This window comes from Brevibacillus sp. NRRL NRS-603 (assembly GCF_003013445.1).
Lineage (GTDB): Bacteria > Bacillota > Bacilli > Brevibacillales > Brevibacillaceae > Brevibacillus > Brevibacillus formosus.
The window spans coordinates 170,143-227,813 of sequence record NZ_PXZN01000008.1; the positions used below are offsets into that span (position 1 = coordinate 170,143).

General features: G+C 46.1%; 54 protein-coding genes, 1 pseudogene and 1 other annotated feature (2 of these 56 only partly in view). Of the genes and pseudogenes, 44 read left to right on the forward strand and 11 right to left on the reverse strand.

The features are described from left to right. From C7R94_RS04255 to C7R94_RS04300, 10 genes are all read left to right on the forward strand, one after another. Nucleotides 1–779 carry the 3' portion of an IS110 family RNA-guided transposase gene (locus C7R94_RS04255; protein ID WP_106778606.1) on the forward strand. 457 nt of this gene lie to the left of the window's left edge, so the window shows 779 of its 1,236 coding nt (coding positions 458–1,236); the start codon falls outside the window, past its left edge; its stop codon occupies nt 777–779. 124 nt (nt 780–903) lie between these two features. Further along, nucleotides 904–1,365, forward strand: a complete 462-nt coding sequence (locus tag C7R94_RS04260) for a deaminase domain-containing protein (RefSeq protein WP_233220481.1) — start codon at nt 904–906, stop codon at nt 1,363–1,365. After that, complete coding sequence (locus C7R94_RS04265; protein ID WP_106778608.1) at nt 1,366–1,734, forward strand: hypothetical protein; 369 nt, start codon at nt 1,366–1,368, stop codon at nt 1,732–1,734. Nucleotides 1,735–2,115: 381 nt separating this feature from the next. Further along, nucleotides 2,116–2,436: a hypothetical protein gene (locus C7R94_RS04270; RefSeq protein ID WP_106778609.1), complete on the forward strand. Its 321-nt coding sequence runs from the start codon at nt 2,116–2,118 to the stop codon at nt 2,434–2,436. A 105-nt stretch (nt 2,437–2,541) separates the two neighbouring features. Beyond that, nucleotides 2,542–3,348: an SMI1/KNR4 family protein gene (locus C7R94_RS04275; protein ID WP_106778610.1), complete on the forward strand. Its 807-nt coding sequence runs from the start codon at nt 2,542–2,544 to the stop codon at nt 3,346–3,348. 174 nt (nt 3,349–3,522) lie between these two features. Beyond that, on the forward strand, nt 3,523–3,834 hold the full coding sequence (locus C7R94_RS04280; protein WP_106778611.1) for a hypothetical protein: 312 nt from the start codon (nt 3,523–3,525) through the stop codon (nt 3,832–3,834). A 3-nt stretch (nt 3,835–3,837) separates the two neighbouring features. After that, complete coding sequence (locus C7R94_RS04285) at nt 3,838–4,449, forward strand: hypothetical protein (RefSeq protein WP_106778612.1); 612 nt, start codon at nt 3,838–3,840, stop codon at nt 4,447–4,449. Nucleotides 4,450–4,748: 299 nt separating this feature from the next. After that, nucleotides 4,749–7,127 (forward strand): ATP-binding protein, encoded by a 2,379-nt coding sequence (locus tag C7R94_RS04290; protein WP_106778613.1) that lies wholly within the window; start codon nt 4,749–4,751, stop codon nt 7,125–7,127. Next, nucleotides 7,124–7,774, forward strand: a complete 651-nt coding sequence (locus C7R94_RS04295) for a response regulator (protein WP_106778614.1) — start codon at nt 7,124–7,126, stop codon at nt 7,772–7,774. The genes C7R94_RS04290 and C7R94_RS04295 overlap by 4 nt, the downstream gene beginning before the upstream one ends. Nucleotides 7,775–8,030: 256 nt before the next feature. After that, a complete protein-coding gene (locus C7R94_RS04300) occupies nt 8,031–8,450 on the forward strand; it encodes a hypothetical protein (protein ID WP_106778615.1) in 420 nt (139 codons plus the stop codon). A gap of 470 nt (nt 8,451–8,920) precedes the next feature. Here C7R94_RS04300 and C7R94_RS30190 read toward each other — a convergent pair whose 3' ends face one another. Next, entirely contained in the window at nt 8,921–9,073 is a 153-nt protein-coding gene (locus C7R94_RS30190; protein WP_172141946.1) for a hypothetical protein, read from the reverse strand. A gap of 74 nt (nt 9,074–9,147) precedes the next feature. Further along, nucleotides 9,148–11,136, reverse strand: a complete 1,989-nt coding sequence (locus tag C7R94_RS04305) for a serine hydrolase domain-containing protein (RefSeq protein ID WP_106778616.1) — start codon at nt 11,134–11,136, stop codon at nt 9,148–9,150. A gap of 278 nt (nt 11,137–11,414) precedes the next feature. Between C7R94_RS04305 and C7R94_RS04310 the strand changes: the two genes are divergently transcribed. The 7 genes from C7R94_RS04310 to C7R94_RS04340 all read left to right on the forward strand — a co-directional run bounded on the left by C7R94_RS04310 (nt 11,415) and on the right by C7R94_RS04340 (nt 17,564). After that, nucleotides 11,415–12,002 (forward strand): sensor domain-containing protein, encoded by a 588-nt coding sequence (locus tag C7R94_RS04310; RefSeq protein WP_106778617.1) that lies wholly within the window; start codon nt 11,415–11,417, stop codon nt 12,000–12,002. Between the two features lie 4 nt (nt 12,003–12,006). After that, a complete protein-coding gene (locus C7R94_RS04315; RefSeq protein ID WP_106778618.1) occupies nt 12,007–13,815 on the forward strand; it encodes a helix-turn-helix transcriptional regulator in 1,809 nt (602 codons plus the stop codon). 311 nt (nt 13,816–14,126) lie between these two features. After that, nucleotides 14,127–14,387 (forward strand): hypothetical protein, encoded by a 261-nt coding sequence (locus C7R94_RS04320; protein WP_233220474.1) that lies wholly within the window; start codon nt 14,127–14,129, stop codon nt 14,385–14,387. A 118-nt stretch (nt 14,388–14,505) separates the two neighbouring features. Then, nucleotides 14,506–14,871 carry an Imm3 family immunity protein gene (locus C7R94_RS04325; RefSeq protein WP_158264650.1) on the forward strand — a complete coding sequence of 122 codons (366 nt, stop codon included), beginning with the start codon at nt 14,506–14,508 and terminating at the stop codon, nt 14,869–14,871. Between the two features lie 135 nt (nt 14,872–15,006). Next, nucleotides 15,007–15,630, forward strand: coding sequence for a hypothetical protein (locus C7R94_RS04330; RefSeq protein WP_106778620.1), 624 nt, complete (start codon nt 15,007–15,009; stop codon nt 15,628–15,630). 434 nt (nt 15,631–16,064) lie between these two features. Then, the gene (locus tag C7R94_RS04335) at nt 16,065–16,649 is read left to right on the forward strand and encodes a hypothetical protein (protein WP_106778621.1); all 585 of its coding nucleotides are present in this window, start codon (nt 16,065–16,067) and stop codon (nt 16,647–16,649) included. Between the two features lie 18 nt (nt 16,650–16,667). After that, the gene (locus tag C7R94_RS04340; protein ID WP_233220475.1) at nt 16,668–17,564 is read left to right on the forward strand and encodes a nucleotidyl transferase AbiEii/AbiGii toxin family protein; all 897 of its coding nucleotides are present in this window, start codon (nt 16,668–16,670) and stop codon (nt 17,562–17,564) included. 201 nt (nt 17,565–17,765) lie between these two features. Here C7R94_RS04340 and C7R94_RS30515 read toward each other — a convergent pair. Continuing rightward, a pseudogene (locus C7R94_RS30515) lies at nt 17,766–17,940 on the reverse strand (DUF1259 domain-containing protein); the annotation flags it as partial. A gap of 146 nt (nt 17,941–18,086) precedes the next feature. Between C7R94_RS30515 and C7R94_RS04345 the strand changes: the two are divergent. The 4 genes from C7R94_RS04345 to C7R94_RS04360 all read left to right on the forward strand — a co-directional run bounded on the left by C7R94_RS04345 (nt 18,087) and on the right by C7R94_RS04360 (nt 20,935). Then, entirely contained in the window at nt 18,087–18,503 is a 417-nt protein-coding gene (locus tag C7R94_RS04345; protein ID WP_106778623.1) for a hypothetical protein, read from the forward strand. A gap of 373 nt (nt 18,504–18,876) precedes the next feature. Further along, the gene (locus C7R94_RS04350) at nt 18,877–19,329 is read left to right on the forward strand and encodes a Dps family protein (RefSeq protein ID WP_047070550.1); all 453 of its coding nucleotides are present in this window, start codon (nt 18,877–18,879) and stop codon (nt 19,327–19,329) included. 192 nt (nt 19,330–19,521) lie between these two features. Further along, nucleotides 19,522–20,460: a type I pantothenate kinase gene (coaA, locus tag C7R94_RS04355; protein ID WP_233220476.1), complete on the forward strand. Its 939-nt coding sequence runs from the start codon at nt 19,522–19,524 to the stop codon at nt 20,458–20,460. A gap of 22 nt (nt 20,461–20,482) precedes the next feature. Further along, entirely contained in the window at nt 20,483–20,935 is a 453-nt protein-coding gene (locus tag C7R94_RS04360) for a 2-thiouracil desulfurase family protein (RefSeq protein ID WP_106778625.1), read from the forward strand. 31 nt (nt 20,936–20,966) lie between these two features. On the opposite strand, the gene C7R94_RS04365 is transcribed toward C7R94_RS04360, so the two are convergent. The 3 genes from C7R94_RS04365 to C7R94_RS04375 all read right to left on the reverse strand — a co-directional run bounded on the left by C7R94_RS04365 (nt 20,967) and on the right by C7R94_RS04375 (nt 24,080). Then, on the reverse strand, nt 20,967–21,497 hold the full coding sequence (locus tag C7R94_RS04365; RefSeq protein ID WP_158264651.1) for a hypothetical protein: 531 nt from the start codon (nt 21,495–21,497) through the stop codon (nt 20,967–20,969). Nucleotides 21,498–21,588: 91 nt separating this feature from the next. Next, nucleotides 21,589–23,112 carry a glycine betaine uptake BCCT transporter gene (locus C7R94_RS04370; protein WP_106778627.1) on the reverse strand — a complete coding sequence of 508 codons (1,524 nt, stop codon included), beginning with the start codon at nt 23,110–23,112 and terminating at the stop codon, nt 21,589–21,591. A 95-nt stretch (nt 23,113–23,207) separates the two neighbouring features. Further along, on the reverse strand, nt 23,208–24,080 hold the full coding sequence (locus C7R94_RS04375) for a LysR family transcriptional regulator (RefSeq protein ID WP_106778628.1): 873 nt from the start codon (nt 24,078–24,080) through the stop codon (nt 23,208–23,210). A gap of 155 nt (nt 24,081–24,235) precedes the next feature. Between C7R94_RS04375 and C7R94_RS04380 the strand changes: the two genes are divergently transcribed. Then, a complete protein-coding gene (locus C7R94_RS04380; RefSeq protein WP_106778629.1) occupies nt 24,236–25,528 on the forward strand; it encodes an NCS2 family permease in 1,293 nt (430 codons plus the stop codon). A 145-nt stretch (nt 25,529–25,673) separates the two neighbouring features. Here the strand turns inward: C7R94_RS04380 and C7R94_RS04385 are convergent, their stop codons facing one another. Then, nucleotides 25,674–26,735, reverse strand: coding sequence for a hypothetical protein (locus C7R94_RS04385; protein WP_206767913.1), 1,062 nt, complete (start codon nt 26,733–26,735; stop codon nt 25,674–25,676). A 159-nt stretch (nt 26,736–26,894) separates the two neighbouring features. Further along, on the reverse strand, nt 26,895–27,851 hold the full coding sequence (locus tag C7R94_RS04390; RefSeq protein ID WP_106778631.1) for a GntR family transcriptional regulator: 957 nt from the start codon (nt 27,849–27,851) through the stop codon (nt 26,895–26,897). A gap of 139 nt (nt 27,852–27,990) precedes the next feature. On the opposite strand from C7R94_RS04390, the gene C7R94_RS04395 reads away from it, so the two are divergent. The 4 genes from C7R94_RS04395 (at nt 27,991) to C7R94_RS04410 (ending at nt 35,680) form a co-directional block, all read left to right on the forward strand. Beyond that, nucleotides 27,991–28,518, forward strand: a complete 528-nt coding sequence (locus C7R94_RS04395; RefSeq protein WP_106778691.1) for an HPP family protein — start codon at nt 27,991–27,993, stop codon at nt 28,516–28,518. Between the two features lie 138 nt (nt 28,519–28,656). Next, on the forward strand, nt 28,657–29,268 hold the full coding sequence (locus C7R94_RS04400) for a Crp/Fnr family transcriptional regulator (RefSeq protein ID WP_233220477.1): 612 nt from the start codon (nt 28,657–28,659) through the stop codon (nt 29,266–29,268). 69 nt (nt 29,269–29,337) lie between these two features. After that, a complete protein-coding gene (locus C7R94_RS04405) occupies nt 29,338–30,018 on the forward strand; it encodes a queuosine precursor transporter (protein WP_047070562.1) in 681 nt (226 codons plus the stop codon). Between the two features lie 172 nt (nt 30,019–30,190). Continuing rightward, nucleotides 30,191–35,680: a chitobiase/beta-hexosaminidase C-terminal domain-containing protein gene (locus tag C7R94_RS04410; RefSeq protein WP_106778633.1), complete on the forward strand. Its 5,490-nt coding sequence runs from the start codon at nt 30,191–30,193 to the stop codon at nt 35,678–35,680. Nucleotides 35,681–35,743: 63 nt separating this feature from the next. On the opposite strand, the gene trpS is transcribed toward C7R94_RS04410, so the two are convergent. Further along, complete coding sequence (gene trpS / locus C7R94_RS04415; RefSeq protein ID WP_047070564.1) at nt 35,744–36,730, reverse strand: tryptophan--tRNA ligase; 987 nt, start codon at nt 36,728–36,730, stop codon at nt 35,744–35,746. 104 nt (nt 36,731–36,834) lie between these two features. Next, nucleotides 36,835–37,112 (reverse strand) — a binding site (T-box leader). Nucleotides 37,113–37,243: 131 nt separating this feature from the next. Here trpS and C7R94_RS04420 point away from each other — a divergent pair. The 9 genes from C7R94_RS04420 (at nt 37,244) to C7R94_RS04460 (ending at nt 47,842) form a co-directional block, all read left to right on the forward strand. After that, nucleotides 37,244–37,834: a TetR/AcrR family transcriptional regulator gene (locus C7R94_RS04420; protein WP_106778634.1), complete on the forward strand. Its 591-nt coding sequence runs from the start codon at nt 37,244–37,246 to the stop codon at nt 37,832–37,834. Between the two features lie 15 nt (nt 37,835–37,849). Next, nucleotides 37,850–38,386, forward strand: coding sequence for an HXXEE domain-containing protein (locus tag C7R94_RS04425; protein ID WP_106778635.1), 537 nt, complete (start codon nt 37,850–37,852; stop codon nt 38,384–38,386). A gap of 42 nt (nt 38,387–38,428) precedes the next feature. After that, nucleotides 38,429–39,757, forward strand: coding sequence for a helix-turn-helix domain-containing protein (locus C7R94_RS04430; RefSeq protein WP_233220478.1), 1,329 nt, complete (start codon nt 38,429–38,431; stop codon nt 39,755–39,757). Nucleotides 39,758–39,908: 151 nt separating this feature from the next. Next, nucleotides 39,909–41,495 carry a M4 family metallopeptidase gene (locus C7R94_RS04435; RefSeq protein WP_106778636.1) on the forward strand — a complete coding sequence of 529 codons (1,587 nt, stop codon included), beginning with the start codon at nt 39,909–39,911 and terminating at the stop codon, nt 41,493–41,495. Between the two features lie 137 nt (nt 41,496–41,632). Beyond that, nucleotides 41,633–42,586: an aminoglycoside phosphotransferase family protein gene (locus C7R94_RS04440; protein WP_106778637.1), complete on the forward strand. Its 954-nt coding sequence runs from the start codon at nt 41,633–41,635 to the stop codon at nt 42,584–42,586. A gap of 1 nt (nt 42,587) precedes the next feature. Further along, nucleotides 42,588–42,887, forward strand: a complete 300-nt coding sequence (locus C7R94_RS04445; RefSeq protein WP_233220479.1) for a hypothetical protein — start codon at nt 42,588–42,590, stop codon at nt 42,885–42,887. A 49-nt stretch (nt 42,888–42,936) separates the two neighbouring features. Beyond that, nucleotides 42,937–44,160, forward strand: coding sequence for a Zn-dependent hydrolase (locus tag C7R94_RS04450; protein ID WP_106778638.1), 1,224 nt, complete (start codon nt 42,937–42,939; stop codon nt 44,158–44,160). A gap of 49 nt (nt 44,161–44,209) precedes the next feature. After that, complete coding sequence (locus tag C7R94_RS04455) at nt 44,210–45,397, forward strand: M20 family metallopeptidase (RefSeq protein WP_106778639.1); 1,188 nt, start codon at nt 44,210–44,212, stop codon at nt 45,395–45,397. Between the two features lie 378 nt (nt 45,398–45,775). After that, entirely contained in the window at nt 45,776–47,842 is a 2,067-nt protein-coding gene (locus C7R94_RS04460; protein ID WP_106778640.1) for an alkaline phosphatase family protein, read from the forward strand. A 144-nt stretch (nt 47,843–47,986) separates the two neighbouring features. Here C7R94_RS04460 and C7R94_RS04465 read toward each other — a convergent pair whose 3' ends face one another. Next, nucleotides 47,987–48,586 carry a MerR family transcriptional regulator gene (locus C7R94_RS04465; RefSeq protein ID WP_106778641.1) on the reverse strand — a complete coding sequence of 200 codons (600 nt, stop codon included), beginning with the start codon at nt 48,584–48,586 and terminating at the stop codon, nt 47,987–47,989. Between the two features lie 273 nt (nt 48,587–48,859). Between C7R94_RS04465 and C7R94_RS04470 the strand changes: the two genes are divergently transcribed. The 3 genes from C7R94_RS04470 to C7R94_RS04485 all read left to right on the forward strand — a co-directional run bounded on the left by C7R94_RS04470 (nt 48,860) and on the right by C7R94_RS04485 (nt 51,023). Further along, nucleotides 48,860–49,051, forward strand: a complete 192-nt coding sequence (locus tag C7R94_RS04470) for a DUF2642 domain-containing protein (protein ID WP_106778642.1) — start codon at nt 48,860–48,862, stop codon at nt 49,049–49,051. Nucleotides 49,052–49,185: 134 nt separating this feature from the next. After that, nucleotides 49,186–49,881 carry a metal-dependent hydrolase gene (locus C7R94_RS04475; RefSeq protein ID WP_087344618.1) on the forward strand — a complete coding sequence of 232 codons (696 nt, stop codon included), beginning with the start codon at nt 49,186–49,188 and terminating at the stop codon, nt 49,879–49,881. Nucleotides 49,882–50,564: 683 nt separating this feature from the next. After that, nucleotides 50,565–51,023 (forward strand): TspO/MBR family protein, encoded by a 459-nt coding sequence (locus C7R94_RS04485; RefSeq protein WP_106778643.1) that lies wholly within the window; start codon nt 50,565–50,567, stop codon nt 51,021–51,023. Nucleotides 51,024–51,035: 12 nt separating this feature from the next. Here C7R94_RS04485 and C7R94_RS04490 read toward each other — a convergent pair whose 3' ends face one another. Continuing rightward, on the reverse strand, nt 51,036–52,328 hold the full coding sequence (locus C7R94_RS04490) for an amidohydrolase (protein ID WP_106778644.1): 1,293 nt from the start codon (nt 52,326–52,328) through the stop codon (nt 51,036–51,038). 218 nt (nt 52,329–52,546) lie between these two features. Here C7R94_RS04490 and C7R94_RS04495 point away from each other — a divergent pair, with 218 nt between their 5' ends. The 6 genes from C7R94_RS04495 to C7R94_RS04520 form a co-directional block, all read left to right on the forward strand. Continuing rightward, the gene (locus C7R94_RS04495; RefSeq protein WP_456263970.1) at nt 52,547–53,404 is read left to right on the forward strand and encodes a MurR/RpiR family transcriptional regulator; all 858 of its coding nucleotides are present in this window, start codon (nt 52,547–52,549) and stop codon (nt 53,402–53,404) included. 17 nt (nt 53,405–53,421) lie between these two features. Continuing rightward, nucleotides 53,422–54,459: a serine hydrolase domain-containing protein gene (locus C7R94_RS04500; RefSeq protein ID WP_106778645.1), complete on the forward strand. Its 1,038-nt coding sequence runs from the start codon at nt 53,422–53,424 to the stop codon at nt 54,457–54,459. A gap of 25 nt (nt 54,460–54,484) precedes the next feature. Next, on the forward strand, nt 54,485–55,768 hold the full coding sequence (locus C7R94_RS04505; protein WP_106778646.1) for an ABC transporter substrate-binding protein: 1,284 nt from the start codon (nt 54,485–54,487) through the stop codon (nt 55,766–55,768). Nucleotides 55,769–55,854: 86 nt separating this feature from the next. Then, nucleotides 55,855–56,799: a carbohydrate ABC transporter permease gene (locus C7R94_RS04510; protein WP_233220480.1), complete on the forward strand. Its 945-nt coding sequence runs from the start codon at nt 55,855–55,857 to the stop codon at nt 56,797–56,799. Between the two features lie 33 nt (nt 56,800–56,832). Then, nucleotides 56,833–57,657 (forward strand): carbohydrate ABC transporter permease, encoded by an 825-nt coding sequence (locus C7R94_RS04515; RefSeq protein WP_106778647.1) that lies wholly within the window; start codon nt 56,833–56,835, stop codon nt 57,655–57,657. Beyond that, nucleotides 57,644–57,671 carry the beginning of an N-acetylglucosamine kinase gene (locus C7R94_RS04520; protein ID WP_106778648.1) on the forward strand. Its footprint extends 953 nt past the window's final position, so only the first 28 of its 981 coding nucleotides appear in the window; the start codon lies at nt 57,644–57,646; the stop codon falls past the right edge of the window. Before C7R94_RS04515 ends, C7R94_RS04520 begins: the two co-directional genes overlap by 14 nt.

Below are 57,671 nucleotides of genomic sequence, written 5' to 3' on the forward strand. Positions count from 1 at the left end.
CCCTTAAAAACCAATTGCACACCCAACTCAGTTACCATTACCCCAGTTACAAAAAGTTCTTTAGCGACATCGACGGAAAATGTGCGCTGGCTTTTTGGGAGAAGTACCCTGCCCCACACGTACTAAACGGTGTCTTGGTCGAAGAATTTGCGGAGTTTTTACGGAAATCAAGTAACAATGCGTGTTCGACAAGGAAGGCAGAAGAAATACTGGCACTTGTGCATGCAGATGGAGACACAACCAGAAGCTATCAGGAACAACGAGACTTTCTAATCAAGAGCCATGTGCGGGACATACAGTTCAACAAGAAGGAAATCGAATATGTAGAAGGCGAACTGCAAGGTATGATGAAACGGCTAGACTACCAACTAGAAACGATGCCAGGCATAGATTTGGTAACGGCATCTTCTCTAGTGGCAGAAATAGGCGACATTAACCGTTTTGCCAGCGCAGATAAACTGGCACGTTTTGCAGGGATAGCCCCTGTCAATTTCAGTTCCGGCGGCAAAGGTACGAACCAAAAAAGCAGACAGGGTAATCGGATACTGCATGGTTTGTTTTACAACCTAGCTGTCCAGCAAGTGCAAGTTTCAAAAGGCAGCAAAAAGCCACGCAATCCGCTCTTTTACGAATACTTCAACCGCAAGAAAGAAGAAGGGAAAACGCCAACGCAAGCCTTAGTATGTGTCATGCGGCGGTTAGTCAACATTATTTACGGCATGATGAAACATAAAACAGCGTTCCGTCTCCCCGAGCAAACTGAAAAACAAGCAAGCTAAACTGGTGGTATTGCTAGTACATCTAGCAACCACCGCTCCTTTTCAATAGTTTAGCTTTACAACATAGGGGACGGGTAATGCTCGAAAGCTAGATGATGAACTAGATGCTGAGCTTATAAAAGAAATAAAAGTAGCGAAAAAGAAACTTCCAAAGTGGGCAAGAAAAGCTTACAATTTTGGATATGCCAAGGTTGAGATAAAAGGTTTGGAAGATAAAACAGAGTATTTTGCTCATAGTGCAATAGAAAATCCTAAGCAGATTAAAGATGAAGCAGATAGAGAGAAAATTAAAGATATTTCTGTTGAGCCACCAGAGGGAGAAAGGTTATTTAAAACCCAAAAGGTCAACAAACAGAATGTTGTAAATGGTGAAGAGGCTTGGGATAGGGCTACAGATACGGAATTTAAAATACTAAATGAAATCGCGACTAAGTTAGGGGAAAATAAAGAGGCTGTCGGTAAAATTAAAATGTATACTGATTTAGATTGCTGTCCTAGTTGTAGTAATGTTATCGGCCAATTTAAAGAAAAATATCCCAAAATTGAAATAGAAGTGATTTATAAAACTAAAGGGGGCGGAACATAAATGAGTGATGAACTTTTATTTGAAGAAGTTGAGTTTTTTGAACTTCAGTATTTAATAACGGATAGGTTTTACTATGAAGTTTCACTAAATGATCGTACTTATGGACAGGCCGCAGGGATTTGTTATCAATCGTTTTATGAACACATCGTATCAAATAATATTAACACTATTATTACCATCTCTCTAATCATCAGATTAATGATTAGGCATGATGTTGAAATTAGTAAAAGTGATATTGATGATATGAAAAGAGTCATACTTTTGTCACAAGAAATCAATTATGAAGAAGTATTAAATGAAAATCAGATAGAATATCTTGAAGAGTTTATAGGAGAAATAAAAAGAAAATATGAGAAGCTGACTAGATAAAAGCCGATTTAGAGAGCGTCAATAGGAGTCTGTAAAATAGTTTTGTAAAGTAATTTACACTCCCAACAACTAGATCGTCAATACAACCAACAAACCAAACACTTAGAAACTTGACTAACACGATTAGACCAACTTCTCAAGGCTTATTCCAACTCGAACGACGAGGAGGAATGAGCCTTTTATGCATGCTCAGATTTAAGAGAGGATAAGGAAAATGGCAAAACAGTCAGGAAGGAGAGTAAACACTGGTTTTATAACTCGGGCAAGCAAAGTATGAGTTGATAGTGGAGAAAGGCGGCAGGGGGATATTAGTGTGTACCACAGACGTTCTCGAAATGGACAGATGCAAAACACGATGTTGCTGAGCAGGTCGCAATTGGTTTGCAAACGTTCAGGCATATACTTGGAGATGGTAAAAGAGCCCCAAATCCAGCCGTTTCTGTAATAACGCACGAAGATGGAACGGTTTCAGTTGGGTTTTCAGGTGAAGCAAGTCCTAAAAATATTGAAACAGCAAGACAATTACAAAATGCATTAAATAAAAAATATGGAGATAAGTACACTGTAAAGGCTGAACCTATGCCAACAGAGAATCTAAAAATAGTTAAGGGTGGTAATGCTGTAGGTACTTGTGCAGAATCAAAAGTAGTAAATGCTGCACATGATAGCCCAAGTAAAATAACAGGCATGGATACTGTTTAGCGCTCATCTAAAAAAGAAAATCCGTATCCATATGCAGAAGATTCAACCAAATGAATCCATATTTAACGTGTAGTGATATAAAAAATAAAGAGGAGTACATGAAATATGCAAATGCCAATAAAAAGTAATCACATCCCACCCATAGGAGATTATACAAATCTTTTTGAACGATTATCAAAATATATATCAAGATTTGATGAGAAATGGGTAAATGAAATAGAACCAGCAAAAAAAGAGAGCATAGATACGCTAAAAAATCTAACGCAAATTAGTAAATATAACTATCATTTTCCTAAAGAATATGAGATTTATTTACATTATATGGGACAGGATGATAAGGGTTTACTTAAAACTCAACTTCCAGGATATGCTTCAATTTCTGAGATAATTGATTCTTATGAAGCGATACATGAGGAAGCACCAGACACTTTAAGTGATAAATATATACATTTTTTTCAAAAAGAATTATTTGATGGTCAACTATCATTTGATTTTACCCAAACTGATAATACTCAGATTGTTATAACTAATGAGGACAGCCAGTTTGTAAGCTATTTTGCAGATAACTTTGAAAAATTGTTATTTCAATGTGCATTTAGTAAATATGAAAGATTAAATTATGATAAGTGTATAATCTTTGCTGGATCACCTAACATGCTTAAAGAAGCAATACAGAGGCACAATGAATCGGATGTTCTTAGCATAATTGATAAATTTTCGAAAACATATGATTTTCAAAGAGCATGGTTTAGTGACTTGACTCATTACATAGGTTTTAAAGACGGCATTAGCTTTTACATCGAAAGAAGGAATAATGCTTTGTGTGGGTTTATAGCAGGTGATTTAGATAAACAAATCGACAATATTGGTGAAACCTTACTAGCTGAATTATGTGTTAATAAAAAAAATTAAAGCATTCACCATGATTATATGCAAAGTTTCGAATGGCAAAACGTGAACAGGTAGTGGCAGAAGAGTTGAAGAACCAGCAACTAGCACAGGAAGTAGAAAAGTAAATGAGGTCTATAGCTTAGGCACGAGCTGTATACGAGCAGCTTATGGATAAAGGGAACGGGTAATGCAGGAATGTATCCTTACGTTAATCAGTACGGGGAGACTGTAACAAAAAAAGAACAGACTATTACTGATGCAGAATTTAGAGATTCGAACTCATTAACACGGCAACAAATTACCGATATTATGAATAATAAGAATAAAGGTTTGGTAGAAAGAGGATTTGCAAAAGCAGTATACGAATTGGCCCAGAAAAAAGGTATTAACCCAAAAGTCATTTTAGCTACTCTCTGCTCCAGAGCAAGGGTGGGGAAGAAATGGAAATTATCAATACGTTCGGAGAATAGCAAGACATTTTCAGATCTTTTGATTGAGGGAGATTAAGCAATGAAAAAATTGTTAGTTACTTTAATCCTACTATCTGTGGCAATAGTCTTTTCTGCTTGTAATTCCCAAAAGCCTATTTCTAATACATCCGAAATGAGTCAACAGGTTACGCCTGCGAACAAAACAGAGGGATTAATTAATACTGTAAATCAAGCCTCGAATACGAAAACAACAGACTTATCTACCAATGAACTAAAACAGTATTTAGACTCAGTAAAATCAAACATCTCAACAATAACTGAGAAAGATAATGAAACAGGGACTATTTCAGTTATGGAATCCCATATGGTATTTCCTTTTGTATTTGTGAAAAGCTTAGGGATATCATTCATTTTTCCAAATGATACAGATGATATAAATCCAACCTACATGAATGTAAACAAGGCTACAAATATTAGAAATATTAATGTAAAGGGCGCAATGCCAGGAATGAATTTTAAAGATATAATGAGTAAACTTGAAAATGCACAGGTAAAGAAAACTTGGGTCTCAACAGAAGATAATGTGGTTTATAAAATTGATTATAAGCTCGACGATGTCGTATATACTTTTATTTCATCTGATGAACTGGGAAATGAATCACAACTATTTATTTCCTTAGATGATAACTAATAGGCGGTTGTCAACATGATGACGGTCTTTTTCTTATTTAGCCTTTTACGGTTTCCTTTTTGGGTGGAGGTGGGTGATGAATGAACCCATCGTTCAACCAATAGCACGTATAACCCATGTAATACCTGTATTAAACAGGTCGATTATGGTCAGATACCACCATGATTGACCTGTTTTTATGTCCAGCCGAAGGAAAGTAGATCTTCTGGTGTAAAAATGGCAAAATAAGGTAATTCATGGTATATTTTATCCAAACTACATCAACTCCAAAAGACCGTGGTAAAGGAGATCCAGACGATATGCAATTATATAAGAAGCAATGGCTTTTTATCGTCCTTTTTGTACTGGCAGGCTTGTTTGCAAGCTATGCGAGTTATTTAGCCTTTACCAAAACGCTCGTGAACATATATGTAGAGAAAATGCCGGACGGGGATTGGATCGTTTCAGGCAACGTCGTATCGGAATACAATGCTAGTCAGTGGGCAGAGGAGAATGGCATAGCTCCAGGCGATAGGATTATAAAAATAGATGGTCATTCTCCAGATGAGGACATCTCCGTTTCACGGTTTGGGAAGATTGGAACGGCAGATACGCTGGAAGTCATAAAAGACGGGAAACGGATTGTGCATTACATACAAAATGACCACAGCATTTCGTACCTGGTGTACTGTGTGATTCTGCCAGGCATTATTTTTGTCATGCTGCTTCTCTTTTCTATATTTTTGCTACAGAAGACAGAGGCAAAAAATGTTCCTTCGATCACGTTGATTCTGTTTTTTCTGGCTACCGGGTGTGGCTATGTATCAGGTGCTACCGCTGGCTTGGGGGACATGATCATTCGGCTTGGCAATACGCTGGGTGTTTTGTTCTGCCTCGTATTATTACTGCATTTTCTTCTCAGTTATTTTGACCTCCTCCACATGAGAGGGCGAATCCTGCTGACTCTCGTATACTTCACAGGCACGCTCCTCTATGTTGCCGAAAGCTTCGTTTCATTTGCAAAGATGAAGGAATACTTCTTGACGGTGTATGTAGTCAAGCTGACCTTTTACTCCATTGTATTCTTGATTAATCTCATTGTTATTTTATTTCAATATTTCCATTACCGCCGAACACGAAAAGAAGCGATCATGAAGGTTATGCTCACCGGGATATGTGTATCCTATTTCCCTTATGTAATGATGGTGACCTTGCCGAAAACGCTCTTTGGTTTTGAATTGATCCAGACTGAGATAGCGGTCTCGTTTCTGTTTTTCTTGCCTGTCTCTTTTTATTATTTGGTGACAGCGAAACAGCTTCTTGATATTGATTTTTTGTTGAACCGATTAAAGTATTATATCCTGCTGTCACTCCTGCCATCGGTGTTGATCTTGCTGATCTGCATGTATGTGATCGGCTATTCTCCAAATGGTATGGTTAGCTGGCTACAGCTGTCACTGGCGACTTATCTGATTATTACGCTGCTCTTTTTTGCAAAAGAGGCGCTGGACTATGAACTAAGGTACATTTTGTTTCGAGAAAAACTCAATTTCCAGTCAAGCTTGGATCGTTTTTCACGAGAGATCATGAAAGTCATGAAGGTGGTAGAACTGGATGAGCGCTTGATTGCCGAAATACGTGACATTTTGCAAATAAAAGCCGTTTCAATTGCAGAGATTGAACCGAACCAGAAGAAGGTACATTGGCTGGAAGGCTATCCAGCTCCGTCGACGGAGAGGATTATTCAGATTCTTCAACAAAAAAGTAGCGTCGTGAAGATTGGAGACATCGTTACCGATGAGAGCGGTGTGTTTATCCATATGGGGGAGCGGAATCAGAAGTTGGCATTTGTCTGGATGCAAAACAAGCCCAACCAGACACAATTCAATTTTGACGAAATCATGTGGATAAAAACGATAGTCAGATATGTAGGCCTTGTCTATGAAAATCTTTTTTTGATTGAGAAGCTGTCAGACGAGCTGGAGGAATCGCTGCAAAAGCAAAAGGGGGTGTCACCGTGGCTCCTTCGCTTGTTTTTTCGCATGTCCGAGAAGGAAAGGCGCCGGCTGGCAAGCGATCTGCACGATTCTGCGTTACAGGAGCAAATCGTTTGGTACCGAAGACTGGATAAGCTGATTACAGACACGAATACACCAGAAGCGGTAGCCAGTGAGCTAACGCACATTCGGGAAGGACTCTTGGATGTCATCTATCAAATCCGTCAAATTTGCAACGAGTTACGGCCGCCATTTTTGCAGGAGATGGGTATTGTAGAAGCGCTGGAGGGCTTGCTTTCTTACACTCAGCAACAAGAGAATTTTACGATCACGTTTGCGAAAGGTCAGATTCCTTCTGATCTTGATCCGGAAATCTCGATCAGTCTATATCGGATTGTACAGGAATTGTTGCGAAATGCTGCTAAACACGCCAGTGCATCCAGTGTCCACATCACGTTGGATTGCAACAACGAACACCTGATCCTGCACTATTCCGATAACGGGCAAGGCATGGCTGAAACTGAGCTACGATCAACCTTTTCGCACATGGGTATCGTGGGGATTCAGGAGCGGGTGCGCTGTTTGCGGGGGACGATTCTTTTTCAAACCGATGTGGGAAAAGGTTTTGATGTTCATGTCACACTGCCTGTACATAGGATCGCCGATACACTTTTGTTGGATGGAAAGGAGATTTATCCATGATTAAGCTGTTGTTGGTTGATGATCATCCCTCCGTTCGGGAAGGAACAAAAGTCATGTTTGAGGAGGAGCAAGATTTTGCAGTAAGCGCGGTTTCTTCCGGGATGGAGGCATTGGAGCTGGTCAAAGTTAATGACTTTGATGTAATGCTGTTTGATTTGCACATGCCCGTAATTAACGGCTTGGAGCTGACCAAGCGCATCATGCACATCAAACCCAATTCGCTTATCATCATCTACACAGGCTTTGAAATTGAGCCGTACTTTAACAAACTGGTAGAGGCGGGTGTCTCCGGTTTTGTCAGCAAAACAGCCACAAGAGAGCAGATGATCGAAGCCATCCGATGCACAGTGCGCAATGAAACCGTCATTCCGATTCCTTTGTTCAAACAATTAAGACGAAACAGTGTACGGCTATGTACAGGAGAGGATCAACTAGAAGAGGTGTCAATAAACGAGCGGGAGCAGCAAATCCTGCTCGAAATTGCGAAAGGGCGCAGCAACAAAGAACTGTCGGAGATCTTGCTGATGAGCCAGCGCAACGTGGAGTACCAGTTGACGCGTATCTTTGGAAAGTTGCAGGTACGGTCGCGGGCAGAGGCGATCAGCGAAGCGATTAAAAGGGGGATCATCCCTGAACAGAGTTGGTAGTCGTTTGGAGAGAAGAGCGTTTGTACTTGAAAAAGTCGAGCGCTCTTTTTCTATTTCGGAAGAATGATTGCGGGGAGCGCAAAAGAAATACGGAATTCCGAAATGGCGTTTTCGGTGAAAAATGTAAAAATCTGGATTAAAGTAATGATCAGAAGAGGTTGAAGGTACTGAAGGAGGTGAAAAGCATAGCTGGATGGCTTACAGGTTTAGCTGATAATACGGAGTGAGTATTACAAAATTTAAGGAGGTTCTTCTTATGTTGAAACGTTTTGCTTTTTCTATTCTTTCGGCAGCTATGGTGCTATCATTGGGAACTGGTGCTGCATTTGCTTCTCAGGGAGATCGTGTATCAACGGCTAAAGCACCTCTTGCAGGAAGTATTCAACCACAATCAGCCAATCTTTATGTTGGATGGAACCAAAAATCGGGAGCTCACCATTACCAATTGACCATAAGAAATACGAGCACTAATAACATTCTCTATGTTAGAGGCGAGCGTATTGAACACAAGTGGGTCTACGGGGATAGCATAAGTCTCCCTGAAGTGCCATCAGGCCCATATAGAGTTTGGCTGGGGGCATATGATAATTATGGTAACTTGATAGGGCAGGATACACAATATGTAACCGTTAACTACAATGGTGGTAATGTATGGCTCAATCCCCAAAATCCATAAAACAACTTTTCATGGAAGGGGCACCCAGTAGGACCTTAATGAGAGCACTGCAAAAGTAGTGTTTTGGTTGAAGCTAGAGTCTTCACTATTGATTCCAAAAAAATGCAGACCAACTCCTTTAGGAGGCGGGCTGCATTTTTTCTATGAGCTTTACCATCCGTTTTGCGTTTATGACAAAAGTCGTACGAATGGCTTGTATTCGCATACGAAAGTGATCACATACTCGGAATGAACACTCCATCTCAGCTTCGAGCATTTCTTGGATTATTTCAGCAAACAAATTCTTAAAATAGACTCTATCTACTCGAATTAGGGAAGCACTTAGCGAGAGAGGCTACTGTCAGAAAGCACGAGAGTTACCCAGAGATGAAGGTTCTGGCGAGAATCCATGCTCGATAAGCAGATTTTTTTTCTGAAAGAAGAAAGACTGCCGAGTTTCTCGACAGCCTTAAAGCGGGAGACAGTAGTTATTAATCTTTCAGCTCAGTAATCACTTTTGAAGCCCGTTTTTCATCAGGGGTAGGGAACATTTGAAATTGATGCTGAAGCTCGATTTCCTTCTCATTCAAGTCACTTGAAACTTTTTGCTCAGCTTGTCCCCTGTGTTTATCGCTATTTTCCACGACCAGTCACCTCCCTCAAAGGAGTAGGGTATACAACAGGTCCCTATTTTATCCCAGAAAGAGGAAAAGAATGCTTATCGTTTAATCGGCAATGAATAGTAACCAAATGCTAAGTCAAGCAAGGCACTGGCTTCTTGACGCTTCAGTAAATCTTTAGCACGGAATGTGAAAGAGCCATCTGGGTTCACCTTCGTGTCAGGATCGACGATGCCTTGTGAAACAAGAGCAGTGATCGCATCTTTTGCCCATGCGTCGGCTGTGTCTTGCAGCGTCACTTTGCTGGTTGCCACTGGTTCAAGCTGCTTTAAATTTTGGATCATGGCAGCAGCGACTTGTCTTGTGATTGGTGCCGAAGGGTTCAAATTAGGGATGCCCGCGGCCAATTGCTGTCTAAGCCCGTCTTCCATCCCGGCCATTACGTAATGGCCTTCTGCTTTGATCAGGGCGTCAGCAAATTCACCTTGTGTCATGGTCCCTGTAGGATCAAATTTATTTCCTGATTTCGCTCCCATAATGGAAAGGGCGCTGAGATTGTTGATATGGGTCTTATAGCTGCTGGTGTTAGGGACGTCTGAGTAGGTTTTTTTCATTTCCATTTTTTGTGTTTCACCAGCAAGGTTAACGCCTTTTGGCGTTGTATAATAGAAGTATTTGATGTTACCGTTTTTGTCTTCCTTGAACGCGACTTTTTCGCCTGCCTCATCTACAAATAGCAATGGGCGAATCATTCGCAGCTTTTGTTTTCCGGTTGCCTCACTCTCAAGCACGAGTGATCCATCCTCATAGGTAATAGAAGTGCGTGTCCAATAGGCACGCGTATGTTGATACAGCCCGAAATATTTTTGCGCATCCGCTTCACTCAAGGGCAAGTAATCAGGCTCAGCTTTCTTTTCTGTTTCTGGGAAATAATGATCCATGAATTCTTTGTAAATATCAGCGCTAACCATTGAATCATTGTTGTAGGACATGAAAAAGCCGGTTTTATGTTCCGGGATCAATACCATCAGGGAAGAATGGCCTGGCATGTTTCCGCCCTTCAAAACAACGTGCTGACCATTTGTATACTCTGGAAAATAGTTTTCAAAGCCTACGGTTGTGATCGGGATGTCATCCGCGAAAATCTGGTGCGTATGCATCAATTCCATGCTTTTCTGGCTGACGATTTCCTTGCCGTCAAATTTTCCGTTTTGCAGGTGCATGATCATGTACTTTGCCATGTCTTCTGCTGTTGATATAATGCTTCCCTGCGGACCATCAGTTGGATTGGTTCCTTCTAGCGGACGTGGCTCGCCATTATCATAGTAATTGGCAGCCATTCTCTTCATGAGCTCAGGCTTCAAACGTTCACTGGTCGAGGTCATTCCGAGAGGCTTGAACACTTTTTCATCCATATACTGGGCAAAGGGGATTCCACTTGCTTTTTCCACGGCGTAGCCAGCTAGCAAGAATCCGGTATTATCATACGTATAGGTTTCGCCAGGTGGTCGGATGATGACCGGCATGTGCTTTGGAAAGAATTCATCCATAGAGATGTCCTGCCCGATGTATTGTGGACCGGTAAAGGTAGTTTCGTCAGGAAATGCGAAGCCGGGTGTGTAGGTGAGCAAGTTGTACATGGTGACGGGTTTTCCTGTATTATTAGGAATTTTTAGCCCACCAAGATATTCCTCTATATTGGCATGCAAGTCAATTTTACCCGCATCGACTTGCTGCATGGCAGCCAAGGCGGTAAAGGTTTTCGATACTGATCCAATTTGGAACACCGTGTCTTTATCAACAGGGATTTTCTTTTCCTTGTTAGCAAAGCCGTAGCCTTTGTTCACGAGGACTTTTCCATCACGGACGACAACAAAGCTGGAACCAGCCACATTATATTCTTTCATTTTTTCTGCAAACAGTGGATCGGCAAACGCTTCTATTTCTTTGGCATCCACTGGTCCTTGGGCAGCAACGGAAGCAGTCTGAGTGGATTCCACAGCACCGAGCGACTGCGTGCATGCAGAAATCAAGGTTGTGGAGAGAAGAAAAACGACGAGACTCATTTTTTGTATTACTTTTTTCATGTGTGATTCTCCTTTTTGTGTTGGCAACACGGTTTGACGCACCGACTCTGAGAGAGAGCGCTTGAGCACAGTATGGCAAAGCTCGTGTCATACTCGGTAGTTACTTCTTGTCATCACTTTTCCGACTGACAAAATGATTTTGATTTTGATGAAATGACATGACTTAGCCTGTCATATGACATTTTGATACTGGCTCATGTGACGCGCAGTGGTTTACGGTAATGGCAGACCGTCATCATCATGTCGGAAAAGGTATAGATAGGAGCGAGTTAGCTTATATGAAAAGAGCGATCATGCGTAATGTTCAAAATGTTATCTTTTTGCTGTATACATTTGTCTCGGGAGTATTTTATTTATGTTTTTACTTGGTCAGTATTGTGCTTGGCTTGGCCTTGTCATTTACCGTAGTGGGAATTCCGTTGCTCACCAATGTGTTGCGTACAACTCAAACCTTTGTCCAGCATGAACGTATTCAGACGAAGATTTATACAGATATTTCCATAGAACCGTTGGCAATGAGACAAAGAGCAAAGGGAAATCAATGGATGCAGGCAAAGGCGGAATTAATGGATGTGAGAAACTGGATATCCGTTTATTGGCTGATGAAAAAATTTGTCCTAGGCTGTATCTGCCTGGTGGTCGGAGTGCTCATCTACATTGCACCCGTATGTTTTGCGATCGTACCGTTGTTCTATCCTTTCGTGGAGCTACATTTTTTAGGGAGCGTAGTGGATTCAGAGCTGAAGGCATTGCAAATTATGGGTTTAGGATTCATACTCATGATCGGATGCTCCAAGCTAGGGAACGGTCTGGTACAATTAGTTGGTGGGTACACGCGCTTGATGTTCAAAGCAATTAGGGGATGATGGTTTGTTAGATATCGTAAAACAATGGGCTTGGTATGACTGGGTGATGTTTTTTTTACGTCTGATCGTTTGCTTTTCACTCACCGTTACAACTGTAAAATTTGGAGAGTATCTCACGCTGCCCTTATGGATGGTTATACTTTGGGAAGTGATGGTTTTTTCCGTCCCGTGGATTTGTTTAATGCTGAGCTATCGTTACTATCTGATAGCAGAAATGCTCTTGTTTGGCGGATTATCGATTTATCTCACGTCTATGTTTCCAGAGGCGTACCTTACTTTATTGATGCCAGCTTTTTTAATTGCCGCCAATAGTGCGGAGAAATCGTTTCGCTGGTCGGCTCCCATTACGATTGTTTTTATCCCACTGGTGATTATGTTTTTTTCTCGTGCATTTGATGTCTTCGTGATTTTTTCGCAAGTCGGGCTTGCTTATGCGATAGGGTTTGCTTTTCATTTGCTCATCGTCAACCATCGTCAAAATGAAATTATTCGCAAGCAAAACAGTGTCCTGGAGCAATACCTCACCCAAATCGAGAGAGTGACTCTGCTGGAGGAGCGGGATCGGCTTTCCAAGGACCTGCATGATACGATGGGGCATTCCTATGTCTCGATCATCATGGGGATGGAAACCTTACGTCAGGATATAGCGTCGAAGGAAGGGGTGCAAAAGCTCGAATCCCTCTTGCAGCTTGCGCGAAAAGGCATGAAGGAAGTGAGAGGGTACTTGCATCAGATGGGGTCACCGCAAGAGACGCTTCCCTTGGTTCATTCGCTGAGGCAGCTTGCGGAGGAGTTTCAGACACATGCAAAAGTGAATGTGCGGTTTCGTGCGATTGGAGAAGAGTATCCGGTCGGCAAACAGGTGAAAATGACCTTGTTTCGCTGCTTGCAGGAGTCATTGACGAATGCCGTACGCCACGGACACGCTACGGAGATCGTCGTTTCCTTGCATTTTGAGCAGCAACAGACGAGGCTGGAGGTACAGGATAACGGTCACGGGGTGGAAAATTGGGAGGATGGCTTCGGCATCACGACGATGAAAGAGCGGGCCGCTCTTTTGCAAGGAAGAGTAGCCGTATACTCAGAGCGGGGAGAAGGAACGCTCGTTACTTGTTTGGTGCCGAGGATGGTAGAGAGCGCCGATGAAATCATTCGTTTGTTTATCGTCGATGATCACTCGTTTATTCGGGAAAGCTTGCGCTCCATATTAGAGGGACAGCGGGATCTACGGGTAGTCGGGTTAGCCGGGGATGGGGCGCAGGCTGTGGAGCTGTGCGAGGAGCTGGAACCAGACCTTGTGCTGATGGACTTGGAGATGCCAAATATGGACGGGATTACTGCGACAAAACGAATAAAGGAAAAATGGCCTGGTATTCGTGTCCTTGTCCTGTCTACGTTTCAGGATACTGAAAAAGCCAAGGAAATCATGCGCAGTGGTGCAGACGGCTATCTCTTGAAATCGATCGATTCACGAGAGCTTGCGGAAACAATCCGCCTCGTCCATCGCGGTGGTACGATGATTGCACAGGACCTGTTTCATAAAATGCTGGATGCACAGCCAGTAAACGAACAGGAAGATTTGCTCGTTGAGCCGAAACTAAGCGAAAAAGACGAGAATGCTTATGGTTTAACGAAGCGGGAGCAGGAGATTTTGCAGATGCTTTCCCAAGGCATGCGCTATAAAACAATCGCTTCCAAGCTATATTTGTCAGACGGGACCGTGCGTAACTATGCATCTGCTCTGTATGACAAGCTCGGAGTGCGGAATCGGGATGACGCGGTACAAAAAGGGAAAATGGAAGGACTTCTGTAACGTGTGATAGCCAGGGAGGTAGGCCCTGGCTTTTTTGCTTTTTCCTGTCTTATTCACGGCTTTACACCAGATAGAGTAGGGCATAGAAGAGCAGTTCGATTTAAATGATGTGGATGAACAATTATCAGGAGAGGAAAGGCAGATCTGTCTATTCGAATAAAGGAAGTATTGAGTAAACGATAGAATACAGCCTGATTAAAAACTTATTCCAACTGAATGATGAGAGGGAATGAGCCTTTTCGTGACATGAAAATGTAAAGAAAATCAATTTACCGGCTCCTAATGAGTTTTCACAAGATTGGGAGTATGAAGTGTCCGATTCCCCAAGAGTAGCCGATTTCTTATTTGCATATGAAAACTTTAATAACTTTAATCTAGAGATAGAGGAAAAGTTTGCTTTAATGATTGTTATTATTTCCTCATACGATGATGCGATGGTAAAAGAAAAGGATGAGGAGAGTTGGGCTACCTCCATAAGGAATAATCTCCTTAAAGATATTCGCATTCATAAGAATACGATTGATTATTGGGCGATGTCGGATGAGGCCGATTTGGATAATTGCTTTTTGTAACACCTTTTATAAGAGAGATCGTAAATGTAGCTAAGCTAGGTGGTTGAAATTAAACTTCCATAAGGCTTATCCCACCTTTAACGATGAGGGAAACATGAGAGTAAATGGAGGGTTAAACATGCATTGGGAGTACGAGGAATTATTTGAGGCAATCATTGAAATGTACCAAGAGTATAGAGCAAAGGACATGAGGGATACTCAAGCGCTGTCTAGGACCCTTGGTGAATTTGAAACAACGATGAACCTTGGTATCTTGGAAAAATCGATAGTCATGATAGCCTACGGAGAGATATTATTAACCCACTCGGCAGTATTTCACAAATCCAAAGAGTATCTTTTAAAAGAATTGGATCGTTTGAATATGCAGCAACTAAAGGAAAAACTGTCACTGGAACAATTCGATAATCTTATTACACGAAAAACCCTGTTATTAGAAAAAATTGAACAGAAGCCAATTGCATATCATTTAGATAAGATAGTTTAACTGGAATTTTTCAACCCAAATCCCCTAAGAAATTTGACAACTATTTACATAAAGTTGTATATTAAACTACTAAATGTAACCCCCTATATACATAAACAATTCTTCTATCCAAACTCCACGAGGAGGAATGACACGATGGAAATGTCTATCACAAGAGGACTGTCAGAATTAAAGTTACTCGATAAAAGAATCCAAAAAGGAATCAATGAAACGACTTTCATGTCCTCGGCCATTGGACCTAAGCCAGTAACTGGCTATACTTCAACTGAACTGTATGTGGAAACGACAGAGCGCAACTACCAATCCACCATTGATCTAATAAAAAGAAGACAAAAAATTAAGTCGCTGATCGTCGAGTCCAACGCGAAGACGATGGTAACGATTAGCGGCAAGAGAATGACAGTTGCCGAAGCAATCGAGCGAAAAACCTCCATTCAATATGAGAAATTACTGCTGGAGAAAATGAGAAGAGATTACAATCACGCTGTCACGCAGGTTGAAGAGAAAAATGAAGAAGTACAGCTGCGATTAGAAAAGCTGCTCGAAGCGAACTTTGGCAAAGACTCCAAGGTGAAGGATACAGAAATGGAAGCGATCTCCAAACCGTTTAAAGAGCAAAATGAAGCGAAGCTCGTAGACCCATTGAAGTTGAAAGAGAAAATGGATACGCTCAGTAAAGAAATCGATGAGTTTGAGTGTGAAGTCGATTTTATTTTAAGTGAATCCAATACGATTACCAAAATCAATCTTGTGGATTAACAGTGTGTTTTGCTGCTAATCATTTGAATAGCTGATAAACGAGAGTCCCTTACCTAGTGGGTTAACTAGGCCATCCTAAAACTATTTGGTAAATATGAGGATGAAAGCTCAAAGGTTAGCGCTCAGATTTCAAAACTTACGTATCAAAGCTCTTTAGGCTCAAAGATCAGGACTTAGGCTTTAAGACTCGATGAAATCTTGGAGTACTGGTCCATAAAAGTGCACTCTCTGGACTTTTCAGCAACCACCAAGCTAAATGATTAGCAACTAGCACTCATTCGAAGTAGAGATATGTTGAGAATTGATTTTCAACGTATCTCTACTTTTTTATTTTAAACGAAACGGTTAAGAGATAGCGAAGATATGTCGATACAAATAGGAAGAAAAGGAAATAAATTGATTGTGCCATACAAGGAAAGTCAGGGAGTGAAGTAATGGAATTTGAGTTTCATGTTACCTTCAACGATCTACAACTTGATGAAAAGGAAGCTTTTATCGATCTCTGCCAATCGCAACAAGTGAAGCCGGTCATGATCGTTTTGGATCAGGGAAATTACATCAATCAACCGATGATAACAGGAGTAATTAAACGACCAGGTTTTCATGAAGCCAATATAGAGATGGAAAAGATTGCAGCTACGTTTCAAAACAACGGTTTTACCATCGTCCGAAAAAAAGTAGAGATTTCACCAAAGGAAGAAACGTACTTTTACCAGCCCATCCTAAAAAACTCGAAGCCTTACTTCGAATGGCATGGCAAAGTACAGGTCGATGATGTCGCGGCGTTACGAAATTTATGCGAGGGTCATGGCGGACATATTTCGAGAAACTCTTTGAATGCAAATGGAAAAGTGAGATTTATCACCGTCCGAGAATATGAAAGCCCGAAACAGTTTTATGATCGAGTAGAAATGATACATACCATTTTGCAAGCAAATCAGATCGGGCTAATTAAAGAACAATATGAACTATGTATTTATGACAGCCGCGAAGAGCTGGACAGCGGTTGGATTTCCTAATTTTTAAGATGGAGGATCATGATGATTACATACGACGATGTAGCAGGGTTGGAATATGAAGCGAGAGAGCTCATTGTTTTGGAAGCACTGTTGAGAAGAATTGCTCTTGTGAATATGCCCTTTGTATTAAAAGGCAGCCTTCTAACCAGACAATATTTGGACAACCGAGAGATTCGGGACGCGGATGATATCGACTTATTGTATGCCGGGAAGATCAGGGACGTCGAACATGCCCATGAAGTATTTACGCAATGGATGATTCAAGTAACCGAAATGGATCTAAACGACGGCGTCGTGTTTAGAAGTTTTCGCGAGAATGCATTTTGGAGATATATCGATTACGCTATGGCAGATGATTTTCCGACGATCAATACGGATATTGCCTATTATTTCAAGGGTCAAACAAGGGAAGCAAATGACTATAACGAGCTGAATCTGGATATTTCGTTTAACTTGGAAATGGATGCAGACCCGGTTCCGCTGGAGTACCAACCTGTCTTTGGGGATCGTTTTCTTGTTCCGTACACCGTACCCCTGTCCATCCAGGTTGCTTGGAAGCTGCATCAAACGATTGTCAGGCCGAGGTTTAAAGACTTGTACGATTTGAAATTCTTACTCTCTCATCCGTCCTATGACAACGAAGCGCTCAAGGAAACATTACAGGCGCTCGTGAACGAATGCAGTATCGATCCAGCTATTAAAAAAACGGATATGAAAAAGGTGCTTGTTGATGATTTACATCACATATACGATTCATTATCCTACGATTACCACTTGAGAAAATATGCTGGCAGCATGGATCGTGGACTCTATTTTACGCAGTTTGTCACTGAGTTGCGCAAAAAGATGGACATTGCCGGGATTAATGGGTATGCGTTTGAAAGTTTACCGAGTCCAGCACTAAAAAAATTGTAACAGGATAGTAAGTGAAGTAGGCTTATTCCGTCTTTCAAGTTAGAAGGAATGAGCTTTTTTAAATGTCCTGGAGGTGTGCGGATGAATTTTTTCTTGAAACCAAGCACGATCATATTCTGCCTAGTTTTGTTAATAGGAAATCTGAACGTAATTCCTTCGCAGAACACTAGTCTATGGTTACAAATATTGATCCTAATAGTGTGACGTCACTTTAATCCCACGTTTGCGGAGATTCGACATCAAACGGTTCACCTGATTTTGGTGAACGGCAGTCTCAACCAAACAAAGCACGACCCGAACTATCTAGGGATTCAAACGAAAACATTTGAGCTCGAACTAAAGGGGATAGCGTTCGTCCCGACTCGCCCCCTAATATTCTTCCGAATCAGATTGCTTCTAGGTGCTAGTTATTCTCCCATAGCACACTGTATATAAGAAAAAAAGACCGCACGACAGGAAAGAGCTAGAACTGTATTGGGAAGATATGAGAAAAAACCTGAATATTGAATTGAGGTGACCAGCATGTACAAAGAATTAGATGTTTTCATAACAGGCTGCCAAAATACCGTTGATTATTGGTATGATGTTGGTTGCATAATAGCGTCTGACATGCTAGCGAAGTTCAGCAAAAAGGATTGGGAAGACCTGTCCATTCATGTGCTGATGAAACCGTTAGAATGGCAGCGAAAACTCGCATACTGTATGGATAGTTCTTGTAATGAGCATGAGTTGAACATTCTACTATCGTTGCTGGATACGGATGATGAGGAACTTTTCGTGATCTGTGTAGATACGTTGAGAAGCTATACCACTCTAGAAGGGAAACAAATGATACGTGAAAATCCTGCCATACTCGTTCGCGTAAATGAATTGCTTCCCAGAGCTGGCGTTGCGACTAGGGGAGTATTAGAGGATTTTCTTGTGAAAATACATGGCTAATACTTGTGCTGCTAAATTACGGAGAGCTATATAAAAGCAGCGAAGACAGTTCTAAGCTACAATTGCTGAAATATGAAAATGTATTTCAAGATTGCCTCGTCTTTGACACACTTGGCTTGTTGTGAATGCAGTCTTTGCAGTTGGAAATAGGGCGAGGAACTGCAATTCGTTTCAGGAGTATCATTCGGAAAAAGATATAGTTGCCATAGTGGGGAAAACTCGGAAATCACGGGATATTTCCTAGTCGATAATCAAGATGGCGAATTGAAAGTGTGCTGGCAAGTGTTTAACGAAATTCATACTGGTATAGAACCGCCCAATTCACCACATACTACAAACGCTATATCTATACCATGAGAGGTGGAGCGTCCGGATGAGTATGACAATGAGTCGGCCCGTAACCGACGTACTTAATAAACAGGTTGCCAACTGGTCTGTGCTGTATATGAAGCTGCATCATTATCACTGGTTTGTCAAAGGCCCGAATTTTTTTACCCTGCATGAAAAATTCGAGGAGCTATACAACGAAGCAGCCAAAAATGTGGATGAGCTGGCAGAGCGGCTGTTAACGGTTGGGGGCAAGCCTGTTTCGACGTTGAAGGCCTGTATGGAGCAGGCTTCCATTAAGGAAGCGACAGGTGGAGAGTCTGCGGATCAGATGGTAGAGGCAGTCGTGAATGATTTTACACTCCTGATCAAAGAGCTCAAAGAAGGTATTACAGCCGCGGAAGCAGGGGACGATGAAGCGACTGGCGATATGTTCTTAGGGATCATGGACAGCCTGCAAAAGCATGTGTGGATGCTGCAAGCCCACTTGGGAAAATAACAAGAAATTCTTTTACAAGCAAAGCTGATGCCATGGGGTATCGGCTTTTTTCCTATGTACTCATGAAGGCAAAGTGCAGAGCAGCTCTGATTTGGGGCAACCCCCTTGTTCCCAAGAAAGTCATGCTGGTGTAAACTAACTTTGTGTTGAATTAAAGAAAGCACTTTCATGATGGAAAGGATGTACATTCCCATGGCATCACCCTATGTTACATTTAATCGCGAGCAGTGGAGTGCTCTGCGGGCTTCCACGCCGTTGACCATATCTGATAACGAGCTTTCCCTTTTGCAGGGCTTGAACGAGAAAATGTCCATGACCGAGGTCTCCGACATTTACCTTCCGTTGTCCCGTCTGCTGAATTTGTATGTCGGGGGCACGCAGGAGCTGTACCAGGCGACTCACACTTTTTTAGGGAACCAGGATGGCAAGGTTCCATTCATTATTGGTATCGCAGGCAGTGTGGCTGTAGGAAAAAGCACAACGGCTCGCATTTTGCAAACGCTGTTGTCCCGCTGGCCGAATCATCCGAAGGTCGATTTGGTTACGACAGATGGATTCCTGTATCCGAACAAGGTTCTAGAAGACAGAGGGATCATGAAGCGCAAGGGATTCCCGGAGAGTTATGACTTGCGACGCTTTATCCATTTTTTATCCGATGTAAAATCGGGTTTGCCTGAAGTGAAAGCGCCAGTTTATTCCCATCTTGTGTATGATATCGTGCCAGATGAATGGCAGACCGTAAGACAGCCTGACATTTTGATTGTCGAAGGCTTGAATGTGCTGCAACCGCCTAGAGGTGACGAAAACGATGCTCGTATTTCCGAGGTCATTGTTTCCGATTTCTTTGACTTCACGATCTACGTGCACGCGGAAGAGAAGCATATCCTGCAATGGTATGTAGAGCGATTCAAGCTGCTGCGTCAGACAGCGTTTTCCGATCCGTCCTCGTATTTCAAGCGTTATGCGAGTTTGTCTGACGAAGAGGCGACTGAGGTAGCCACCGGTATTTGGACGGAGATCAATGGAGCTAACCTGCGCCAAAACATTTTGCCGACGCGTGTTCGCGCGCAATTGATTTTGGACAAGGGGCAGAATCATATGGTGCAAAGCGTGAAGCTACGCAAGCTGTAGACAAAAAGGGGGGACGGTTGTCATGAAAGTGATTAGTGCCTGTTTGATCGGCTGTGAATGCCGTTACGATCAGAAGTCATGCTTGGACCAAGAGCTGGAGCAATTGCTCCGGGAAGGAAAGGCTATTCCCGTCTGTCCTGAACAGCTGGGAGGCTTGCCAACACCACGACCGCCAGCAGAAATCATCGGGGGGACTGGCGAAGATGTTCTGGATGGCAAAGCACGCATCATAGATGACACTGGCCGAGACGTCACAGAGGAATTTTTGATGGGGGCCAACCAAGCGCTGAAGCTGGCGAAAACGGTTGGAGCCACATCCGCCATCTTAAAAGAAAACAGCCCGTCCTGTGGAAGCTCCTTCGTTTACGATGGCAGCTTTTCCGGGAAAAAAGTGCCAGGTGTCGGGCTGACGGCAGCGCTGTTTCGCAGAAACGGGATTGAGGTAACATCTGAGACGAAAACATCTAATGAATAACAAAGGGGGGCGCGCTGAATAGCGTCCCCCTTTACAATCTGCTCATATAATAAGCGGTCTCTTCAAGCAACTCCTGTATTTTGAACCAAGAACGCCAGAGAGAAAAACTGAAGAAAACACATGCAACAAATGCTAGAGCAGGAAGGCTACTATCGCGAATAACATTTCGCAGTATAAACCAAACGGACAGTATGTACGACAAGATTAGGAAATAAAAGATGACATTGCGCTCTTCTCGAATGAGCAGATCGATTTTATCCTCCAGTAATGAAAACTCCAGTTGGTTGTCTTTGTGCATTTGTTGGCGATCTACTCGAGTGTGTGGGGTTGCAAAGCTGTACAGCTCTATTTCTTCCCTGTTTGGTTCCTTGAGAAATTCCACTTGAAACATCACACCTGTAAAAGTCGAACGTTTCATGTACAGATTGTCGGTATAGAGGCGATTTTGATTTTCCCATACTTGCAAGATAATAAACGAGGCAATGAATAGTGTGAAGACAATCATCAATTTCCAGTACGGTATCGGTACCATCTTTTTTCGAAAAGAACGACCTAGCTCCATGCGATCAAATCCTTTGAAATTTTTACCATATAATACCACGAAAAAGACCCTTCACGAAGCATGCTGCCTGATGGAAGGGTCTTCCTGCCTTTTACAACTCCTTCAACAACCTCTCCAGCTTTTTCTGCTGTTCTTTCCGTTTTTTCTTCGCAATCCGGTCTTCTTCTTGCAGGGCCATAACGAGTGAGAAGCACATCAGGACCATGATGACGGTGAAAGGCAACGCTGCCACAATGGAGGCTGTCTGCAGGCCTTCTAAGCCGCCGCTTAACAACAGAACGATCGCGATAGCAGATTGGAGGACGCCCCAGGTGAATTTTACCCGATTCGACGGGTCCAGATTGCCATCAGAAGACAGCATGCCAAGCACGAAAATAGCTGAATCCGCCGATGTGATAAAAAACGTGATGATCAACAAAATCGCAACGACAGCGAGAATGTACCCCATGGGCAACTGCTCCAGTGCGAGGAACAACGCAGTCGAGATGTCACTTTGTACCGCTGCCCCTATAGGTGCTTGATCAAAAATTTCGAGGTGAAGCGCAGTCCCGCCAAACACCGAAAACCAAATGAAGCTCAACAAACTCGGAACGAGCATCACGCAAATGACGAATTCCTTGATCGTGCGACCTTTGGAGACACGTGCGATAAACATGCCGACGAACGGCGCCCAGGCAATCCACCACGACCAGTAAAACAGCGTCCAGTTGGCTACCCATGTCCCTTGTGTAAAAGGGGTCAGCCGCAAGCTCATGGAAATGAGATTGTTCAAATAGCTGCCCAGCGTGCTCGTGAAGGCGTCAAAAATAAACGAAGTAGGACCAAATACGAGCGTCAGCAGAAGGAGCATCAAGGCCAATATCAGATTCGTATTGCTCAAATACTTGATACCCCGATCCAGTCCTGTCGTAGCCGAGAGCAGAAATAGGACTGTAATAATGGAAATGATCACGATTTGGACAGTGGTGTTGGACGGCAATCCGAAGAGGTGAGACAAGCCACCGTTTATTTGCAGGGTCCCCAAGCCGAGGGAGGTAGCGACCCCGAACGCAGTGGCGATGACCGCCAGAATATCGATCGCTTTTCCAAGTGGTCCGTGTACGCGTTCACCGAGCAGCGGGCCAAAGGTGGAGGAAATCAAGCCCTTCGTCCCTTTGCGAAATTGAAAATACGCGAGAGCGAGCGCAATGAGAGCGTAGATCCCCCAAGGATGCAGCCCCCAGTGAAAAAACGCATAGCGCAGAGCAGTTTGTGCGGCTTCGGTCGTTTGTCCTGGCACACCTGCAGGCGGAGAAAAGTAATGAGAGATGGGCTCCGCAACACCCCAAAAGACAAGTCCAATCCCCATCCCAGCAGAAAACAGCATGGCAAACCACGTAGGGAGCGAATATTCCGGCTCGTCATCGTCGCTCCCTAAAGGGATTTGTCCGTATCTGCTAAAGGCAAGGAAGATGCAAAAGATCAGAAAACCGAAAGTCACGATTAAATAAAACCAGCCAAAATTCGTCGTGGTCACCTTCAGGACATGGGAAGCCGCAGAGGCGAAAAGCTCAGGAGAAATCGCGCCGAACAGCACAATGACAAATACAATGACCAACGATATCAGGAAAGTCATCTTTATCCTCCCGGGAATCTACAAGAAATGGTAATAGTTTATCATCCCGCGGGATTTCCAAGATTATTCTTGGATGTGATTGCCCTTGAATGGAGTCATGATGAAAACGTCTCGATAAACCGATTCGCTGCTTTGGACAGATGGCGTCCAGACTGCCAAACGACAGCAGCGGAAGAATAAATGGAAGTTCCGGAGAGTCGAATCCCGCGAATTTGTTCGCTCTGATGAGTCTCCCATGCCGAGATGGGGACGATGGAGGAACCGACCGAGGAGGCGACCATGCTGACGATGAGAGAGATGTCCGGGCACTCGCAGATGACATGCGGTTCCACGCCTAGACGGGAGAATTCCTTGATAATCAAGTCGTAGATGCCCAAGCCTGGCGTACTCGGCATAATGAGCGGGAGCTGGGCGATCTCGCGCATTTCGATTTCTTTACGATCGGCATAAGGGGAGGTGGCAGGAACGATGAGCACAAAATCCTCTTCCTCCAACGGAATCATGGTGCAGTTGTTCAGCGAGTGGGGGAGACGCACGATAGCGACTTCTATGGTTCTGCGCTCCAGCCACTGATTGAGGAGCTGCGTATCGCCTTTCCAGATTTTATACGTAATGAGCGGATATTTTTGCTGAAACACGCGAATTTGCTCTGGCAGGCGATAAGCCGACAGTGCACTGACACCGATGGAAAGCGTCCCACGAATGCCTTCTCCTGTTTCTTTTACCTCGGAGAGAGCTTCCTCCATTTGATGAACGATATTGAGCGCCTGTTTATAGAGAGTGACGCCTGCTTCTGTCAGGACCATTTGTTTTCCTGATCGCTCAACGAGCATGATTCCGAGCTCCTCCTCCATTTGTTTCAGCTGCTGACTCAAAGGCGGCTGGGCCATGTTCAGTCTTTTAGCTGCTCCCGTTATCTGACCTTCTTCTGCTATGGCGATAAAGTAACGCAGTTGTCGAATGTCCACACACAATGCCTTCTTTCCTTACGAGAATAGTTCCATATGAAAACGATATGAAAATTAGATTTTATGGATATTTTTCATATTGATGAAGCTATGATAGCATGTTTCGTGTGAATCTTCACTTCATGGAAAAGACATAAAAGAAAGAAGGGAAATCCGTGCGTACGTGGATGGAAAAGCTATTTCACTTGCGCGCTTACGACACGACGTTTCAAAGGGAACTCATCGCCGGATTTATTGGCTTTGTCACCATTGTCTACATTGTTGCCGTAAACGCTTCGATTTTAAATGATGCTGGAATACCGATGGAAGCAGGCATTCTAGCGACTGTATTGACGGCATTTATCGGGTCACTTCTCATGGCCTTTTGGGCAAATGCTCCTATTATTCTGGTTCCCGGCATGGGGATCAATGCTCTATTTACGTTCACGTTATGCCAATCGATGGGCCTTACTTGGCAGGAAGCATTGGCAGCTGTTTTTGTTTCGGGTCTGATCTTTAGTGTGATTGCCTTTACCAAGGCCGCGAAGATATTGTCCAGTGCGATTCCTTCTTCGCTAAAAGAAGCGATTACCGTAGGGATTGGATTGTTCTTGACCTTCATCGGTCTGCAAAAAGGCGGGCTGATCGTCATGAATCCGTCTACTTTTGTCGCGCTGGGTGACTTGTCCAGCCCGCATGTGATCGTCACGCTAATTACTTTGATTGTTACGTTGATTTTGTTTATTCGAAATGTGCCGGGCAACTTCTTGATCGGAATTGCGGTTGGTACAGGACTTGGCTTTTTGTTCGGGATTGTCGAGCCAGGAGGGGGAGGATCGTTTTCGTTTGCGGATTACGGAAGCGTATTTGCGGGTCTTTCCTTTTCTGCCATTTGGGCGTTGCCATTTTGGATCGCGACCTTCTCATTGGCAATGGTCATCGTCTTTGAAAATATTGGCCTGATTCATGGGCATACCTCGATGCTTGGACAGCCGGAGAAGTTCGGCCGTTCACTGCAAGCGAATGCGTTGTCGGCTGCCATCTCTGGTATTTTGGGAACCAGTCCGACAGTTTCGACGGTGGAGACCGCGGCAGGAATCGCAGCGGGAGGACGGACGGGACTGACAGCACTTGTAACAGGTACCTTGTTCCTGCTCTCGCTCGGTTTGCTTCCTGTTATCAAAATGATTCCGGATGGAGCCATTGCTCCGGTGCTCATCATCATTGGCGCACTGATGCTGCAAAATGTACAGAATATCAATCTGAAGGACTTCTCGGAAGGCTTCCCTGCCTTTTTGATCATCGCGATTATCCCGCTGTCCTACAGCATAGTAGATGGAATTGCGTTTGGATTCGTGGCGTACCCGCTCATGAAGCTCGCATTGGGCAAACGTCGGGAAGTGCCTGCGCTGATGTACGTCATCGCGGGATTGTTCTTGCTGAATCTCATGCTGCCGATCTTCACATAAAAGAGTAGGTTTCCCTCGACTTAGGTTGGGGGGTTTTTTGTTCTGTTCTCCCGGCGATTTGCCTCGTAAAACCTCAATCACAACGAAAAAGTCCCTTTGCCAATGAGAGAGGCAAAGGGATTATTCGTGGAGAGATGCGTATGAATTATCGTTTTACCAGCGTAAACGCTTGTTTTACTTGGTCGAGAGACATCATCAGAGGGATGAATTTCTTCCCTTCTTTGCTTGCTGGGTCAAATACTGTGTCTTGTGGCAAGCTTGCTACATATACCGTGTTGGTTGCTTGGTTACGTGCAATTTCGACGCCGACTGGCGGCTCGTCCGGGTTGTTCAGTTTTTTCCAGTCATTTTGGTCAAACGCGGTGATAACTACAACAGGTGTACGATCTTCCGGTTTCTCAGCATTGAAGATGAAGCGGGTTACACTCTTTGCTTCTGGCAGGAATTCGTCTGCATTTGGTCCAGTTTTTTCTTCGACAAGGATGTTGCCGTTCCAAGATTTTGGACCTTTAAAAGCAAAGGCTGCGTCTTGGCTTTTGAAAGTATCATGGTAGACTTCGAGTGGTGTTACAGCTGGTTCGAAGTTGGCACTCATCAATTCCCATTTTGTTTGGTTCCACTTCCATTTGGATTTGAGGTAGCCGCGAACGTCTGCATTGTAATCACCAGTCAGACGCTCTGTGCCTTCTAGGACGTAGAGGCCATTTTTGTTTAGGTCGATTGGCTTCAGCTCTACGAAGTCTGCTCCGACTACACCCGCTTTGTTTTTATCCAGACCTGGCAGGCTGAGCTCTTTCGCTTTTCCATCTTTCATCGTGTAGATGTGATTGGTTGTGTAGCCGCCGCTTCCGCCAGTGCTTGCAGTAACCATGATCTCGCCTTTTTTATCGTAAGTGAAATCTTGAACGGAGAGCTTCGGCTCGTAGCCGCTGTCCTTCACGTCGATGTGAAAAGATTTCTTCGTTTTGCCATCTGTTACTTTGATAGTGAGGTCTTTCACGTATGGGCTGTTTTTCTCTTTTTTTCCGTACAGAACGATTGTATCTGCGGTCTTGTCACCCGTTACGTCTGTTGTTTTTTTCGTAATCTCTTGCAAGCCTTTTGTTGTAGCAGTTGTGTTGCTTGCATCTGCTGTAATGGCATATCCTCCAGTGAAAAGTACGGAAGTAAGTACTGTTCCTGTTACGAGTTTGTTCAAGTGCTTCATGTGAAGAATCTCCTCCCCAGTCGCTGACTGATCATGATGAAAAGTGTAGTGTGCTGTATGTTGTGCTTGTCCTTGCTACACGTTCATTATGTACGATAGGGTGGATGTATTGGTTACAGACTATCGACATAAATCCTACAAATCAGTAACAGGTAAATATTAGGGTGCCAGGAGGTTGCTCGCTTCTTTTAGCAGTACTTCGCTGCTTTGCTCCAACAGCATGGGGTAGAGTCGTGTTTTGTCTGGAGCTAACGCGAGGAGCTGATCATATACCGCAGCGGAGGCATAGAGCAGGTCAGAAGCGTGGATAATCTGCTGCAAGGAGTGTGCATCAGCGAATCCTGCGGTCATGTGTTGAATCTGTTCGATACCAGCCTCTAGTACACGTCCTGCCATCCATTCCCCGCCTTTTTTTCCGAGACAAACAAATCCAACTGAACGGCCTGCCTCCAGGCGAGCGATCTCCAGAAGCGTGCTCGTCTGGGCATTTGCCCCAATGATGAGGACAGATTTGTGATAACGAGTAGCTAATTCTTTTACTTCGTCTGCATGGTTGACGGTGGTGACAATTTGGTCGGCATCTTGTAAGGCAGAGAGTACATCTGAATGGTTTTCAAGATAGGCAACCTGAATGGGCTGACCGATAATCTCTTCTATTTTCCTACGATAAAAAGGATGATCATGCTCGTGACATTCCACCAAGAGCCATCGGGCTTCTTTTTGGGACTGGGAAAGAAACAAATGTCCGTACGCAATGGAGGCAAGCATCAGCTCATCCAGTGAAAACGGAAGCTGCTGTGCTTCAGTCATGATGGTTTTGGCGTGATCATAAAGCGATTGCTGACGCATGCGAAAGGCAGTAATTGCAGATTTGTCGGCGATAGAGGTACCGCGACCCTTTTGCATATGGACGAGTCCTTCATCCCGTAGCTGCGTGTATACGGCATTGATGGTGTTGCGGTTGACCTGCAGCTGATCGGCTAATTGGGCAGCAGGTGGCAGCATTTCGCCCGGTTGAAGGTGGCCTACGCCAATAAGAAGCTTCAATTGTTCTTTGATTTGGATATGAATCGGGATTGGAAAGTCCGCATTTAGCCGCACAAGTGATTGAGTCATGGATATTCGCCTCACAGTTTGGTGTTTGTATTTTATTTTACTAAATATCTAGGTAACTAGCTATTATTTATGTTTTTGTTAGATAGCTTACAGAACAAGGAAGGGTCACTTGCTACGATGTGAGTAGGAGGTGGCTGTGTTGAGCGATGGATGGAGCATAAAGGAATTTGTAGCCAAAATGAAGGGGAGAAGCAGAACGCCTTTGAAAATATCTGGCTCGGTCGCTTTGATTGGAGGCCTTGGCGGATTGGTGACGATAGGGGTGTTGGGAATGCTGACGGAATTCACCACCGCTGTCTGGTTGATGGCTTCATTTGGAGCAAGCTGTGTGCTTGCTTTTGTGGCCTGGGATTCGCCGTTATCTCAGCCGCGCAATATCATCGGGGGCCATTTTTTCACCAGCTTGGTTGGCGTGCTGCTCTATCAAATAGGCGGATCGCAGCTATGGGTCGTAGCAGTTAGTGTCGGTCTGGCGATTGTCGCCATGCATGTGACGAAGACGACGCATCCTCCTGCGGGTGCTAATCCGATAGTCATTGTCATGGACGGCAAGGGGTGGGAGTTTTTATTGTCTCCGGTACTCATAGGGGCAGTAGTTGTTGTGCTGATTGCTTTGTTCGTCAATAACATGCACAAGAAACGTGCTTATCCTGTGTTTTGGGTATAGCAGTATCTAGGTAAAGTATGGCCGCCTTTTATGAGGTGGTCATTTTTTCATTTTGGAGGAAGAGTGTCGAGTAATTGACAAATGAATCAAAATACATAAAAGTATAGGTAACTAGGTATTTAAAATGGCGAGGGATATATGATGAGTGAGCAAATTGTTCTAGCCAAGAAAACGGTGTTTCAGACACCGACCGACACTCGAATGGGCATTTTCTTCATTCAAAAGGGACTCCTGCGTCTCTCTCGGCTGAACGAGGATGGAAAGTCCTTTACCGTGGGATTGCTGGGACCTGGAGCTGTTTTTGGCGAAATGGGGGAAATAGCGCTAGGGTCACGCGCTGTCTACATTGAAGCGATGCAAAAAACGATCCTTACTCATTGGAGTGCGACTCGGACGGAAGAAATGCTGCAAGCATGTCCGCCAAGCTTGAAAGAAATGATGTTCCAGTTGTCAAAAAGATTGGGCGAACAAGAGGAGCGGATGGAAAAGCTGGCTTTGGAATCGGTTAGGGATCGTGTGTTGCATCTGTTGGTTCAGTTATGTCAGCGATTTGGCAAAGCAGAAGAGCCGTTTTGGAAATTGACCGTCTCTCTCTCCCATCAGGAGATTGCCAACATGGTGGGGGCGACCAGAGAAACGGTTTCATTAGCATTAGCCGGTTTGGTCGAGGAGGGAATAGTGTTGGTGTCCCGCATGTCGATTGCTGTGCATGCATCGAGAATGGTTGATAAAATAAGAGAATGCAAGTAAAATGATTGAATGCTCAAAACGGGCCGCGGTTCGTAAACTCCCGCGTTATCAAAACTAGGAGGAAATTATATGTTTAATTTTTGGATCGGAGTGCTTTTTGCTCTGGTGAACTTCGGGCTGTTCCTGCTCTGCTACCGATTTTTCGGCAGAATGGGACTGTACGCGTGGATCGGGATGGCAACCGTGCTGGCCAACATTCAGGTGGTCAAAACAATCGAGATGTTTGGCTTGGTCATGACGCTCGGCAATACGATTTATGCTTCTATTTATTTGATAAGCGATCTATTGAACGAGAAGTATGGGGAAAGAGAAGCGAAAAAAGCTGTATGGTTCGGTTTCTTTACCTTAATTGCGGCAACGATCATCATGCAGCTCGTGCTGGTGTTTGAACCACAGGAAACAGATATCGCCCAAGGCTCCTTGCAGACGATTTTTGGCTTGATGCCAAGAGTGGCATTAGGTAGCTTGTGTGCGTATTTTGTCAGCCAATTTGTCGACGTGAAAATCTATTCGTGGTTGAAGAAAAAATGTCCGGGCCCAAATCAGCTCTGGATTCGCAATAATGGAAGCACCCTCTTCAGTCAGTTGCTCGACTCGGTTACCTTTTGTACGATTGCCTTTTTGGGAGAATTCCCGATGGACGTATGGTGGCAAATCCTGTTGACTACCTACCTGATCAAGTTTGTTGTATCGGCAGCCTCGACGCCGGTTCTATATATCGCACGCAGTATGAAAGTAGACGAAAGCTAATTGACAAAAACACTGAAAAACCGCCAAGGACGATGGAGCTTGGCGGTTTTTGTTTTTCCATGTTTAGAAGGATTATACAAACTTTACATCAAATTTACATAAGGTTCAGGTTATACGTTTACCATCTTATAGTAGTTACTTCCGACATGATGTGAGGAGGAATGATGCAAGAATGTTGAAAAAAAGAGGGAGTGCTTCCAGATGGCCGAAGCTGGCGCTAGTAGCCGCAGTCATGGTGGGAACTATTTTACCTACCGGGTGGATGCCACAGGCAAAAGCCGCACGGGCTGATCATGTGGTGATCAGTGAGGTGTATGGGGGTGGGGGGAACACTGGTGCCCTGTACAAGAATGACTTCATTGAACTGTATAACCCGACAGACACGGCTGTTTCGGTTGGAGGCTGGTCTGTTCAGTATGCTTCTGCTTCAGGAACGTCTTGGCAAAAGGCAGGGCTGACAGGAAGCATAGCCCCGTACGGCTTCTATTTGGTTCAGCTAGCAACATCGGGTACAGCAGGGGGGGAACTGCCAACTCCTGACGATAGCGGGACTCTGAACTTGTCAGGGTCGAATGGAAAGGTTGCGCTGGTTAGCGATGGTGTCCCGTTAACAGGGGCGGATGTCACATCCCAGGCAAGTGTCGTGGATATGGTCGGCTTTGGTACTGCCAATTCATCTGAGGGCAGCTCACCAGCACTAGCTCCCTCCAATACGACCAGCGCCCAACGCATTAGCGACGCCAGCGGCATTGTGCCGAACGGAGGGAATGGCTGGGATACCAATAACAACCGCAACGATTTTATCACAGGGGCACCTACTCCCAAAAACACGCAAAGCCCAGTAGAACCGCCGCTCCCAACAGACGTGACAGAAAAGCTGAACGCTACAGAACTTATTTTTGATTATACGGATCCTATCCAAGCAATAATTCGCGGCTATGTCGGTCAAGGGCGGACTATTAAGGTTTATGCGAGTCAGCCAACAGGAACAGGTAGCGACACTCCTTTGGCCCAGCAAGATTCGGATGCTTCCGGATTCATCGAGCTGACTTTTGCGAATCCCGATCCAAATGCGCAGGGAGTTTATCTCACGGCAACGGAGGGAAGCAAGAAGGAGAGCGCGAGCATCGAGCTGAGACCAGCGGTAGCCAGTTCAGCTTTGATCCAGGATAAAGTCAGCCTGCAAGTATTGAACGGTGTGGGCGAACTGCGAGGAGAAGCAGGAGCGGCAGCGGGGAATGCGATACTGCGCGCATACGATCCGCAAAAACAACCGCTGATGCTAAGTAACAAAGAAACAGGAACTGCACAGGCAAACGGGTCATTTTCTTTTACGATTCCAAACATCGATCAGCTGGATCATATTCTCGTAACGCAGCAAACAGCTGGGGAATATGGCAAGTCGTTTGAGAGCCCGGAAGTAAGCGTTACCAAATCAGCAGTGGGTTCGTCTACGATTGCTGAGGCAAGAAACACCCCGGTAGGAACGAACGTGGTTGTCAGCGGAACGGTGACGGCGATGTTTGAAGCGGGCGGACAAAACAATGTTTATTTCCAAGACGATACGGCGGGGCTCGTACTTCGTGCGCCAGGGCTTACTGGCAAAATTGAGGTGGGAGACAAGATCCGGGCTACCGGAAAAATGAGTGATTATTATGGACTTGCTCAACTCGAAGCGCTCACTGATAACGTGGAAATCGTGCAAAAGCAAGCAGGTGTGCCTAACCCGCAAGTGGTGACTTCCACTGATTTTGCAGCTGCTACAGGAGAGGCTTTGGAAGGCAAGCTGGTGACGGTTAAGGTGGTTACCGTCAAATCGGTATCAAGCGGCAACTACACGCTGGAGGATCAGCACGGTACGTTTGTGTCTCGTCCTGCCGCCACTCTTCCGCTCCCAGTGAACAAGAGCTATGCAGCTATTACGGGCGTAGTGAACTACGACCGCAATGTATACAAGCTGGTGCCGCGCACTGTTGCTGATCTCGTAGAGGACGAGAATAAAGTCCCCATGGTCACAGCGAGTCCCGCAGGCCCTATGGTGACACAAGGAACAAAAGTAACGCTCTCAACGACGATGGCAGATACGGTGATTTACTACACGACGGATGGCTCAACGCCGACTAGGGGAAGCATCAAGTATACGGGACCAATCCAGATTGACACGGATACGACTCTTTTAGCCATAGCGGTTAAAGAAGGCTATACAGACAGTAATATAGCTACGTTCCGCTACGTGATTCAAAAGGAAAATATTCGTATCCATGACATTCAAGGAACCTCGCACCGTTCACCGATGGCGGATGGAACGGTGACCAATGTTCCGGGAATCGTAACGGCTATCGTCAAAAACGGAAGCAATGTACAAGGCTTTTATATGCAAGATCCGATTCCAGACGCAGATCCATTTACCTCCGAAGGGATATACGTATACGAGCCAAACGCAACGGTCAAACCGGGAGATGAAGTAACCGTTAGCGGCACCGTCAAGGAATACGTACCATCGAACAGGGCGGGCACAGACCTCACCCAGACGCAAATTGATGCGACCTCGTACGCAGTTGTCAAGCCAGGCCAGACACTCCCAGAACCACTCATACTGGGCAAAGACAGCTACGAATATCCGAAAGGAATTATCGACAACGACAGTCTGGGCAAATTCGATCCAGACCAAGACGGCATCGACTTCTGGGAAAGCCTCGAAGGTATGCTGGTGCAAATCGAAAATCCAATCGTGGTTGGCGAAACCAAGACGTTTACCAATCCACGCGCAACGGAATTTGTCGTTATCGATGATCAAGCCCATCCGAGTCAGCCGCGTACACCCGCTGGCGGAGTGGTGCTCGAAGCCAATGATTTTCACCCTGAACGAATCACGGTATCGGACAAACTCGAATCGATTACCGGAGAAGTAAAAGTCGGCGACAAATTTGACGGACCGCTGGTAGGCATCATTGACTACAGCTTCGCGAATTACAAGCTGTTCCATACACGATCATTTACAGTACAGCCAAGCCATTATGAGCCGCCAGTGACAAGTATTTCGCCAAAAGAAGATAAGCTGACAATCGCTTCGTACAACATCGAGAATTTCTCGGCAAAAACCGATTCTGCCAAAATCAATCGCATCGCCGAGACGATTGTGGACAACATGAGGGCGCCGGATATTATCGGTGTGGTGGAAATGCAGGACGATAATGGCCCAACGGACAATGGGCAAACAGATGCTACACAGTCTGCGAACGCATTGATCAAAGCGATTGAAAACAAAAACGGCCCGACTTACCGATACACGGATATCGCGCCACAGAACAATCAGGATGGCGGACAGCCAGGAGGAAACATCCGTGTTGGCTTCTTCTACAACCCAGAACGGGTACAGCTGGCAGCAGGAACGCCAGGAGGCGCGACTGATGCGGTGCAAATCGAGACACGAGATAGTGTAGCGCATTTAACACACAATCCAGGACGGGTAGATCCGACCAACGAGGCGTTTGCTTCGAGCCGTAAGCCATTGGCAGCGGAATTTATTTTCCAGGGTGAGCCTGTCATTGTCATCGCCAACCATTTCAATTCCAAGGGTGGAGACCAAGCGCTGTTTGGAAAAGATCAGCCACCACAGCTGGTGAGTGAAGTCCAACGGATGAAAATTGCTCGTGTATTGAATAAATTTGTAAAAAATATTCATGAAGCGGAAGCAAAAGCAAACGTTGTGGTGCTGGGTGATCTCAACGATTTCCCGTTTTCGAATCCAGTGCAGGAATTGGCAGATGGCGTTTTGACCAATATGGTGGAGAAACTGCCGAAGGGTGAGCAGTATACGTACGTGTACCAAGGGAACTCCCAAGTCTTGGATCAAATTTTGGTCAGCAACCATTTGGAGGATGACACCAAGGTTGATATCGTTCACATCAACGCTGGCTTGACTGAGAGTGAAGGGCGTGTGAGTGATCATAATCCTGTCCTTGTCCAGCTGGACTTGAAGGATCGCGGCACGCCGGAAAAAACAGCACAAGAAGTAGCGGAAAGCATCACGCAGCTCACACAGCCAGCAGCGGGTGAGACGCGGTTGAAGCTGCCAGAAGTACCTACAGGCTTTACTATCGCGATCAAGTCGTCTAGTGATCCAGCAGTCATTGCGCTGGATGGCAAAATTACGCCGCCGTATCGCCAGACGAATGTAGACCTGGTTTTGGAGGTCACACGAGCATCCGATCAAACGACAGCAATGACCCAAGCACTGACTGTGCAGGTTCCAGCTAAGCCGGAGTCACCGCCGCCAGTTACACCGCCGGACAGAACACCGACACCGGACTCGCAGCGAGAGTTGAACAAGCAAGCAGCTCAGGTTATCTCTGCAAGCAACGACGAGAACGCCATCTTGGGACAAGTGGATCAAGTACTCAGCCATCTGGAAAAACTTCTGGATGCCGAGCGATGGACGCCGACTGAGAAATGGGAGACTGTGACCGATACGATCAAGACTATACTCGAGGCAGTAGCCGAGCAGGCCGACCGAGGAGCCATTGGTGAAGAGATACTCCAAGATGTGACGAAGAGCTTTTTAGACAAAGCATTTGACCCACTTACAGAAGAGGGCATCGAGGATGAAGAGATTGCCCGCCTGGCACTTGCCTCCTTGACGAGCTTGGCGAAAACAGCACTGGAGCCGCTCGATGAAAAGGATATTTCCAAAGAGGTAGCCAAGCATGTCCGTACACTGGCAGAAGAGCTTTTGAAAAAGCTTGGCACTGTCGTCATTGAAGATGGGGATGAGATCAAGGCAGATGACGAACAAGTAGATGAGCTTCTGGACATACTCGGGGAATTCATGAAAGCAATCAAGTCCGTGAAAGAAAAGATCGGCTTTGCTCCTGTGCTTTTTGTGCAGGTGAAAGAAGGCGATGATGATGCGAGCGACACGCGTTCTCGCAAGGGAGAATCTGCTGATCCTACGGTGACGTTGGAACAGGAGCTGGTTGAACAATTAAAGGAAAAAGAGGTAGGCATTCGCGTAACCTTGGACAGCGAAGCATGGGTAGAGGTGCCAAGCGCATATTTTTCAGCTCAGCGTGCAAGAGAATTTGCCTTCGCTCTGACGGAAGCAAATGGGAACGGGTGGAAAGGTGTGCCGAACCCTGGCGAGGCGTATCAATTGCAAGTATGGAGCAACGGTAAAAAAGTGACAAATCTCGGCAAAACAGGCTTTACACTTGGTCTGCCTGTCGCCGATGACGCAAGCGAAAAGCTCCAAGCGTATTCGTACCGGAGCAATATGTGGAGAGCCGCTACTGGACTCAAGGGAAAAGCGATCCAGGTGACGAAGGAAGACGATCTGGGTAGCTTTACAGTTGCGACGGCGGCCACGTATGTCGTCGGTGAGACTGCCTTGAAAGGGATCGAGATCGAGCCGAAATCTCTAAAACTAGCCCAAGGAGAAGAAGCACAGCTCAAGGTGAAGGCGATTCTCGGTAATGACGCAGAAGAAGACGTTACTGAAGCGGAGGGTATCGAGTTCTTATCCAGCAAGCCCGATCAGGTAGAGGTGGATGAGACGGGGCGTATTCTTGTCTTGGATGATGCCGAACCAAGAACAAGAGTGACCATCACGATCAGCTACGCTGGCAAGACTGCCAAGGTAATTGTCACGGTTAAGAGCAATTAATGTAATGTAAAGAAAACGGGTTGGGAGATAGCTTCCCAGCCCGTTTTTTGTTGTGAAAATGGATTAGATACGTGCCATCCCCATCGCTTTTTCAACTTTGTACAGCATCTCGTTCGCGACTTTATTCGCTTTTTCTGCCCCGGCAGTCAGGATATCATCCAGCTCAGAGGAGTGGAACAGCTGCTCAAAGCGTTCTTGAATCGGACGGAGAGTTTCGACGACAACTTCTGCCAGCTCGGTTTTGAATGCGCCGTAGCCTTTGCCCTCGTACATCGCTTCAATCTCATCCAGCGTTTTTCCAGAGCAGAGGGAGTAGATGGTCATGAGGTTAGAGACAGCAGGCTTTTCTGCTTTGTCATAACGCACAACGCTGTCGGAATCCGTTTGCGCGCGCTTGATTTTTTTCGTGATGGTGTCTGCATCATCCAGCATGGAGATGAAGGCGCCTTGGTTTGGATCGGATTTGCTCATTTTCTTGGTACCTTCAGCAAGGGACATGATGCGTGCGCCAGTCTCCGGCAGGCGAACCTCTGGAATGGTGAAAATGTCGCCATAACGGTTGTTAAAGCGAGCAGCTAAATCTCGAGTCAGCTCCAGATGCTGCTTCTGATCCTCGCCCACAGGGACGAAATCAGTGCCGTACAGCAAAATATCAGCCGCCATCAATGGAGGATAAGCCAGCAGACCGCCTGGAATGGATTCGCCGCGTCCATCGGATTTGTCCTTAAATTGGGTCATGCGCTCCAATTCACCCAAGTAAGAGGTACACAGCATGATCCAGCCGAGCTTGGCATGGGCCGGTACTTCCGATTGGACGAACAGCGTCATTTTATTCGGATCGAGGCCGACGGACAAATAGAGAGCCGCGAGACGACGGATGTTCTCGCGCAGGACAGCAGGCTCCTGTGGAACGGTGATCGCATGCTGATCTACGATGCAGTAAAAGCAGTTGAACTGATCTTGAAGCGGAACGAAGTGCTTCATCGCGCCCAAGTAGTTGCCGAGTGTCATAATGCCGCTCGGTTGAATGCCGGAAAAGATGGTTTTCATGGGAAAGCAGCTCCTTTCAATGTTAGATGCGAGTTTAAAAAGTTTAGTTCAAAAAGTCGACTTTTCAAATCCGCTTTAAAATACAAAAAGGTCCATCCGCCCTGGACAGGGACGAATGAACCGTGGTGCCACCCTTGTTATTTCACGCAAGGAATCATCCATACGCAAAATCTCTTTGATCCGTACCGTTTCTGTGCAAGACAGCTTGATACGGTGTCCATTGTAACGTACGGACGTAACGCCAAAGCCTACTGCCGCCATGTGAGCGGGTTCGGTTTGGAGCTCGGAAGCCCATTCATCATTTCCTTAACACTGATTCGCACCAACCATCAGCTCTCTGAAGTCTCGCAAAATGACTACTCTTCTTCCTCATTGCCATCAAATGATACCCTTTGAGCAAACATTTTACATAGAGTGGAATAAAAAAGCAAGCATGTCTTGACAAGGAAATCCAAAAGCTGTAAAAATAACTCAAGAGTTATATAACTGAATAGTTACTTTTGAGGTGAGTAAATGACCAATGACAAATTGTCAAAAGGAGAGTTGAGTCGCAGCCGGTTACTTGCGGCGGCAGCTTCTGAGTTCGCGGCAAAAGGCTTTCATCGTACACGGGTGAGTGACATCGTAAAAGCAGCAGGCCTGACACAGGCGTCGTTTTACCAGTATTTCGACAGCAAGGAAGGTCTGTATCAGCAGTTGACGGACACATTCGTCACCAAGCTGTGGGAATTGGCGGACAGCGGTCAAAAGGTAACCGCCTTGACGAAGGCAGATGTCTTCCATCAGGTACGGGAAAACTTGCTCGCCTTGTTCCGATTTTTTCAGGAGCAGCCTGACCTGACCCGGATCGTGCTGTATCAGGCAGAAGAGGGCGAAGAGCTGCATCGTAAGTTGGCTTCCCTTGTTGCTGTCAACTTGCGACAAAATCAGACTGCTGGGCATGTTCGTGTCGAGTTGTCTGTGGAGGTGGCGGCTGAGGCAATGATTGCAGTCGTAGACCGTATGACGACACGGTATCTGCTGACTGGCGAGAAAACAGCGGAGCAGCTTGCAGATGACGCGGTATCTTTTTTGGCATACGGAATTTTGCAGGCAAACGAATAGGGAGTGGGTGCTTGTATGCTGGAGCTGTCCCATATGATTTGGCTATTTTTAGTCGTTTTCATGTTTCATGATTTCGAGGAGATCGTGATGGTGGAAGGGTGGGTACGAGCCAAAAAAGACATGATTAGACGGACTGTGCCAGAACGGCTTATGAAGCTGCTGGAGCCGTCTCTTTCGATGAATACGGCCCAATTTGCCGTCGCAGTCTCCTGTATTTTCGCGGTTTTATCGGCTGCTGTCATCCTGACTGTCACGACGCTTTCGGCTGGAACGTACCTTCCGTTTTTCCTGGTTTGTCTGCACGCAATGTTTCTCCATGTGTTCATGCATGTCGGTCATACCGTTGTCCTTCGCATGTACACACCTGGTGTGGTGACGGCTGTGGCATTCGTTTTGCCGTATAGTTTATATACGTATGCTCAATTGCTTGAGGCTGGGCTTGTGTCGTGGCCGTTGATCTGGAGCACATTGCCGTACAGCTTGTTGATCATACCTGTTTTGTACGTGGCACACCGGATTGGGGAGGCAGCAGGTAAAGTGATTCCCCGATGAGAAAAAGAACGGGAATATGTTATCCTAGTAGGAAAGATTGGTGTGAAAGAGGGAATTTTGTTGAAGCTGCGACTAGGCGTAATAGGCGCGGATGATTCACTTGCCATCATCGAATCAGTCATGCGAGAGTTTCCCGAAATTGAATACTTGCCGATTGTCTATTGGAAAGAAGAAGAAATCCTTGATCTGATCTTGCCGCATGTGGATGAGGTGGATATGTGGCTTTTCTCCGGACAGGTCCCTTATGCCATGGTGAGCGAGTCAGGCAAGGTTCAAGTGCCGATGGCTTATGTGCCTCATCTCGGCGCGAGCTTGTACAGAACCTTGCTTCATCTGTCCCATCAAATGGGAGTCCGGGTGGAGGAAGTGAGCTTTGATACATTTTCACCAGAAGAACTAGAGCATTTTCTGGACGAAGCGGGCATTGCTGGTGGCTACAAATGGCTCAAGCATTACGAGGGAGCAATCTCAGCCGATGAACTGGCGGATTATCACGAACAGCTTTGGAAGGCAGGCAAGACAAAGGTGGCTGTCACCTGCTTGCGGACAGCAGATGTAGAGCTGATGCGGCGAGGTGTCCCTGTACATCGGGTCGTGCCGACACGTGCAGGCGTGATTTCGGTTATTCACATGCTTTTGCGAACACACGAAATGCTTCACTTCAAAGACACCCAAATTGCGGTGCAGATGATGGAGATCGACCCATTTCGCGAGCTTGCCGGTGGCAATTTTTCTACAGATGAATGGCAAAATGCCGAGATCAAGACGATGGAAAAGTTATTGCGTTACGCGAAGCATTTGCAAGGCTCATTGAAGACAGCGGGTCCCGGACGCTACGTCATTTTTACTACGCGGGGGAATTTGCAAGAAGTGACCCGTGACTATGCGACCATGCCGGATTTGGAAGAGCTGTTTGGAATTCGCGCTGATCAGGTGACATGCGGAATCGGGATCGGCAAGACTGCTTATGAAGCAGAAATCCACGGTGGCGCGGCTTTGCTGCACGCCAAAGAGCGGGGGACAGGCAACTGGATGGTCTTCTTTGATGACAAAAGCGTCGTAGGGCCGCTTGGTCGTGCTGAACAGATCACCTATCGGTACGACTCAGAAAAGCTGCAAGAGCTCAGTCAGCTTACTTCTCTCAGTGTCATGACGCTCGCCAAGCTATACTCCATACTCAAAAAGCGAGGTTCTCAGGAAATTCATGCGACAGAATTAGCCTCATATTTACAAATTTTGCCACGGAGCGCCAGACGAATCCTGATTGAACTGGAGTCTAAGGGACTAGCGCAGGTGATCAGAGAAGAAAATCCGCACCCGCGGGGCAGACCGCGAAAGGTGTATCGGATCGAATGGCAATCACAATTGTAATAAATTTACCAATTAATCATTTCTTTCAGGAAATGATTTTTTTGTCGTTAAAAAATTGTTCTCAAATTCACATTTATGACAAATAATAAGAGATGTAAACAACTATGAATTTACATAAAAAACAGTAATTACCAAGGAGGAGTTAACAAGTATGAAGAAATCGGTTTTTGCAGTAACACTCAGCTTCGCATTAGGTACCACTACATTCCTGCCGCTAGCTGCGCAGGCAGAATCCGAAAGCATCATCTATAGCGCTGAGTGGGATACCCCCGAATTTATCGGAGAAGAGTTCGAAGCAGAAGATCTGGATGGCGAAGACAAAGTTTGGGGATTCCTGGAGCAACATCAAGAGTCCTTCCGCATTGATGGAGATGTGAAAGATCACTTTAAAGTGTTAGATGAAGTGACAGACAAAGAGACAGACATGACTCACTATCGCGTACAAGAAATGTACGAGGGTATCCCGGTCTATGGTTATCAGCAGACGATTCACGTAAACGAGGATGGAAATGTAACGGCATTCCTCGGGAACTACGCGCCTGACCTGTCAAACAATGATAAGCTGACGAAAAAACCAAAACTCAAGGCAGATAAAGCAGTTAAAGAGGCTATCAAGGATTTGGAGGATGAAATTGACGAAAAAGTGGAGAAGTTCGAGGTGAAACCAGAAGGGAACCTCTACATCTACATCCACGAAGATGAATCGTATTTGGCTTACGAAGTGGAGCTGAATTTCCTCGATCCACAGCCAGGCCGTTGGAAGTATTTCATCGATGCAAACACTGGTGACGTAATTAACAAATACAATATGCTCCATGAGATTACAGGGACTGGCACAGGGGTACTAGGTGATTCCAAATCGTTCGAAGTAACGAAAGTAAGCAATACCAACTATACAGCGAAAGATACGACTCGCGGCAAGGGAATTGAGACGTACACTGCACGGAACAGATACACCCTCCCAGGCACTCTTGGCTCTGATACCGATAACAAGTGGACAGATGGAGCACTTGTTGACGCGCATGCCTATGCACAGGCAACCTACGATTACTACAAAAACGCTCATAACCGCAACAGCTACGATAACAATGGTGCGAAATTGATCTCCACTGTCCATTACGGTACCAACTACAACAACGCATTCTGGAACGGCGTGCAAATGGTTTACGGGGATGGAGATGGAAGCGTGTTCCGCCCATTGTCCGCTGGCTTGGATGTTGTCGCACATGAATTAACACATGCCGTGACAGAAAAAACAGCGAATCTGATCTATCAAAACGAGTCTGGTGCGTTAAATGAATCCATCTCTGACATCTTTGGAGCAATGATTGACAACGATGATTGGCTCATGGGTGAAGATGTATACACGCCAGGAACGCCTGGAGATGCACTGCGCTCTCTCAAAGATCCAACCATTGCTGGCGATCCTGACCACTACAGCGATCGATATACAGGTCCAAATGACAACGGAGGCGTACACACGAACAGCGGTATCAACAACAAAGCGGCATATCTCCTCGCAGAGGGTGGCTCACACCACGGTGTAACGGTTACAGGCATTGGTCGCAATGACACAGCAAAAATCTACTACTACGCTCTAACAAACTACCTCAATCCAAACTCTAATTTCTCCGCTATGCGACAAGCAGCTATTCAATCCGCAACAGTTCTTTTCGGTGCTAATTCCCAACAAGTAGAATCTGTAAAAGACGCGTATGATGCAGTTGGTGTGCAATAATCACTAAAGTATTTTGCGACACGAAATATTTGTCATACTATTAAAAATTGTCTTGCTCCTATTGTGGGGCAAGGCAATTTTTTGTATGTTATTGGTAATTTACCTTGTGTGTATATGGAGTTAGAAAGGAGTATCTCATGGATCATTTAAAAAACATAGTGAGACACCATTATGATATAGACGCTGTTGATGTTACCCCTCAGCAAGGGGGATGGGCGGCGCTAGCTTATAAAGTCATTAGCCACCAGCACTCCTATTTCTTGAAGGTCTATGAAAAAAGCAGAGCATCTACGCCCAAGTGGACAGCGCTGATTGATAAATATGTCCCCATTATCCAGTGGCTATCACGCCAGACCAAACTGCATGGCAAACTTCCAGTTCCGCTGCTGACTAGAAACGCAGCATATAAACACGAAGACGACATGGGCATCTATCAACTGTTTTTATATATTGAGGGGAAAACCATTGGGAGTCAAGCATTAAGCTCGATGCAAGTTCGCCAGCTGGCAGAAATCATAGCGGAGTTACATTTGTACGGGGAAGAAATCCCGGTCAGTACGGCTGCAATCAAGGAAGACTTCCGCATCCCATTTGCCGAGCAGTTTAGAGAAATGCTCAACGAAGATATCCATCGCCTGCCTAATGATGTAGATGAAATCGTCAAACCCTTTGTAAACATACTGGCTGATCGCATGAACAAGTTGGAGATGATTGCAGAGGAATTACGAGGCAGTGAGGTGAAAAGGAAGCTTTGCCATACGGACATTCACAACTGGAACCTGATGCAATCTGGTCAGCAGCTCATTCTCATAGACTGGGAAGGATTGAAGCTCGCCCCGGTAGAAGCCGATCTGATGTTTTTGGTAGATCAGCCTTTTTTTGAGGAGTTTATGACTACCTATCGGAAGACACATACAAATTATGTGATCAATCGACAAGCGTTGGAATTCTATCAGATCCGGCGTAGGTTGGAAGATATATGTGAACTGCTAGAGCAGCTCTTGTTTGATGAGCAAGAAGAACAGGATCGAGTAGAGACGATTGGGCATTTGAAAGGGGAATTGAGTAAGGTTGATAGGAGGGAGGCTTAACATGATAGACGTTACTTACCTGAAGGGGTTATTCCTAAATAGAAGGGAAGATCTTCAGCTCAGATTGGGTGATATGGGTGATTTGCTCGAGTATGGAAACCCTAATCGGAATGACGTTATAGCCTTTACTGAATATGCCTTAGAAATTGCGATTGCTGAAGAGGACTTCGGTGTAAAGGAAAGTTTGTTTTATCTACTCATGAATGCAGTAACATTTCAAGGAGTCGCAAGAAATGTAGAATGGGAGCCATCGCTGCCTCCTTTTCAAAATAGACAGACTATTATACAATTAAGGACATAACCGTTAATCAACCGTTATTGGCTCTACATAGAAGGGGGAGTGGCGCGTCATGATCAATTCGGATCGATTGTGGGATCGATTGGGACAGCTTGGCAGCATTGGGAAGCAAGAGGCGGGCGGCATCACGCGGCTGTCTTTTACGCCTGAGGAACGGGCAGCAAAAGATCTCGTCACAGGCTTTATGAAGGAAGCAGGTCTCACCGTTCGCGAAGATGAGGTTGGGAACTTGATTGGCCGAAAAGAAGGGAAAAATCCGACAGCTCCTGTCGTTTTGGTTGGCTCGCATATCGACTCCGTGCCAAATGGCGGCAATTATGACGGCCCACTTGGCGTGCTGGCTGGTGTAGAAGCTTTACAGACGATGCAGGAACAGGGAATCGAAACAGAACATCCGATCGAGGTCATCGCGTTCACGGATGAGGAAGGAACGCGTTTTGGTTACGGGATGATCGGCAGTCGCGGTATCGCGGGTCTGATCAAGCGTGACGAGCTGGAACAAGCAGACAAGAATGGGGTCACGATTGCTGAAGCTATGCGGCAAACAGGGCTTGATCCGGACCGCACCAGTCTCGCCGCGAGAACGCCTGGAAGTGTGAAAGCGTATGTGGAGCTACATATCGAGCAAGGCAAGGTACTGGAGAGCCGCGGGTTGTCTGTCGGGATCGTGACAGGAGTGGCGGGCCCGCTCTGGCTGAATTTCGTGCTAGAAGGAGAAGCCGGTCATGCTGGGGCAACACCGATGAATTTGCGCCGTGATCCGATGGCAGCAGCCGCTCAAGTGATGCTTGCCATTGAGGAGGAAGCAGGACGGACAGGAACCAGTGTAGGGACAGTTGGACGGCTGCAAGCATTCCCGGGCGGAGTGAATGTCATTCCAGGACGAGTCGAGTTTTCGCTTGATTTGCGCGATGTAGACGAAGCGATCCGCGATGAAGTGGAACAGCGCATTTACGAACGGGCAAAAGCGATCTGTGCTGAACGCAATGTGACGTTGAAAGTAGAGCTGCTGCAACGCATAGCTCCTGCTGTATGCTCAGACGATATCCAGCACGCTGTAGCCGAAGCGTGTGAGGCAGAAGGCTTGGAAGCATTTAGACTGCCGAGTGGCGCAGGGCATGATTGCATGCAGCTGGTTGAGCTGTGCCCGGTTGGCATGATTTTCGCCAGGTCCAAGGATGGCATTAGCCACAACCCGGCAGAGTTCACGACAAAAGAGGATTGTGCGAACGGAGCACAAGTGCTGTACCGCACCGTTTTATCCTTAGCAAAATAGGCATATGAGATAGTAAGTGGGGAGCCACGTAAATTAGGAGGAGAGCGGCATGACAGCAACAGCAGTGGGAACACTTAATAAGGCGGTCGAAGATATCAAGGATCAGGTAATTGCGTGGAGACGGTATTTGCACGAAAACCCTGAATTATCCTTCCATGAAGAAAAAACAGCACAGTTTGTATACGAGACATTGCTTTCTTTTGGCAATCTGGAAGTGTCCAGGCCGACGAAAAACAGTGTGATGGCCAGATTGATCGGTTCCCAGCCTGGTAAAGTGCTTGCCATGCGCGCTGACATGGACGCATTGCCGATTACGGAAGAGAATACGTTTGAATTCGTATCGAAAAATCCTGGCGTCATGCATGCGTGTGGACACGACGGTCACACTTCTATGCTGCTCGGAACGGCAAAGCTGCTGTCCGGGATGAAAGATCAGATCAAGGGAGAGGTTCGGTTCTTCTTTCAGCACGCGGAGGAAGTATACCCGGGTGGAGCGGAGGAAATGGTACAGGCAGGCGTCATGGACGGCGTAGACATGGTGATTGGTACGCATCTGTGGTCCACGATGGAGTTTGGGACAGTAGGTATCTGCCCAGGTCCAATGATGGCAGCACCTGATACGTTCTGGATCACCGTTCTTGGAAAAGGCGGGCACGCGGCGCTCCCGCATGAAACAATCGATAGCATCGCGATTGCGGCACAAGTGGTGACGAACCTCCAGCACATCGTATCCCGCAATGCGGATCCGCTCGATAATCTGGTTCTCTCTGTCACGCAATTTGTGGGGGGAACAACACATAATGTTATTCCAGGGGCAGTGGAGATTTGCGGGACAGTCCGCAGTTTTGACAAAAATCTGCGCGAGTCGGTTCCGGGACTTATGGAACGCGTGATCAAAGGCATTACAGAAGCACACGGCGCGGGATACAAATTCAAATATGAATTTGGCTATCGCCCGGTTATCAACGATGCAGAAGTGACGAAATTGATGGAAGAGGTCGTCGAAGAATCACTAGGAGCAGAATGGGTAGAGCATATGCGTCCAACCATGGGTGGCGAGGACTTCTCCGCCTTCCAGCAAAAAGCGCCAGGCTGCTTCTTTTACGTCGCTGCCGGAAACAAAGAAAAAGGCATCACATATCCGCACCACCATCCACGCTTTACGATCGACGAGGATGCGCTCGAAGTCGGCGTGAAAATGTTCGTCAACGCGGCCAGAAAAATCGTGATGGAATAGGCAGAATGAAAAATGGTAGAGATCATTCACCATTCATAATCTAAAAGTAAGGCAGCTTGTCAATGTGGCAAGCTGCTTTTTTACGTTTATCCCCAAAAGAGCCCACTAATCTGGGACTCAGGTTGTGGTACGTAATGTGTATTTGGTTGTGTTTTGGATTGTAAAGTTGTGTATTTAATTCTGTATTCATTGTTTTTTCTTTTGATTTTAATAAACCCTCAACACTACAGCTATAAAATGAATGCAAACGGACCTGATTCTTTCTAAATGATAGGGATCGGGGCAGAAAAGGGAGGCTTGATAATTAAGTAAACAAGTGATGAAGCAAATCAAGACGATGAAAAGAAAATGAATTGAGATCCGAGGAGGAGAGACACCATGAAAAAAATCCTGAACCAAAAAGGACTTGCTGCGCTTTTAACAGCTACAACTCTCGTTACTGGTGGAGTCATCGTACAAGCTCCATTTCTGAATTCGTCAGTTTATGCGGCGGCAGAGGCGGCAAAAGAACTCTCATCTGAAAAGCAACTCTATCGTTTCCTGTTTGAGAATAGCATAGAGGATAGCTCAGAATCTCACCATCCTGTACAAGTGTCCGGAACACCAACATTTGTGGAGGGACGTGTAGGATTGGGGGAATCCATTCATTTCCAGTCAACCTCAAAAGACAATGCAACTTGGATTGATTTGGGTGAAAATGACGAGATGAAGTTTGGGGAAAGACAAGATTTCACCATTGCCTTCTGGGTGAAATCTCCTGGCGTTGATGCTGATCCTGGCATTATCTCCAATAAAAACTGGTCAAGCGGTGGTAACGTGGGTTGGTTCATCGGATTGCAAGGTTCTACGTTAAAGTGGAATTGGCGCACATCCGATAGCCCCCGTCTCGATGCAACGATTCCAAGCATTGCGGATAATGCATGGCACTATGTCGTCGTTTCTCATGATCGGGATGAACTTGCAACGATCTACGTCGACGGTAAAGTAGCAAAAACAATCGATATCAGCCAATCCAAGGGAACAATTGATACCAGCTTCACGACCAAGATTGGAGTAGATGGCGCTGGAAACCATTTTGGAAGCCGCTATGACGTGCAGTTGGACCAATTACAGATTCTGAGTCGCACCGTTACAGATAAAGAAGTAGCTGATAGTTACGCAAGTGCTCCGAAAATTCCAGTGAAGAGCGTGTCATTGGATCAGAAGGAGCTCGAATTGAAAGCTGGAGCAACGATGCCTGTTACAGCTGTGATCTCCCCGAAAGAAGCGTCCGTTCAGGATGTCAGATGGAGTTCCAACAACAAAGAGGTCGCGAAGGTCGAAATGATCAATGGACGCCCAACTGTTGTAGCAGGCAAACCGGGCAAAGCAAAAATCACAGTGAAAACTGTCGATGGAGGCAAGACGGCGAAAGCTGAAGTAACTGTTACGAATTCGATTGACGTATCGGGAGACGGCCTTCTAACCGAGGAAGATTTGAAAGTCATTTTGAAAAACCAGCAAAGCCGCATGGGTGACCGGCGTTGGGAAAAAGCGCAACACGCGGATATTAACAATGATAATAAAGTGGACAAAGCTGATGTGGAGATGATGAAAGAAAAGCTGGCTCCTTATAAGAATGATTTCCTTTACAAACGTGTCGTGGTTATCGGTATCGATGGTGCAGGGAATGCAGTCAAAGATCCGGAAGCAAAAGCGACGAATATCTTGAAACTGATCGAAGAAGGTGCAGGAACATTTGACGCCAAAGCAGTACTGCCCACGATCAGTGCGCAAAACTGGGGATCTATCCTGCACGGTGTCACTCCTGACAAGCATCAATTGACAAATGATATCGTAGCGGCTACCCCTTATCCGGAGAAAGACGTGTATCCTTCCTATTTGAAGCTGTTGAAACAAGAGCGTCCAAAGCTCCAGCAAGCTTCCTTTGCTACATGGAGCCCGATCAATATCGGTATCATTGAAGATTCAGCAGGTTCTTACAAGCAAAACAGCAGGTCGGATGAAGAGACTGCAAAAAAAGTAGTCGATTATATCAGAAAAGAAGGTGAAAATACTCGTAACATTTTCGTTCATTTAGATGAAGTGGACGGGGCTGGCCACAATCATGGCTATTTCACACCGACATTTTATAAACAGCTCCAAAAAGCAGATGAGTATGTAGGTAATATCCTCGAGGCACTGGAAGAGGAAGGATTGATGGAGGATAGCCTGATTATCATTACGACTGACCACGGTGGGAAAGGAACAGGGCATGGGGGTTCTTCACCGGGAGAACAGACGATTTTCTGGGCGGCAAAAGGTAGCTCCATCACGCCTGGTACAGAGCTATCAGAGGTAGTAAACATGGACACTGCCGCCGTAGTAGCCCATGCGCTTCGGTTGGAATTGCCTGTAAATTGGGATGCTAAAATTCCAGAAGGGTTGTTTCAGGACAGCAAGTAAAAAGACCCTGGTCGTTTTTAACTGATTCGAAAATTTTAAACACTAAAACAGTTATTCCTTATTCCACTACGTGTAATAGGGGATAACTTTTTCTTTCAAAGGGGGAAGGAAACGGGAACAATGCTGGCAGCAAGTCACAACGCACTAGTACAGACGGATCAGCTTTTGCCAAAAGGAAGTTTTTCTTTTCGCGTCTTTAATCTTTGCCAGCTCGATTTTGGCATCCATGATATCGTTCATTGCTTTGGTCAAGCGTCGGTCTCGTTCTTTCAGGTTGTTGCGGATGTAAGCCTCCTGCTTTTCTACACGTGCTAATAGCGCTAAGTAGGCGGCGTCTTGTTGCTGGACATGGGAAGCCAAGGCATGCAGCTTTTCATCCAACTCTTCAAGCGCAACAGTATGGTTCACAGCCGGATGTGAGGAAATATGGGCAGGGGGGAATGCAACCGCAACGGCCGTTTCCTTTCGGGCAGGTTCAGGTGAGCTTTGCGTAGCAACCATTCGGGCAGCTTCATCTTGCGGAATGAGTTGATCCTTTGTTAAGCTGTAGAACCGCTGAAGACACGTAATATCTACCTGCCTGTACTCCCGACGATTCTGACTATCCCGCAAAAACCAGTAGCCGTGCTGCTCTAAGAGCATGCTCCACTTGCGCAAGGTGCTGGCCCCAATACCTAACAGTCCCGCAACTTCTCTGCCACTGTATGTTCTCTCCCGTGCCAATAACTCGATAACCTCTCCCATGGAAATCCCTCCTCTGGCATAAATCCGCTCATCTCTTGCTATACCGTTTCTGTACTGAAAATGGTTTTCCTTTTGGAATCGTGCGACAAAATCTCACAGTGTTCGTAAATGGCGCTGTATTTTGGCGTAAATTTGCCATCAGACGACAAAGTTAGAGAGAAGGTATGAGGACAAATGACGGACGGGTACAAGTACATTTTCTCTTTCACTCCGCATGTGCTCAGTAGGGCTGTGCCAAATGTACATAGGATGCATGAGAAGGAGGGATTAACCATGGCATTCAAAGACCAGGTGAAAAAATTCGAAGGTAGAAATGTTAAGGTTGAAACCGTAGACGGCACTTTTTTCGGCAGATTGGTAGATGTAAAATCGACCACCATTATTTTGCGAGAGAACAATGGGAACCGAACCATTATTCGTGATTCGAAAATTGTTGCCGTTACAGAACATGACGGCGATTGTTAAGTTCTAATCATATAAATATGAGGATTTGTTTCTCAGGCTGTCGAGTGATCGACGGCCTTTCCTATTCTTTACACCCTGTGGCATGGTAACATATAAGGGACTGAAAAAATGCTGCGAATAGAGGGGGTACCACTATGTTGGATATTCGGTTTCACGGACATTCTTCCGTGCAGGTAACAAGTGAAGGGCATTCGATCATGATTGATCCATTTATATCAGGAAGCCCGGTAGCAGCAACCAAGCTGGAAGACATCTCTGTCCAGTACATCCTTCTGACACATGGACACCAAGATCATATTCTGGATGCGGTAGAGTTGGCCAAGAAAAATGATGCGACAATCGTTGCAACCCATGAGCTTGCTACCTATTTGAGCTGGCAGGGAGTCAAGACCATTTCGATGAATCTGGGAGGCTCTATCAAACTTCCATTTGGAAAAGTGAAAATGACACAGGCGTTCCACAGCTCCGGTGTCGTGCTGGATGATGAGAAACAAATCGTGTACATGGGAATGCCAGGGGGCTTTGTGATCGAGCTGGGTGGAAAAACGATTTATCACGCAGGGGATACAGGACTGTTCGGTGACATGAAGCTAATCGGAGAGCGCCATAACATTGATTTGGCTTTCCTGCCGATTGGAGATGTGTTCACAATGGGACCTGAGGATGCACTCGTGGCTGCCGAGTGGGTACAAGCTGATTTTGTCGTGCCTATTCATTATGATACATTCCCGCCGATCAAACAGGACGGGGAAGCATTCGTAGCTGAGCTGGCTGAGAAAGACATCAGAGGCAAGGCATTGAAGCCAGGGGAGACATTGCGTCTGCCATAACACGATCTCGATACATAAACCCGCTAATCTACTTAGGATGTGAGATTAGCGGGTTTTTTTATGGAGTTCCTAGTATGTGGCTGCGGTGGGGAGAAGAATATTTCCAGACTAGGCTCCAGGCTCCGTCCTGCTGGGGGTTGAGAGTGTCCGCTCCGAAGGGATTTGCGGGGAAACGCAAAAGTGGTAGCCGCTTCGTAGCGCGGGCACGTTGCGTTTCTGTTGCCCGCAAATCCCTTCTCCGCTCGGTAGGACTCCACAAGTCGCTACGTCTGGAAATATTCTTCTCTGTCGTGACTGCTCACAATCTTCCATCTTTTAAAGAATCGGATCACACGGAAAGCTCGTAGAGGAAACAGGAGAAAAAAGCGAAGATCTTAGGGACACCGACCGAGGCGCAATGAAAAAAAGAGAAACAAGCCCTAAGCGTCCACCTCTGAGATACCCCCTGAATGGACGACTTTGGACGCGGGTTTCGCTTTTTTTCATGGAGCCGGGCAGTCAATCCCCCAGCGGGTGGACCTAGAAGCTGAGCGTTTTCTCCTGTTTCCTCCCCAGCACTACAGCAACGAAGCAAAAAGTTTTTAATACCAAAAAAGAAATCTTTGAAACTAGCATGAAAAGAGAAGGACCACTCATAGATATAGAACAGTAAAGAAGAGAAAGAAGAAAGGGTGACTACCTGGATGAGATTGGTGCACTATAGTCTTCTATTTCTTGCGGGAGTGGTCCTCTATTCACTAGGTGGAATTGCTTTTCCAGACGGTGGAGCCTGGTATGATTCCCTGGACAAGCCAGATGGAACACCGCCAATTTACTTGCTTCGTATCATCTGGCTCATTTTATATGCACTCTTAGCATGGTCGTTACTGATTTTGATACGAACGAGGCAGATAGACCGCGAGCTTTTGCTTCTATATGGGATCAATTGGTTTTTTCATCAACTTTTTTTCGTGTTGTTTATCGGTTATCAACTGCTCGTATTGGCTGCGCTGGATACCATTCTGGTGGTGTATTCGGCATGGGTGCTCATTCGCGCCATTCGTCCCTACAACAAAATCGCATCCTCGCTGCTCATTCCTTATTTCATGTGGAGCGTGTTTGCGATGTGTCTCGCGATTGGCTTCTGTCTACGCAACCTGTGAGTACATAAGCAATTACAGGCCCTCGACGAGTCGTCTGGCTCGTGCTGCGGCTTCTCTCTTTATTTCCTCCCAATGCAGGGTTTGGAATTGGCGTTGATGCATCAAAATTTCTCCGTTCACAATGGTTGTATCCACATCGGCCCCCGTCGCGCTGTATGCAAGCAGGGCAGGGATGTCATGGACAGGCTGGAGGTGCGGTTTATCCAAATCGATCAGGATGAGATCAGCTCGCTTTCCGACTTCTAGTGTTCCGACCTCGTGATCAATCGCAAGCAATTTCGCGCTTTCGATGGTAGCCATGCGCAAGGCCGCTTCGGCAGGCAGTACCGTCGGATCACCGTGCTTGAGCTTTTGCATCCAAGTCGCGGCTTTGATCTCGGCAAACATATCGAGAGTCGTAGCACTGCCAGCACCGTCTGTTCCCATCCCGACAGTGACTCCAGCCTCAATCAGCTCTCTGACAGGAGTGATGCCGCAGCCGAGCTTCAAATTGCTGACAGGATTATGTGCGACACCGCCTCTCATCCCGCGAAGAAGCGCGACATCAGATTCATTCAGATGAACAGCATGCGCGAGCAAGACGTGCGTATCCTGGAACATGCCCAGTTCATGCAAATACTCCGTGGGAGTCTGCTTGTACTTGGCCCGAATTTTTTCTCCTTCCTCAACCGTTTCAGCCAGATGGATGTGGAGCGGGATTTGGCGCTTGCGGGCAAGCTCGATGACTCCTTGTAAAGGCTTCGGCGGGCATGTATAAGGAGCGTGCGGACCGAGCATCGTTGTAATTCTGCCATCGCCAGTTCCCGTCCAGTTGTCAATGAGGTCCAAGGCTTCGGCCATTCTTCGTCCTCCGTCATCCTCGAGAAAGACCATGCCGCGAGTCAAGGAAGCGCGTATCCCGGAATCAAGTACAGCTTGGGCAACAGCATCCATATGCACGTACATATCGGCAAAAGCGGTCGTTCCAGAAGCGACCATTTCCGCGATCCCCAGTGTCGTTCCCCAGTAGACATCTTCTCTTGTCATCCGGGCTTCCGCCGGGAGCATCTTTTTGTCCAACCAATCCATCAGCTTGAGATCATCGGAAAAAGCACGCAGCAAAGACATGCTGGCATGGTTGTGCGCGTTGATGAGACCTGGCATCGCTACCATATTTTTAGCTAGTATGACACGGTCTGCTTCCTCTTCAATAGTTGATCCGATTTTGGCGATTCGACCATCCATGATCCAAATATCCCCGAGAAATGGCTTCTCTCCCTCAACCATCGTCAATATCATGCAGTCTTTAATCAGTAACGTTTTCATGGGAAAATCCTCCTTTTTATTCCTGTTAGCGATGCAAGCGTAAAGCTTGACGCCGCGAGAAAGTCAAGGAGGGAATTTTTTGAAAAAGGGAGAACAAATTCAGAAGAGTTGTGCTGAGATTCGTGGGTTTGAAATATTGTTTATTAGATAACAATTGACTAGAGAAATAATGCTACATAAAATGTAGATAAGATTTGGGGGAGAAAGAGATGTCACATATGTTAAATGGAGGGCTTGTCGGCCTGCAAGCAATCTTGGATCAATTGAAGCCTTCGGAGCGAAAAGTCGCTGATTATATCCTGGCTCACCCGGAAGATGTCGTGAAGCTATCTGTCCAAAAATTGGCGGAATATAGTGGGGTATCCGAGGCGACGATTATCCGTTTGGCTCGCTCTCTTAATATGAAGGGATATCAGGAGCTAAAGCTGCGCGTCGCGGGAGATTTGACGAAACAGACGGCGATAGGCAGCTATCAGGAGATTATGATGGAGGGGTCAGTTGAATCGATTATGCAAGCGGTCAGCTGGAACAATATTCAATCCATCCAGGATACGCTCTCCGTCTTGTCCAACGAAGAAGTAAAGAAAGCAGTCGACGTGCTGTCGGTAGCCAGAAAGATCGATGTCTACGGCGTCGGTGCATCGGCAGTCATTGCCGACGACATCCGGCAAAAATTTTCGCGGATTAATTTGTGGTGCGAGGCTTATTCGGATTTTCACGCACAATTGACATCGGCAGTCACTTTAACGGAAAAAGACGTGGTTATCGGCATATCTTATTCAGGACAGACCGAAGACATTATTCAATCGTTGACGGAGGCCAAGCAGCAGGGAGCGACCATCATTACCCTGACGAAATTCGGTCCCTCGCCAGTAGCCGAACTAGCCAACATCCGGCTATTCACCAGCTCGGTGGAAAAAAGCATTCGCAGCGGAGCCATGGCTTCACGCATTGCCCAATTGAACGTCATCGATATTTTGTTTATTACCATGATCAGCAGGATGCAAGAGCAAGTCATCCCCCTGTTGGAAAAATCAAGGCTTGCTGTCAGTCGGACGAAACGCTCGTCGACGTAGGAGAAGGGAGGGAAGACATGGACGATCTGGAGTTGCTTTTACAAGGATGGGCGGACAACGGTTTGTTACCGGGAGCTGCCTTGCGGATCGTGCGAGATCGTCGTATCTGGTATGCGTGTGATGTCGGAACGACGAGTATCGCCAAAGACCAGCGGGTGACGCCGGATACCATGTTTGATCTGGCGTCACTCACCAAAGTGACGGCGACGATGCCTGCTATCCTCTTGCTCGTGCAGGAGGGAGAGGTAGCGCTAGATGATCAGATTGGTCGGTTTTTCCCCGATTGTCCCGCTGACAAAAAGCGGATCACACTCGCGCAGCTGCTTGCGCATACCTCAGGAATGCCGGCAGATTTGGCAGAAAGAAGACGCGATAGCGAGATTGATTTGCCAGAGCTGTTGTATGCGCAAAAATTGATTCACGAGCCAGGGACCCAGGTAGTTTACAGTGATTTGGGGATGATCTGGTTGGGCCTCGTTCTCGAGCTGGTAACAGGAGAGCGCTTGGACCAGTTTGTTACCCGGCGCATCTTCACCCCATTGGGCATGGCACATACCGTTTTCTGTCCAAACCAAGAAATTTATCGGAATATTGCGTCTACTGAATATTGCAGCCTCACCAACTCCTACATCACAGGCGAGGTTCATGATGAGAAAGCATTTGCGATGGGAGGGGTTGCCGGACATGCTGGACTTTTCTCAACGGCTGACGATCTTTGCCGATACGCGATGAGCTGGTTGTACCAAAATCCTCGAATACTTGCGAGCGAATGGTACGAACTGGCGATTCGCAATCATACAGAGCAAGCAGGGGGGAGTAGAGGGTATGGCTGGGAGCTCAATCAAGCGTCCACCATGCTGAGCTGTGGAAGCGGCTTTCATCGTAAGAGCTTTGGGCATACGGGCTTTACTGGTACCAGTATGTGGATCGACCCAGAGCAACAGTTTGCTGTCATCTTTCTCACTAACGCCGTTCATCTAGGCCGCAATCATCAGCTTCGGCAATTACGTCCGATCTTGCACGATGCTGTTACGGCCCAGCTTTTGCAGACCTAAGGGAAGAAAAAGGGGAGGGTTTCGCGTGAAGCAATTTCGTTTTGGCTATGTAGCTTCAATCGTGTTGGCTGCGGTGATGGTGGTGACAGGATGTAGCAGTGGAGGAACCGAAACAGAGTCTGGCGGCGGGCAGGGTGGAGGACAGCAGGTAACACTCTCGATGCACAGTTGGCGCGTAGAAGACACAGAGGGCTACAAAGCCATCATCAAAGCTTTTGAGGCAGACAATCCGAATATCAAGATCGACTTCAAACCATTCAAAGCAACGGAATACAATACCATCCTCAACACGGCGCTCCAAAGCGACAGTGGCCCAGATATTTTGCAGCTGCGTCCCTACGCTCCGGGGATTACCCTGGGTGAAGCCGGACATCTGGAGCCTCTCGACAATGTGCCAGGCCTATCTACCATACCAAGAGACGTCCTCGCAGCCGCCACAGGTAAAGACGGTAAAGTATACGGTGTCCCACTATCCCTGAACTCCACGCAATTTTACTACAACAAGAAAATCTTCGAGCAAAATGGCCTCCAGGCACCGAAAAGCTGGGATGAGCTGATCGCAACAGCCAAAACATTGAAAGAGAAAGGAATCGTCCCGATCTCATTCGGAGCAAAGGAAGGCTGGCTCCTCTCTCTCAGTCATGGTGTGATTGCCCCAGCTAGCTACAGCGGAACGGACTATCTCGACAAGCTGCTAAAAGGAGAAAGTGATTTAAAAAGCGCCGAGTTCCTCCAATCCGTGCAGCGTATGCAAGAACTTATCCCTTATTTCCCGGAAAATTATGTGGGTCTCGAATTGAATGATATGCGGACGTTGTTCGCCACGGAAAAAGCAGCGATGTTCATCAATGGCAGCTTTGAACTGGAAGGCATCAAAAAGCTCAACCCCGATTTGCCACTGGATTTCTTCCCGATGCCAACAAATGACGGAAAACAAGTCCTGACAACCTGGGTCGATGGTTCCTATGCCGTAAATGCCAAGTCCAAACACAAGAAGGAGGCATTGAAGTTCATGGAATTCATGGCGACGAAAAAGTTTGGGGAGCTATTCGCCAATCAGTTCAAACGAATCAGCGCGGTGCCAGGTGTATCGACAGACGATCCGCTGGTAAACAAGATGGCAGAGCTGTCCCAATCAAGCGCCACACCCTATTTGATGGTCGTCAACTTCGCGGAAGGAAAACCGACCACGAAGCAAACATTGGAAAACGCCCTCCAAGGCATGTATTTAGGCAAGCTCACCCCTGAGCAGGTCGTAGAAGAAGTACAAAAGTCGGCGGCTACCTGGTTTCCTCCCTTTAAAAAGTAGAAAATAGCAGACGGAAAAAGGGAGTGGTCCTGAACGAGGTTCACTCCCGGCTTCTGAACAGGCCGCGATGATTTTCATAAGAAGGGGTGAGTATCATCGAGACGGTAAACAGGAAAAGCATTCGAACAAAGGGACAGGTTCGCTGGTTGATTCACTTGTTTCCGCTGCCCGCGCTTGTAATTTATACGTTGTTTGTTGTGTACCCGATCTTTTCGGCATTCTTATACAGCCTGTACGACTGGAATGGCATCAAGCGCGGAGTTTTTGTCGGACTGCAAAATTTTATTACGCTGTTTACGGTAGAGCCTTTCAACGAAATGTTCTGGAATGCTTTTCGGCATAACGTCTTCTACTTTGTGGTCGAAATGATTGTGCAAAATGGGATTGCCTTCGGACTGGCTTTTCTCATCTATCGCAAAATACGAGGTTCCGGGTTTCTCAAGATCGCTTATTTCATGCCAAGGCTGCTGTCTATAATTGTAATTGGGTTTTTGTGGAAGTTGATTTTAAATCCGAATTACGGTGCGCTGAATAGTGTTTTGGGAAAAATTGGTCTAGGGGAATGGGCTAGACCATGGCTGGGTGACCCGGATACAGCGCTTCTCGCCATCATTTTGATTAACTGCTGGTTTGGCATAGGCTTTGCCATGCTGATCTTTTTGGCGGGACTTCAGTCGATCCCGGAGGATTTGATCGAGGCGGCGAGGTTGGATGGAGCAACAGGCTTGCGGATGCTGTGGAAAATGATTTTGCCGCTGTGTATGCCAGCGATCACGATTATGACGATATTTACGTTCATTCAGGCGTTTGAAGCGTTTGAGCTCGTCTACGCTATGCAAGGCTCGATGGGTGAGCCGTTTTATTCGACGGACACGCTGGCTGTTTACTTTTATCGCATGGCGTTTAGCAGCGGAGGTGGGGATGTCACGCTTGGACTCGGTTCGGCATTGGCTGTCGTGTTGTTTTTCATCGTCGGATCTGTGTCGGCGCTGTCACTCTATTTGATGAGGAAACGAGAAGTCCAACACTAATTGCGTGTTCCTGAGTGGAAAGGAGGATGCGATGTGAAAATGACTGTGGGTGGGAGAGCTGTATCTTATGTTTTGGCGTATTCATTTGCGTTAATCGCGCTATATCCGATCGTACTGATGATTTCTTCTTCCTTGAAAACAAATATGGAGATATTCGCGAGTCCGCTCTCCCTTCCGAAGACGTTTAGTCTGGATACGTACAAAAAGCTGTGGGAAGTCGTGCCTTTTGCTGACTTTTTATGGAACAGTGTATTCGTCAGTGTCCTGTCTGTCTTGTTGATTACGGTTTTTTCTGCGATGGCAGCCTTTTACTTGTCGCGCTTTTCCTTTAAATGGACAGCGGGGCTCTACTTCTTTTTCATTATTGGCCTGATGATTCCGATCAAGCTGGGGATCGTTCCCTTGTTTTTGCTGATGAAGAATCTCGGCCTTTTGAATTCATTGTGGTCGCTGATTCTGATTTATACGGCGGGTGGCATTCCGATCTCTGTTTTTATTTTGACGGGCTTCTTTCGGACGTTGCCGATTGAGCTGGAGGAAGCGGCGCGGATCGATGGATGCAGCCATTTTCAGGTGTTTTGGCGCGTGCTTTTGCCGCTGATTCGACCGGCCTTGGCTACGGTGGTCATTATTAATTTTATCCATGCCTGGAACGACTTTTTCTTCCCGTTGATTTTCATTCAAGAGGAAGCGCTCAAGACGATTCCGGTAGGCATGATGGTGCTGTTTGGAGAATATGAAACGGATTGGAGCCTGCTGTTTGCTGGGCTCACGTTGTCTGCCTTACCGATGATCGTCGTGTTTCTGATGGCATCGAGGCAGTTTATGGAGGGGTTGACGGCAGGTGCAGTCAAGTAATGGAGAAAAGTGGT

Excerpts from the sequence above, each read along its gene's own strand:
- C7R94_RS04295 (WP_106778614.1), top strand. The coding sequence starts at position 7,124 with ATGATTAAGCTGTTGTTGGTTGATGATCATCCCTCCGTTCGGGAAGGA.
- C7R94_RS04400 (WP_233220477.1), top strand. The coding sequence starts at position 28,657 with ATGATGAGTGAGCAAATTGTTCTAGCCAAGAAAACGGTGTTTCAGACA.
- C7R94_RS04265 (WP_106778608.1), top strand. The coding sequence starts at position 1,366 with ATGAGTGATGAACTTTTATTTGAAGAAGTTGAGTTTTTTGAACTTCAG.
- C7R94_RS04450 (WP_106778638.1), top strand. The coding sequence starts at position 42,937 with ATGATCAATTCGGATCGATTGTGGGATCGATTGGGACAGCTTGGCAGC.
- C7R94_RS04435 (WP_106778636.1), top strand. The coding sequence starts at position 39,909 with ATGAAGAAATCGGTTTTTGCAGTAACACTCAGCTTCGCATTAGGTACC.
- C7R94_RS04445 (WP_233220479.1), top strand. The coding sequence starts at position 42,588 with ATGATAGACGTTACTTACCTGAAGGGGTTATTCCTAAATAGAAGGGAA.
- C7R94_RS04340 (WP_233220475.1), top strand. The coding sequence starts at position 16,668 with ATGATGATTACATACGACGATGTAGCAGGGTTGGAATATGAAGCGAGA.
- C7R94_RS04465 (WP_106778641.1), bottom strand. The coding sequence starts at position 48,586 with ATGGGAGAGGTTATCGAGTTATTGGCACGGGAGAGAACATACAGTGGC.
- C7R94_RS04440 (WP_106778637.1), top strand. The coding sequence starts at position 41,633 with ATGGATCATTTAAAAAACATAGTGAGACACCATTATGATATAGACGCT.
- C7R94_RS04300 (WP_106778615.1), top strand. The coding sequence starts at position 8,031 with ATGTTGAAACGTTTTGCTTTTTCTATTCTTTCGGCAGCTATGGTGCTA.
- C7R94_RS04350 (WP_047070550.1), top strand. The coding sequence starts at position 18,877 with ATGAGTATGACAATGAGTCGGCCCGTAACCGACGTACTTAATAAACAG.
- C7R94_RS04360 (WP_106778625.1), top strand. The coding sequence starts at position 20,483 with ATGAAAGTGATTAGTGCCTGTTTGATCGGCTGTGAATGCCGTTACGAT.
- C7R94_RS04410 (WP_106778633.1), top strand. The coding sequence starts at position 30,191 with ATGTTGAAAAAAAGAGGGAGTGCTTCCAGATGGCCGAAGCTGGCGCTA.
- C7R94_RS04420 (WP_106778634.1), top strand. The coding sequence starts at position 37,244 with ATGACCAATGACAAATTGTCAAAAGGAGAGTTGAGTCGCAGCCGGTTA.
- C7R94_RS04290 (WP_106778613.1), top strand. The coding sequence starts at position 4,749 with ATGCAATTATATAAGAAGCAATGGCTTTTTATCGTCCTTTTTGTACTG.
- trpS (WP_047070564.1), bottom strand. The coding sequence starts at position 36,730 with ATGAAAACCATCTTTTCCGGCATTCAACCGAGCGGCATTATGACACTC.
- C7R94_RS04370 (WP_106778627.1), bottom strand. The coding sequence starts at position 23,112 with ATGACTTTCCTGATATCGTTGGTCATTGTATTTGTCATTGTGCTGTTC.
- C7R94_RS04385 (WP_206767913.1), bottom strand. The coding sequence starts at position 26,735 with ATGAAGCACTTGAACAAACTCGTAACAGGAACAGTACTTACTTCCGTA.
- C7R94_RS04310 (WP_106778617.1), top strand. The coding sequence starts at position 11,415 with ATGAAAAGAGCGATCATGCGTAATGTTCAAAATGTTATCTTTTTGCTG.
- C7R94_RS04500 (WP_106778645.1), top strand. The coding sequence starts at position 53,422 with ATGGACGATCTGGAGTTGCTTTTACAAGGATGGGCGGACAACGGTTTG.
- C7R94_RS04490 (WP_106778644.1), bottom strand. The coding sequence starts at position 52,328 with ATGAAAACGTTACTGATTAAAGACTGCATGATATTGACGATGGTTGAG.
- C7R94_RS04325 (WP_158264650.1), top strand. The coding sequence starts at position 14,506 with ATGCATTGGGAGTACGAGGAATTATTTGAGGCAATCATTGAAATGTAC.
- C7R94_RS04275 (WP_106778610.1), top strand. The coding sequence starts at position 2,542 with ATGCAAATGCCAATAAAAAGTAATCACATCCCACCCATAGGAGATTAT.
- C7R94_RS04460 (WP_106778640.1), top strand. The coding sequence starts at position 45,776 with ATGAAAAAAATCCTGAACCAAAAAGGACTTGCTGCGCTTTTAACAGCT.
- C7R94_RS04425 (WP_106778635.1), top strand. The coding sequence starts at position 37,850 with ATGCTGGAGCTGTCCCATATGATTTGGCTATTTTTAGTCGTTTTCATG.
- C7R94_RS04335 (WP_106778621.1), top strand. The coding sequence starts at position 16,065 with ATGGAATTTGAGTTTCATGTTACCTTCAACGATCTACAACTTGATGAA.
- C7R94_RS04305 (WP_106778616.1), bottom strand. The coding sequence starts at position 11,136 with ATGAAAAAAGTAATACAAAAAATGAGTCTCGTCGTTTTTCTTCTCTCC.
- coaA (WP_233220476.1), top strand. The coding sequence starts at position 19,522 with ATGGCATCACCCTATGTTACATTTAATCGCGAGCAGTGGAGTGCTCTG.
- C7R94_RS04485 (WP_106778643.1), top strand. The coding sequence starts at position 50,565 with ATGAGATTGGTGCACTATAGTCTTCTATTTCTTGCGGGAGTGGTCCTC.
- C7R94_RS04455 (WP_106778639.1), top strand. The coding sequence starts at position 44,210 with ATGACAGCAACAGCAGTGGGAACACTTAATAAGGCGGTCGAAGATATC.
- C7R94_RS04280 (WP_106778611.1), top strand. The coding sequence starts at position 3,523 with ATGTATCCTTACGTTAATCAGTACGGGGAGACTGTAACAAAAAAAGAA.
- C7R94_RS04475 (WP_087344618.1), top strand. The coding sequence starts at position 49,186 with ATGTTGGATATTCGGTTTCACGGACATTCTTCCGTGCAGGTAACAAGT.
- C7R94_RS04330 (WP_106778620.1), top strand. The coding sequence starts at position 15,007 with ATGGAAATGTCTATCACAAGAGGACTGTCAGAATTAAAGTTACTCGAT.
- C7R94_RS04405 (WP_047070562.1), top strand. The coding sequence starts at position 29,338 with ATGTTTAATTTTTGGATCGGAGTGCTTTTTGCTCTGGTGAACTTCGGG.
- C7R94_RS04390 (WP_106778631.1), bottom strand. The coding sequence starts at position 27,851 with ATGACTCAATCACTTGTGCGGCTAAATGCGGACTTTCCAATCCCGATT.
- C7R94_RS04345 (WP_106778623.1), top strand. The coding sequence starts at position 18,087 with ATGTACAAAGAATTAGATGTTTTCATAACAGGCTGCCAAAATACCGTT.
- C7R94_RS04495 (WP_456263970.1), top strand. The coding sequence starts at position 52,547 with ATGTTAAATGGAGGGCTTGTCGGCCTGCAAGCAATCTTGGATCAATTG.
- C7R94_RS04285 (WP_106778612.1), top strand. The coding sequence starts at position 3,838 with ATGAAAAAATTGTTAGTTACTTTAATCCTACTATCTGTGGCAATAGTC.
- C7R94_RS04365 (WP_158264651.1), bottom strand. The coding sequence starts at position 21,497 with ATGGAGCTAGGTCGTTCTTTTCGAAAAAAGATGGTACCGATACCGTAC.
- C7R94_RS04470 (WP_106778642.1), top strand. The coding sequence starts at position 48,860 with ATGGCATTCAAAGACCAGGTGAAAAAATTCGAAGGTAGAAATGTTAAG.